This window comes from Shimia sp. CNT1-13L.2, assembly GCF_024331145.1.
Lineage (GTDB): Bacteria > Pseudomonadota > Alphaproteobacteria > Rhodobacterales > Rhodobacteraceae > Shimia.
Genome location: NZ_JANDJO010000008.1, coordinates 1 through 57,671, shown reverse-complemented (window position 1 = coordinate 57,671; position 57,671 = coordinate 1). Strand labels below are relative to the sequence as shown.

Annotated in this window: 42 protein-coding genes (1 of these 42 running past the window's edge); 33 read left to right on the top strand and 9 right to left on the bottom strand. The window is 57.8% G+C overall.

Annotation, left to right across the window (positions count from 1 at the left end):
• Positions 1-8,735 carry the 3' portion of a putative Ig domain-containing protein gene (locus NNA36_RS15670; RefSeq protein WP_255108723.1) on the top strand. 1,375 nt of this gene lie to the left of the window's left edge, so only the last 8,735 of its 10,110 coding nucleotides appear in the window; its start codon lies beyond the left edge, outside the window; its stop codon occupies positions 8,733-8,735.
• 254 nt (positions 8,736-8,989) lie between these two features.
• Here the strand turns inward: NNA36_RS15670 and NNA36_RS15665 are convergent, their stop codons facing one another.
• The 4 genes from NNA36_RS15665 to NNA36_RS15650 form a co-directional block, all read right to left on the bottom strand.
• Entirely contained in the window at positions 8,990-10,450 is a 1,461-nt protein-coding gene (locus NNA36_RS15665) for an amidase (RefSeq protein ID WP_255108722.1), read from the bottom strand.
• 25 nt (positions 10,451-10,475) lie between these two features.
• The gene (locus NNA36_RS15660) at positions 10,476-12,542 is read right to left on the bottom strand and encodes a proline/glycine betaine ABC transporter permease (RefSeq protein WP_255108721.1); all 2,067 of its coding nucleotides are present in this window, start codon (positions 12,540-12,542) and stop codon (positions 10,476-10,478) included.
• A 4-nt stretch (positions 12,543-12,546) separates the two neighbouring features.
• On the bottom strand, positions 12,547-13,626 hold the full coding sequence (locus tag NNA36_RS15655) for a glycine betaine/L-proline ABC transporter ATP-binding protein (protein ID WP_255108720.1): 1,080 nt from the start codon (positions 13,624-13,626) through the stop codon (positions 12,547-12,549).
• 61 nt (positions 13,627-13,687) lie between these two features.
• On the bottom strand, positions 13,688-14,620 hold the full coding sequence (locus NNA36_RS15650; RefSeq protein ID WP_255108718.1) for an ABC transporter substrate-binding protein: 933 nt from the start codon (positions 14,618-14,620) through the stop codon (positions 13,688-13,690).
• 173 nt (positions 14,621-14,793) lie between these two features.
• Between NNA36_RS15650 and betI the strand changes: the two genes are divergently transcribed.
• Complete coding sequence (betI, locus tag NNA36_RS15645) at positions 14,794-15,447, top strand: transcriptional regulator BetI (protein ID WP_255108716.1); 654 nt, start codon at positions 14,794-14,796, stop codon at positions 15,445-15,447.
• Positions 15,448-15,751: 304 nt separating this feature from the next.
• Here the strand turns inward: betI and NNA36_RS15640 are convergent, their stop codons facing one another.
• Positions 15,752-16,411, bottom strand: a complete 660-nt coding sequence (locus NNA36_RS15640) for a GntR family transcriptional regulator (RefSeq protein ID WP_255108714.1) — start codon at positions 16,409-16,411, stop codon at positions 15,752-15,754.
• Between the two features lie 195 nt (positions 16,412-16,606).
• On the opposite strand from NNA36_RS15640, the gene NNA36_RS15635 reads away from it, so the two are divergent.
• From NNA36_RS15635 to NNA36_RS15545, 19 genes are all read left to right on the top strand, one after another.
• The gene (locus NNA36_RS15635; protein ID WP_255108712.1) at positions 16,607-17,014 is read left to right on the top strand and encodes a TRAP transporter small permease; all 408 of its coding nucleotides are present in this window, start codon (positions 16,607-16,609) and stop codon (positions 17,012-17,014) included.
• A 4-nt stretch (positions 17,015-17,018) separates the two neighbouring features.
• Positions 17,019-18,305, top strand: coding sequence for a TRAP transporter large permease (locus NNA36_RS15630; protein ID WP_255108710.1), 1,287 nt, complete (start codon positions 17,019-17,021; stop codon positions 18,303-18,305).
• A 19-nt stretch (positions 18,306-18,324) separates the two neighbouring features.
• On the top strand, positions 18,325-19,335 hold the full coding sequence (locus NNA36_RS15625) for a DctP family TRAP transporter solute-binding subunit (RefSeq protein ID WP_255108708.1): 1,011 nt from the start codon (positions 18,325-18,327) through the stop codon (positions 19,333-19,335).
• Between the two features lie 21 nt (positions 19,336-19,356).
• Positions 19,357-20,322 carry a C-terminal binding protein gene (locus NNA36_RS15620; protein WP_255108706.1) on the top strand — a complete coding sequence of 322 codons (966 nt, stop codon included), beginning with the start codon at positions 19,357-19,359 and terminating at the stop codon, positions 20,320-20,322.
• A 17-nt stretch (positions 20,323-20,339) separates the two neighbouring features.
• Positions 20,340-20,969: a bifunctional 4-hydroxy-2-oxoglutarate aldolase/2-dehydro-3-deoxy-phosphogluconate aldolase gene (locus tag NNA36_RS15615; protein ID WP_255108705.1), complete on the top strand. Its 630-nt coding sequence runs from the start codon at positions 20,340-20,342 to the stop codon at positions 20,967-20,969.
• A gap of 17 nt (positions 20,970-20,986) precedes the next feature.
• Positions 20,987-21,637 (top strand): RraA family protein, encoded by a 651-nt coding sequence (locus NNA36_RS15610; RefSeq protein ID WP_255108704.1) that lies wholly within the window; start codon positions 20,987-20,989, stop codon positions 21,635-21,637.
• Between the two features lie 73 nt (positions 21,638-21,710).
• The gene (locus tag NNA36_RS15605; RefSeq protein WP_255108703.1) at positions 21,711-22,901 is read left to right on the top strand and encodes a major royal jelly family protein; all 1,191 of its coding nucleotides are present in this window, start codon (positions 21,711-21,713) and stop codon (positions 22,899-22,901) included.
• Positions 22,902-22,957: 56 nt separating this feature from the next.
• Positions 22,958-23,875, top strand: a complete 918-nt coding sequence (locus tag NNA36_RS15600) for a sugar kinase (protein WP_255108702.1) — start codon at positions 22,958-22,960, stop codon at positions 23,873-23,875.
• 3 nt (positions 23,876-23,878) lie between these two features.
• Complete coding sequence (locus NNA36_RS15595) at positions 23,879-24,583, top strand: SDR family NAD(P)-dependent oxidoreductase (RefSeq protein WP_255108701.1); 705 nt, start codon at positions 23,879-23,881, stop codon at positions 24,581-24,583.
• Positions 24,584-24,629: 46 nt separating this feature from the next.
• The gene (locus tag NNA36_RS15590) at positions 24,630-25,124 is read left to right on the top strand and encodes a 2,4'-dihydroxyacetophenone dioxygenase family protein (RefSeq protein WP_255108700.1); all 495 of its coding nucleotides are present in this window, start codon (positions 24,630-24,632) and stop codon (positions 25,122-25,124) included.
• A complete protein-coding gene (locus tag NNA36_RS15585) occupies positions 25,102-25,506 on the top strand; it encodes a methylglyoxal synthase (protein ID WP_255108699.1) in 405 nt (134 codons plus the stop codon). Before NNA36_RS15590 ends, NNA36_RS15585 begins: the two co-directional genes overlap by 23 nt.
• Before the next feature lie 142 nt (positions 25,507-25,648).
• Complete coding sequence (gene gap / locus NNA36_RS15580; RefSeq protein ID WP_255108697.1) at positions 25,649-26,680, top strand: type I glyceraldehyde-3-phosphate dehydrogenase; 1,032 nt, start codon at positions 25,649-25,651, stop codon at positions 26,678-26,680.
• A gap of 1,309 nt (positions 26,681-27,989) precedes the next feature.
• Complete coding sequence (locus NNA36_RS15575; RefSeq protein ID WP_255108695.1) at positions 27,990-29,537, top strand: ABC transporter substrate-binding protein; 1,548 nt, start codon at positions 27,990-27,992, stop codon at positions 29,535-29,537.
• A gap of 86 nt (positions 29,538-29,623) precedes the next feature.
• On the top strand, positions 29,624-30,580 hold the full coding sequence (locus NNA36_RS15570; protein ID WP_255108693.1) for an ABC transporter permease: 957 nt from the start codon (positions 29,624-29,626) through the stop codon (positions 30,578-30,580).
• Between the two features lie 2 nt (positions 30,581-30,582).
• The gene (locus NNA36_RS15565; protein ID WP_255108691.1) at positions 30,583-31,419 is read left to right on the top strand and encodes an ABC transporter permease; all 837 of its coding nucleotides are present in this window, start codon (positions 30,583-30,585) and stop codon (positions 31,417-31,419) included.
• Between the two features lie 2 nt (positions 31,420-31,421).
• Positions 31,422-33,077, top strand: coding sequence for an ABC transporter ATP-binding protein (locus NNA36_RS15560; RefSeq protein ID WP_255108690.1), 1,656 nt, complete (start codon positions 31,422-31,424; stop codon positions 33,075-33,077).
• A gap of 142 nt (positions 33,078-33,219) precedes the next feature.
• Positions 33,220-34,677: a trimethylamine methyltransferase family protein gene (locus NNA36_RS15555; RefSeq protein ID WP_255108689.1), complete on the top strand. Its 1,458-nt coding sequence runs from the start codon at positions 33,220-33,222 to the stop codon at positions 34,675-34,677.
• A gap of 138 nt (positions 34,678-34,815) precedes the next feature.
• On the top strand, positions 34,816-37,233 hold the full coding sequence (locus tag NNA36_RS15550) for an FAD-dependent oxidoreductase (protein WP_255108687.1): 2,418 nt from the start codon (positions 34,816-34,818) through the stop codon (positions 37,231-37,233).
• A 129-nt stretch (positions 37,234-37,362) separates the two neighbouring features.
• Positions 37,363-39,780 carry an FAD-dependent oxidoreductase gene (locus NNA36_RS15545; RefSeq protein WP_255108685.1) on the top strand — a complete coding sequence of 806 codons (2,418 nt, stop codon included), beginning with the start codon at positions 37,363-37,365 and terminating at the stop codon, positions 39,778-39,780.
• 392 nt (positions 39,781-40,172) lie between these two features.
• Here the strand turns inward: NNA36_RS15545 and NNA36_RS15540 are convergent, their stop codons facing one another.
• On the bottom strand, positions 40,173-41,099 hold the full coding sequence (locus NNA36_RS15540) for a LysR family transcriptional regulator (protein ID WP_255108683.1): 927 nt from the start codon (positions 41,097-41,099) through the stop codon (positions 40,173-40,175).
• 104 nt (positions 41,100-41,203) lie between these two features.
• Here NNA36_RS15540 and NNA36_RS15535 point away from each other — a divergent pair, with 104 nt between their 5' ends.
• The 7 genes from NNA36_RS15535 (at position 41,204) to NNA36_RS15505 (ending at position 49,035) form a co-directional block, all read left to right on the top strand.
• Positions 41,204-42,580 carry an aminotransferase gene (locus tag NNA36_RS15535; protein WP_255108681.1) on the top strand — a complete coding sequence of 459 codons (1,377 nt, stop codon included), beginning with the start codon at positions 41,204-41,206 and terminating at the stop codon, positions 42,578-42,580.
• A 112-nt stretch (positions 42,581-42,692) separates the two neighbouring features.
• A complete protein-coding gene (locus NNA36_RS15530) occupies positions 42,693-44,177 on the top strand; it encodes an aldehyde dehydrogenase family protein (protein ID WP_255108679.1) in 1,485 nt (494 codons plus the stop codon).
• The gene (locus tag NNA36_RS15525) at positions 44,174-45,445 is read left to right on the top strand and encodes a hypothetical protein (RefSeq protein ID WP_255108677.1); all 1,272 of its coding nucleotides are present in this window, start codon (positions 44,174-44,176) and stop codon (positions 45,443-45,445) included. The genes NNA36_RS15530 and NNA36_RS15525 overlap by 4 nt, the downstream gene beginning before the upstream one ends.
• Positions 45,438-46,451 (top strand): glutamate cyclase domain-containing protein, encoded by a 1,014-nt coding sequence (locus NNA36_RS15520; protein ID WP_255108675.1) that lies wholly within the window; start codon positions 45,438-45,440, stop codon positions 46,449-46,451. The genes NNA36_RS15525 and NNA36_RS15520 overlap by 8 nt, the downstream gene beginning before the upstream one ends.
• Before the next feature lie 20 nt (positions 46,452-46,471).
• Positions 46,472-47,731 carry an aminotransferase class V-fold PLP-dependent enzyme gene (locus NNA36_RS15515; protein ID WP_255108673.1) on the top strand — a complete coding sequence of 420 codons (1,260 nt, stop codon included), beginning with the start codon at positions 46,472-46,474 and terminating at the stop codon, positions 47,729-47,731.
• A gap of 275 nt (positions 47,732-48,006) precedes the next feature.
• Positions 48,007-48,669 carry a hypothetical protein gene (locus tag NNA36_RS15510; protein ID WP_255108671.1) on the top strand — a complete coding sequence of 221 codons (663 nt, stop codon included), beginning with the start codon at positions 48,007-48,009 and terminating at the stop codon, positions 48,667-48,669.
• Between the two features lie 111 nt (positions 48,670-48,780).
• Positions 48,781-49,035, top strand: a complete 255-nt coding sequence (locus NNA36_RS15505) for a hypothetical protein (RefSeq protein ID WP_255108669.1) — start codon at positions 48,781-48,783, stop codon at positions 49,033-49,035.
• A 589-nt stretch (positions 49,036-49,624) separates the two neighbouring features.
• Here NNA36_RS15505 and NNA36_RS15500 read toward each other — a convergent pair.
• Complete coding sequence (locus tag NNA36_RS15500; RefSeq protein WP_255108667.1) at positions 49,625-50,401, bottom strand: response regulator transcription factor; 777 nt, start codon at positions 50,399-50,401, stop codon at positions 49,625-49,627.
• A gap of 189 nt (positions 50,402-50,590) precedes the next feature.
• Here NNA36_RS15500 and NNA36_RS15495 point away from each other — a divergent pair, with 189 nt between their 5' ends.
• Both NNA36_RS15495 and NNA36_RS15490 read left to right on the top strand, forming a co-directional pair.
• Positions 50,591-53,224, top strand: a complete 2,634-nt coding sequence (locus NNA36_RS15495) for an ATP-binding protein (protein ID WP_255108666.1) — start codon at positions 50,591-50,593, stop codon at positions 53,222-53,224.
• On the top strand, positions 53,208-53,621 hold the full coding sequence (locus NNA36_RS15490; protein ID WP_255108664.1) for a response regulator: 414 nt from the start codon (positions 53,208-53,210) through the stop codon (positions 53,619-53,621). Before NNA36_RS15495 ends, NNA36_RS15490 begins: the two co-directional genes overlap by 17 nt.
• 133 nt (positions 53,622-53,754) lie before the next feature.
• Here NNA36_RS15490 and NNA36_RS15485 read toward each other — a convergent pair whose 3' ends face one another.
• Positions 53,755-54,291, bottom strand: coding sequence for a hypothetical protein (locus tag NNA36_RS15485; protein ID WP_255108662.1), 537 nt, complete (start codon positions 54,289-54,291; stop codon positions 53,755-53,757).
• Positions 54,292-54,645: 354 nt separating this feature from the next.
• Between NNA36_RS15485 and NNA36_RS15480 the strand changes: the two genes are divergently transcribed.
• Entirely contained in the window at positions 54,646-54,831 is a 186-nt protein-coding gene (locus NNA36_RS15480; protein WP_255108660.1) for a hypothetical protein, read from the top strand.
• A 37-nt stretch (positions 54,832-54,868) separates the two neighbouring features.
• Positions 54,869-56,167, top strand: a complete 1,299-nt coding sequence (locus tag NNA36_RS15475; protein WP_255108658.1) for a DUF6538 domain-containing protein — start codon at positions 54,869-54,871, stop codon at positions 56,165-56,167.
• A gap of 295 nt (positions 56,168-56,462) precedes the next feature.
• Here the strand turns inward: NNA36_RS15475 and NNA36_RS15470 are convergent, their stop codons facing one another.
• On the bottom strand, positions 56,463-56,675 hold the full coding sequence (locus NNA36_RS15470) for a helix-turn-helix domain-containing protein (RefSeq protein WP_255108656.1): 213 nt from the start codon (positions 56,673-56,675) through the stop codon (positions 56,463-56,465).
• Positions 56,676-56,811: 136 nt separating this feature from the next.
• Between NNA36_RS15470 and NNA36_RS20000 the strand changes: the two genes are divergently transcribed.
• Entirely contained in the window at positions 56,812-57,429 is a 618-nt protein-coding gene (locus NNA36_RS20000) for a DUF805 domain-containing protein (protein WP_369681680.1), read from the top strand.
• Positions 57,430-57,671 lie beyond the last annotated feature (242 nt).

Genomic DNA, 57,671 nt, shown 5'->3' with positions numbered 1-57,671 from the left:
CAGATTGGCTCATTGGCGGCAACGGCATCGACCGGCTTTATGGCGGCGCGGATTCGGATACGCTCTGGGGCGGAGATTTCGGCGACTATCTCTATGGCGGCTCGGAGGCGGATACGCTTTATGGCGGCGGCAGTTCTGACTACCTGTACGGCGAGGGCGGCAGCGATAGCCTGCTGGGCGGAGACGGCGTTGACCGCCTCTTTGGTGGCGCGGATGCGGACACGCTTCTGGGCGAGGCTGACAACGACTCGCTGGACGGTGGCGAGGGGGCCGACAGTCTTGACGGTGGCTCGGGTCAGGACACGCTGAAAGGTGGTCTTGGCATTGATACGCTTGCTGGCGGCACCGGCGCGGACAGGTTCGAAGGCGATGCGGCCGATCTGGATGGTGACCTGATTTCGGATTTCGAAGCGGGTGATCAGGTTGCGGTTCTGAATGCCTATTTTGCGGACGGTGATCTGAGCGTGGTGGTCAATGCCGGGGTTACGACGGTGACCATAGACATCGGCAGCAATGGCGACGTCAGCGATGACATCACCCTGAATTTCACCGGCACGGGACTGAATTTTATCACCCTGTTCGGGAACTCGTCCGCAACGGGGACGGATATCCTTCTGGTGCAGGAAGGCCAAGGAACGGCGACGACAGGCAGCGACAGCCTGACCGGCACCGCGGGCGCGGATTCGCTGGATGCGGGCGACGGGAATGACACCGTTGTCGGCTTTGGCGGTGCAGATACGCTGGCCGGCGGTCTGGGCGCGGACAAGCTTTATGGCGGGGGCGACAATGATCTGCTGACCGGCGACGCCGGGGATGACTTTATGTTGGGTGGTGCAGGCGATGACACCCTGCAGGGTGGCGACGATGCCGACGTTCTCATGGGCGAGGCGGGGGCCGACAGCCTTGAAGGCGGGGCAGGCATCGACACCCTGAACGGTGGTGCCGGCGCCGATACGCTGGTCGGTGGCACCGAGCTGGACGTATTCGCGGGGACAGTTGGCGACCTGAACGGCGATACAATCGCGGATTACCAGGTTCTTGAACGTATCCGTGTTCTTGACGAGAGCTTTGACACCTCGGACATGACGGTCAGCAACGATGGTGTAAACACGTTCCTGAACATTGATGTCGATGGTGACGCCTCTACAGATATCACGCTGACCCTGTCCGGCCTTTTCACAGGTACCTTCGTGGCACGGTCCGGTATTCCGGTGACCGGCCGCAGCGCGACTGCGACGGAGATCATTCTGGTCCAGACCAGCGGATCGGTGATTTTCGGGGACGACAACTACAACAATCTCAGCGGCACCGTGGACGATGACCTGATCTTCGGGTTCGGTAACTATGACTACCTATACGGCGGCGATGGCAACGACGAAATCTGGGGGCATGAAGGTGGTGACTACCTTTATGGCCAGAATGGCAATGACCTTCTGATTGGCGGTTCCGATGCGGACAATCTCTATGGCGGCGATGACAACGACACGCTCCGCGGCGATGATGGCAACGACTACCTGACGGGCGATAACGGAGATGACCTGCTCCTCGGAGGGCTCGGTTATGACCGGATCTACACGGGAACCGGTAATGATACGGCGTATGGAGGGGACGGCAACGACTCGATCTATGCCAACGCGGGCGACAACCTGCTCGACGGGGGCGCGGGGAACGACAGTTTGCAGGCCAGCACAGGGGAAGATACGCTGCTGGGGGGTGACGGCAATGACACGCTCCAAGGCAGCGGCGGCCCGAACAGCCTTGTTGGTGGTGCTGGCAATGACCGGCTTACGGCAGGACAGTCGAACGACACCGTTGAAGGTGGGACCGGCAACGATACGCTCAACGACAGCAGTGGCGACGACATTCTTGACGGTGGTGATGGCGATGACTCGATCATTGCCAGCGGCGGCAACAACACCCTGATTGGTGGTCTTGGCAACGACTATCTGAGGGCGGCGGGCAGCACTGACAGCCTTGATGGCGGAGATGGCAACGATACGCTCTTGAGCTCGTATGGCGCGGACACGCTGACGGGTGGGGCTGGGACCGATGTCTTCCAGGGCTATTCTTATTATTACTACGGCTATCGCTATCAGACGCTCGACGGTGACCTGATTACCGATTTTGAATCTGGCGACAGGATCACTCTGAATCAGACCACGGCGAACAGCGTTGTAACTTTTGACACGAGTGGGCCTGATACGATTGTAATGCTTGATCGTTATGGCAACGGCAACGTTGACGTGACCTTTACGATCGCTGGGGTACCGGCTGGGGGCGAATTCCTTGTTCTGCACGGTGCTACTCAATCCAATGGTACCGATATTTATCTGACGTCGTTTGCCGGTTCCGGTTCGGCGACTGAGGGTGCTGATGTGTTGGCTGGAACGCCGACCAATGACTCGTTCAATGGTCTGGGTGGGAATGACACGCTGGTTGGGCTGGATGGCAATGACACTCTCCTGGGCGGAGAGGGTGATGACAAGCTGTTTGGACAAGGCGGTAGCGACAGTCTGGTCGGTGGCCTTGGCAACGACTCTTTGCTTGGTGATGTCGGTGATGACACGCTGGAGGGAAGCGAAGGCAATGACACGCTGGAAGGCAACGAAGGTGACGACAGCCTTTCGGGCGGAGACGGCAATGATCGCCTGAATGCGCATGACGGCAACGACACCCTGTTTGGTGGCGGGGACAATGACACGCTGATCGGGGGGGACGGCGCCGACAGCTTGGACGGTGGAACGGGGGCCGACAGTCTGACCGGTGATGCTGGCAATGACACGCTTTCGGGGGATGCGGACAACGACACGTTGGTCGGCGGATCGGGGAATGACTCGATTGACGGCGGTGATGGCGAGGATCGGCTGAACGGCAACGACGGTGCGGATAGCCTTGTTGGCGGTGACGATAGGGACTGGCTCTACGGCGACAACGATGATGACACGCTGTCCGGCGGGATGGGCGATGACTATCTCTATGGAGGCACTGGCGCCGATAGTATTGAAGGGGGCGAAGGGGCCGATTTAATCAGCGGCCAGGATGGTGCCGACACCATGACGGGCGGCGCCGGAGCCGATATCTTCAGCCTGCGCCAGTTGTGGGTGGACGGAGACGTCATCACCGATTTCGGCCAGGACGACACGTTGCGGTTTACTGATTTCCGGGCGGATAGCGGCAACATTTCCGCCACTGTCGACAACGGCAATACGGTGCTCACGATCGATGTGGGTGATGATGGCGATACGTCCAATGATGTCAGCCTGACGCTGAACGGCACGTTTGCGCAGCCTTTCCTCTTCCTTGCGGGGCTGACGTCATACAGTGCGAGCGACATTGTCCTTCTCACGCAAACCGGTATTGGAGGCGAGACTGCGGGCAATGACTCGATCATCGGGACCGATGCGGTTGAGACCCTGTCTGGTGGAGACGGAAACGATACCATCATTGCGCTGGGCGGCGATGACAGCCTGAGCGGTGGGACCGGTGCCGACAAGTTGTTCGGCAATGGTGGCAACGACACGATTGATGGCGGTGACAGCAACGACATGCTGTCGGGAGGCGCCGGCAACGACTCGATCCGCGGCGGCTCCGGACGTGACACGCTGTTGGGTGGGGCCGGGGATGATACCCTTGAAGCGGGAACCGAAAGTGCGCGTCTCTATGGGGATGGTGGCAACGATAGCCTGGTTGGTACCGCAGACCGCGACTACCTTTATGGTGGAAGCGGAAACGATACACTGCGCGGTGGTGCTTACGCCGATTATCTGTATGGCGATGCGGGGGACGACAGCATTGATGCGGGCGACGGCGATGACCGTGTCTATGCTGGCGACGGTGCCGACAGCGTTTCAGGTGGGAGCGGCAACGAGTACATCAACGGGGATGCCGGCGACGATACGCTGAACGGCGATCTTGGTAACGACAATCTGTTCGGTGGTTTGGACAACGACCTTCTGAATGGTGGGGACGGCGACGATTCACTCTATGGCAATGATGGTGACGACACGCTGAATGGTGGCGTTGGCAATGATGTCCTGAAGAGCGGTGCTGGTGCGGATAGTCTTGTTGGCGGCTCGGGCAGTGACACCTTCGAAGGAAGCTACAGTGACCTTCAGGGAGATTTCCTTTCGGATTTCGCTTTGGGCGATCTGATCAGGTTCGATGCGTACATTCGTGATGCGTCGAGCGTCGCGGATGCGTCGATTACCACGGTGGCCAGTGGCGCCAACACGCTGGTGAGCCTTGATATCGACAATGATGGTACGGCCGAGACCACATTCACACTTGCGGGCAGTTGGGCGGCAAGTGCGCTGGCCTATGTCGTGGTGGATCGGAAAGGGGTTGTTATCGGTCTGGGTGGGTCCGTTCAGGGCAGCATTACCAGTGGCAACGACACTGTTTTCGGGACGACTGGCGGAAATTCGATCAGCACAGGCGATGGCAACGATATCGTGTTCGGGTTTGCCGGCGGTGATGCGCTGTACGGCGGCAATGGCAACGACACCCTTTTCGGAGATGCCGACAATGACAACTTGTCGGGAGATGCCGGGTCTGACAGCCTGAGTGGTGGTGAAGGCAATGACACGCTCAGCGGCGGCGATGACAATGACAATCTTCTTGGTGGCAACGGCACGGATTCGCTGATTGGTGGTTCTGGACGAGACACGCTGAATGGAGAGGATGGCAACGATACGCTCTATGGTGGTTTGGATTCAGACTACCTGTACGGTGGTGAGGATGACGACTATCTGGTTGGTGAAGACGGTAGCGACCGGCTGAATGGTGGTGCCGGCAACGACACGCTGATCGGCGGCCTTTTGCATGACCGTCTGTATGGCGGAGACGGTAACGATACGATCACCGGCGACGACGGCAACGACTATCTCTACGGCAATGATGGAGACGATACGCTTTCTGGTGGCGAAGGCATTGATCGCCTCTATGGTGGTGTCGGAAATGATAGCCTGACGGGGGGCAACGGGGCCGATGAGCTTTGGGGCGGCGCAGATGCCGACACGCTGAGCGGTGGGGCCGACATCGACGTATTCCGGGATACCCTGGCAGATTTCAACGGCGACCTGATCACCGATTTCCAGGCCGACGAGCGTATCGATATCAATACAACCGGGCTCTCCCGAAACCAGCTGAGCGTGAGCGAAGTTGGTGGCAACACGGTCCTGACGTTTGACCTTACTGGCGACGGGGCGAGCGTGGACGATGTGGTTCTGACTTTGAACGGGACGTTCACGGGCGAATGGACCCTGCTGCGTGGGTTCTATTCAACGTCCTATACCTCGGTCTTCCTGATGTCGACGACGCCGTCCGGAACGGCCACGAGCGGCGCGGACAGTATCGTTGCCAATGCCACGGCTGATGTTCTGGATGCCCTTGAGGGCAACGATACGGTGTTTGGCTTTGGCGGCGATGACCAGCTGAGCGGCAACCTTGGCAATGACAAATTGTATGCTGGTATCGGCAATGACACCCTGTTGGGTGGCGATGGCAACGACACGCTGAACGGCGAAGAGGGTAATGACAGCCTTGAAGGGGGCACCGGTTCGGATGCCCTTCTTGGCGGGGCCGGGAGCGATATGCTCGACGGTGGCGAGAGCAATGACCAACTGTTTGGTGGCGCTGGTGACGATACCCTGACCGGCGGGGACGCAGACGACTATCTCGACGGTGGAGAGGGCCATGACCTCCTGACCGGTGGCCCCGGTAATGACAGGCTGTATGGCAAGGGTGGCAACGACACTCTGATCGGCGGCGACGGCATTGACTCGCTTTACGGTGAAGACGGCGACGACTCGATGGTGGGTGGCGCTGGCGACAGCACGATGGCGGGTGGCATTGGCAACGACACGATGACGGGCGGCAATGACCGTGACTATCTGCAAGGCGGCGAGGGTAACGACCTGATTTCAGGGGGTGATGGTAACAACCAGCTCTATGGCGAGGCAGGTGACGACACGCTTCTCGGAGGCGCCGAGACGGACAATGCGACAGGTGGAGATGGCCACGACAGCATAGCTGGTGCGGGTGGCAATGACTATCTCTACGGCGATGCGGGCGATGATACGATCGATGGCGGCGACGGCAACGACTATATCTATGGAGGGACCGGCAACGACAGCCTTTCCGGCGGTGATGGAGACGATTACCTTGCTGGCCAAGGTGGTGCCGACGTGCTTTCAGGTGGAGCTGGGCTGGATTTCTTCCAGCTGAACTTTGTCGATTTGGCCGGAAGTCGGATTGAGGATCTGGAAATCGGAGAGCGGATTTCGCTTGCGGGAGCCCCCCAAGACATTGAGGGTTTTGTCGTTTCCGAACTGGGCGGAAATACTCTACTGGGGTTCGATGTCGATCACGATGGCGTGGTGGATGCGAGCCTGACGCTGGCAGGCACAGGGTTCACGGGCCAGTTCACCTACGACCAAAGCGCAAGACAAATTTACTATTTAACCGCAGGAGGAAGCGGTGCTTCCACGGCCGGGAGCGATACGATTTTCGGCACGGCTGCTGGCGAGATACTTGATGGCCTAGCTGGCAATGACCGGATCTTTGGGCGTGGTGGCAATGACGCGCTGAAGGGTGGCGATGGCTATGACACGCTGTTGGGTGGTGCAGGCGCTGACACTCTGGATGGTGGCGCTCTAAGTGACCGGTTGTATGGTGGCGAAGGGGCTGATGTTGCGGTTTTTGCCGGCAACCAGGCGGATTTCACTTTGACAGTCGCAGCGGATGCGTGGGGAGCCACATTGGTGCGCCACACCGCAAGCAATGTCACCGATTACCTTTATGGGATCGAGCGGCTTCAGTTTGACGATGGGATTGCCACGCTGTTCAACTCGCCTCCGGTTCTGAATGCACCGATTGCGCAGGTGAACTGGTTGCAGGGTAACGCGCATGTGCTGGATGTCAGCGCGGCGTTTTCGGATGTAGATGGCGATGCAGTGACGCTTGCTGCGACGCTGGCAGACGGGTCTGCCTTGCCGACATGGATGATTTTTGATCCGGCGACGGGACGGTTTGCCGCTGACATTCCGGAAGCGCTTTCGGGAACGCATTCGTTCTCCGTGATTGCAACTGACACGCATGGGGCGTCTACACGTGCGACGTTTGATCTTGTCATCGAAAGCAACGTGATTACAGCCCCTGCGTCCGGCGGCAGCACAACTGGCACCAACGCGAACGAACGGATCTATGGTTCTGGTAAGGCCGATCGTCTTGTCGGCCTCGGTGGACATGACCTGATCGTTGGCAAGAACGGTGCAGATACCCTGATCGGGGGTGATGGCGACGACACGCTGAATGGCGGTAATGGTGCCGACCTGATCGATGGTGGTGCAGGACGCAATACGCTGTCTTATGTCTTTGATTCAGTTGGCGTGAACGTGGATCTTAAGACCAACGTGGTGTCGGGCGGCCAGGCGACAGGCGATGTTCTAAGCGGCCTTTTCTCCGATGTCCTGGGGGGCGCTGGCAACGACACCATTGTTGCGCATTTCAGCGGTTCACAGCTGTCCGGCTTTGATGGCAACGACAGCCTTACCGGCCGGATTGGCGACGATGAACTGTTGGGGGGTAGCGGAGCCGACACTTTGAACGGCGGTTCTGGTGATGACACTCTGAACGGTGGAGGGTCGCACGATTTGCTGCTTGGTTTGAGCGGTGCTGACAGCCTGTTGGGGGATTGGGGTCTGGACACGATCGACGGCGGCGACGGCAATGACACCGTAGACGCCGGATCAGGCAACGACTCGGTTGATGGTGGAGCAGGTGACGACAGCCTTGAAGGTGGCCTTGGAAAAGACCTGATCACAGGTGGTAGTGGTAGCGATACACTAAGTGGCGGAGACGGCAATGACACCCTGCGCGGCAGCGGTGGAGATGACCTGATTTCCGGCGGTGTTGGCGATGACGAGATTGATGGTGGTTTCGGCGCGGATACCCTTGACGGTGGTGAGGGTGTCGACCTTTTGACCTATGCCTATGAAACCCTGTCGATGACCATCAACCTTACCACCGGGGCCGTCAACGGAGGGCGGGGTACAGGTGACGTTGTTTCCAATTTCGAGAACCTGACCACGGGTGCCGGGGATGACGAAATCACTGCATCTGCTGGAGACAACGTCATCGTGGCGAACGGCGGCAATGACACTGTTTCAGCGCGAGACGGGGCGGATTTGGTTCAAGGCGGAGCCGGGAACGATAGCCTCTCTGGTGGCCTTGGTGAAGACACGCTCAAGGGGCAGGCTGGTGACGATACGTTGTCTGGTGGTGCTCAACGCGACGTGCTGATCGGCGGGGCGGGCTCGGATAGCCTGTCTGGCAACTACGGAAACGATACGCTCAACGGTGGCGGCGGAGATGACAGTTTGTTCGGCGATGCCCAAGATGACCGATTGTACGGCGGGAACGGTGTTGACCTTTTGGTTGGTGGTTCAGGGAATGACACGCTTACCGGCGGCGGCCAAACGGATACCTTTGTTTTCACGGATGGCTTTGGTCAGGATGTGATCACCGACTTCAAGACTCATAACGCGGAGAGGATCGATCTGTCCGGTGTGACGGGCATCACCGACTATGCGGATTTCATTGCCAATCACGTACAGGACAGCGGTGGGTTTGCCCTGATCGTCGATGGGGCCAACAGCATTCTCTTGCAGAACGTGAGCTATCAATCCGTGATCAACGGGATAAACGGTTTTACGGCTGATGATTTCATTTTCTGATTTGGCCTGTCGGCATGATCGAGCGGTTCGCTGGAGGAAATCTCAAGTCTCCGATATCCAGATCGTTGAAGATTTGCGCGCGAAACCCGCGGCTTCTGACAGAGCAGTCCGCGTTTTTCTAGAACGACCGGAGTAGTGCCAAGCTTGTTGGTTCTTGCCTTATCTGGTGTTCAATGCCCGTCGATTCCGAGGGACTGTTTAGCTAGCGAAATCGCCCGAATGGCGATTGCGTAAGTTTGCACTAACCGCTTTTCCTAGTCCATCATCGGAATTTGGCTTGCTTCAGAGAGCCAACCTCCGGACTGTTTTTCGAATGCCAGCGCGGCTCTGAATACGGAAGCATCGTCAAAGGTACGACCTACGATCTGAATGCCGGTTGGCACACCCGTTTGGGCAAACCCACTGGGAACGGCCATGACGGGACAATGGTGCAGCATATTGAAGTGATGTGTCAGCACCCAACCGTACTCCGGGTCAACAGTAACTCCTTCAATCTGGAAGTCTTGCGAGGTGGCATCGTGGTCGGCGGGCACGGCAGGAACTGTAGTAGTCGGACACACGAAGAGATCATAGCTCTCCATCAATGTACCAAAGAACTGGTACATCTCATGCTGAACATCCCACGAACGGGAGACATCATCCAGCGTGGTCGCTGCAACGCCCTTGGCGGCTGCAAGGGTATAGTCGTTCAGGTTCTCCGCATTGTTTTTTGCCGCCCACGACGCCTGCCGAAGGTAATGCATCGTGTTGTACCAGTGTGTCGCCGCGTCGTCGCAAGCCTCGGACCAAGGTACCGAAATCTCGGTGATCTCGGCCCCAAGCGCGCGGAACTGTTGCAATGCGGCAAGTGTGTTGCGGCGAACATCTGCATCTACCGGGCGATACCCAAGATCCATGGAGAAGGCGATTTTCACACCGTCCAGACGACCTGCGCGACGCGGCAGATCCACTTTGTCACGCAGGCTGTCATGGTCCCGAGGATGGGCACCAGAAACAACATCCTGAACCAGCGCGAGGTCGGCGACTGTGCGGGCAAGTGGTCCACAGTGGTTGTAGCGGTCAAAGTTGGCTGGCGGCCCATCAGGGTTGCGCCCGTGCGGAGGCTTGAACCCGACGACCCCGCAGCAGCTTGCAGGAATGCGGATCGAGCCGCCAATATCCGTTCCCGTCGCAATTGGGGCAAAGCCGGCAGCCACGGCAGCGCCGGACCCGCCCGAAGACCCTCCGGTGCCGAAATCAGGGTTGAACGGATTGACCGTATTGCCCCACGCCAAGCTGCGACAGACACCCGAAATACAGAACTCGGGGGTTGTGGTCCGCGCGAGGATAATCGCGCCGGCATCTTGCAGTCGTTCAATCATCGGATCAGAAACTTTGTCCGGCGCTGCGTCCATGTGCAAAAGGGAACCGTGTGTTGTCCGCTTACCTTTCACCCTTTGCGCGTCCTTGACCAACACCGGTACGCCGAGCAGGGCACCTTGGGCCAAACCGTTCGCGTATGCCGCATCAGCTGATAGGGCCTGTGCGCGGGCCTCGTCAAAATAAGTGTCGGCCAGCGCGTTCACTAGCGGATTAACCTGTTCGATCCGCCTGATCAGCGCCTCAACCAAATTGCTGGGCTTGAGGTCGCCGGAGCGAAAGGCGACTAGAGCGTCATTCGCCGAGAGATAGCACAGCTCAAGGTAGGACATCGGATCAAGAATGGCGTCTTCCATTGGCGCCTCCCGTTGTTTCTTGTGGTCAGAGTGGGGTGGCGGCAGACACGCCAAGGCGCGCCTGAACCTGTTTGCTGAACCCTTGGGTGATGCGGTCGGCAATCATTGCGATAATAGCCATTCCCAGTCCGGCCGTCATGCCGACGCCAAAGTCACCGTCGCCCAGGCCTATATAGATTTGCTGTCCAAGGTCATCGGTACCGACCAATGCGGTGATCACCAGCATCGAGATACCAAACATGATGGTCTGGTTCAGACCCAGCATGATCGACGGTACGGCCAGGGGCAGCTTGACTTGCCACAGGAGCTGGCTGCGCGTGGTGCCAATGGCGGTCGCGGCTTCGATCACGTCATGGGACAGGTTTCGCAAGCCGTGTTCGGTATAGCGGATCGCGGGTACGATTGAGTAGACAACGATTGCCAGAAGCGCAGTGAACTCGCCGATCTTGAAGATCATCACGAAAGGAATGAGGATCACGAAGAGTGGCATAGTTTGCAACGTATCGATGACCGGGCGTACGATACGTGATACGATGGCATTCTCCGAAGCCCAGATACCGATGGCACTGCCAAGAGTGAAGGCGACTAAAACGCCCACGCCACAGAGGTAGATCGACACGATTGAGGCTTCCCAGACGCCGGTGAACAGGAGGAACGACAGACCGGCGAGGGACCAAACTCCCAATCCGCGCCCTCCTGCCTGCCAGGCCAGAGCCAGGATGATAACAACGGCTGCTACCCACGCTAGTCCGGTCAGGCCGACAAACAGTACGAGACAGAACAAGATGAGCGACAACGCCTGTAATTTGCGGCCACGCAGGAACAGCAGCAGGGCCAGAGCCGCTACGACTGCTGCGTAAGCAGCGATAACCGGCGGGGTCATTGCAAATCCCCAGGTAAAGGGGCTGACAGCTTGAGACAGGCCGATTTTGATTGGCAGCATCACGAAGAAGAACGCAGCGGTTTTGATTGCTTCCAGAGCGCTGCGGAATTCGACAAAGACCCATTCAAGCGCGTCATTCATCGCGGGAGCCGGGTTCAGAGCCCAGGTTTTAGGCCAGTCGGCCAGCGCAGGGACGATGAAAGACAGGCCGATGGCCCCAACAAACAGACCTGCGAATGGAAGCCAACCAATCTCGGCTCTTGCGGAGCGGACCTGAGAGCGCATCGCAAAGCCCCATGTGATCCTATCGAGAACCATCGCCATTAGGGCGATCACGATACCGGCAAGCAGGCTTTCGCCAAATTGAGCCTTGCGCATGGTCGAAAGGACTTCCCAGCCGATATCGTTGGTGCCGCCGATGATCGATGCAATGATTACCATAGACAGCGAGGCCATCGTGGTTTGGTTCACGCCCAAGAGAAGTTGTCGCTGTGCTGTGGGGACGCGCACGCGCCAGAACAGTTGCGAGGGGGTCGCCCCGCTCATCAAACCGCTTTCGATGACTTCGTCGGGAACTCCCCGGAGGCCGACAATCGTGTTGCGCACCATTGGCGGGAAGGCGAACAGGACTGAGGCCACAAGCCCAACCGTTGTGCCAAAGCCAAACAGAAGCAGGATCGGTAGGAGGTAGGCAAAGGCGGGTACGGTCTGCATCAGGTCCAGTACCGGCATGATTACACGGTTGGCTCGGTCCGACCGGAAGCCCCATGTGCCGACCGCAAACCCCAACGCAACCGCCATTGGGATTGAGATTACCACCAGGGCAAACGAGTTCATCGACTGTTCCCAGAACCCGAAGCTGACCATGTAAATCAAGCTTAGCAAGGTGAAGAGAGCGAGACCGATCCCGCCTGCCCGTAGGGCCATGAAGACCGCAAGTACCAGCCACGCAGCCCAGGGTACGGCATGCAAGACGGATTTGGCGGCCAATATTGGCCAGTCAAGTACCCAAGAAATCGCCTTGAAGGTCCAGCCGAAACTGTCGACGAACCAGCGCATCGCGGCATTCATCGGGTCTGTAACGGGAAGGATCAATGCTTCTGGGAATGTGACAAGCAGGTCTAGAGAGTCTGCAAAGACCACGCAAACGGCAACGGTCAAGGTGACCGCGACCCACATCGGGAACGTGCTGTCAGAGAACTTGTTCATAAGCTCAGTCCTTCACAGCCGAGGCGTCGGACACACCGCTGGCCAGTGCAGCGATCACGTTCTGGCTGGTCATGTGCATCAGTGTGCCGTCATCGTTTTTAACGGCGACACCGGTGTCATGGGACGCGAGGTAGGGCAGCAGCTCGGCCACGTTGGTAGAGGCCGAGACTTCTTTGATGCCTGGGGGCGGAGTGCTATCGGATGCAACGTCGCCAGCGGTCAAGATCAGTTCCCATGGTACATCATTGGTGAACTCTCGGACGTAGTCGTTGACCGGGTTCAGGATCAGATCAACCGGGCGGCCAATCTGCACCACCTCACCGTCTTTCATGATTGCCATCCGGTCAGCAATTCGCAGTGCTTCGAGGAAGTCGTGGGTGATGAACACGATGGATTTGTGCAACTCCTGTTGCAGGCGCAGGAATTCGTCCTGCATTTGGCGGCGGATCAGTGGATCCAGCGCGCTGAAAGGTTCGTCCAGGAACCAGACTTCGGGTTCGACTGCGAGTGAACGCGCAATGCCAACCCGCTGTTGTTGCCCGCCCGACAGCTGGCTGGGGAAGCTGTCTTCGCGCCCCTCAAGCCCAACGAGAGAAATCACCCTTTCTGCTCGTGCAAGACGTTCCTTCGCGTCCATCCCCTGTAGTTTCAAGGGGAATGCAACGTTTTCCAAAACGTTCAGGTGCGGCATCAAACCGAAACTTTGGAAAACCATGCCCATCTTGTGTCGACGAATGTCGATAAGCTCTTTGCCGGACGCCTTCAAAAGGTCCTGACCATCCAAAAGGACTTCCCCAGCGGTTGGTTCCACCAGGCGCGACAAGCACCGTACGATGGTGGATTTCCCGGAGCCTGATAGCCCCATGATGACAAAGATTTCTCCGGGCATGACATCAAAGCTGACGTTGGAGGAAGCAACGATACCATCCTTTTCCCGTATGCTCTGGGCGAGCGACTTTGCAGTAGCATCATCCAGGCTTGAGGCATCTACCTGCCCAAGGTGCTTTTCTGCACCTGCGCCGTAAAGTTTCCAGACGTTCTTGCAAGAGAGTTTGGGGGCGGTTTGAGAAGGCGATGATGTCATTTCGGGAAGCTTTCAAAGAAGGATGGAGCGCAGAATATGCGCTCCATCTAGTCAAGGAGTTTTATTTGGCGGCCGCGATCCAGGGCTGCCAGACATCAGCATTGGCAGACATCCATTCGGCGACTACTTCTTCGACTTCGCGCCCTTTCTGGTCGACCTCGAGGATCAGCGCATTCTGTACCTCGTTGGAGAGGCTCATCTGTTCGACCAGCTTCATCGCATCAGGGTATGTCTCGGCGAACCCCTTCGAGACGATCTTTTCAACGCTGGCCTGTTGGAAGCCGCAAGCTTCACCGCGTTTTTGGTTGGCCTCGTCACAGTCGCCATGCGGAGTGTCCCATTGGACCCAGTTCACCTCGGTTTCGGCGAAGACCCAGTGTGGCTGCCACATCATCATCAAGATCGGCTGCTTGGCCGTGACCGCGCTTTTTAGCTCAGCCAGCATCGCGCCTTCGGATCCACCAGGCACAGGTTTGAAGGGTAGGTCAATCAACTCGACCAGGTCTGCAGACCGAGTGCCCCAATCTGCCGGATAAGTGATCAGGCGACCGTTCGGAAAGGTGTCGGCCGCTGCAAAAGCCTGCGCACAATCATACAATGCCTCGTATGCGGGCAGGCCCGGACACATCTCTTCCATGTAAGGCGGATAGATCCAGCCCTCTTGGGGCTCAAGTCCAAGGCCTCCTACCACTTTGATGTCGCCGCTCTCGATGGCTTTGGGATAGATGTCGCCAACGTTGTTGGTCCAAAGTTCGGGCTGGAAATGCAAACTGCCTTCGGCCAGCGCGGCGATTTGTGGTACAGCGCCAGCAGTAATGAACTCGACGTCATGTCCCAGCTCTTTGAACAACGCACCTGCGAAATGGGCTGAGATATGCTGTCCAGTCCATTCGTTGATAGCGATTTTGATTGGGTCCGCCATGGCAGCGCCCTGGCTGATCAGCACCATGGCCGTAGCAGCAAGACCTGTAGTGACTTTGGATGGGATGTTCATTTGGAAACCTCCGGTTGTTGGTGGTCAGTTTGACCATATTATATATTCGCACCAAAAAGCAGTACGATTGACGGTATTTTGCGGGTGTGGTGGAAAATTTGTCAATAGTGTTTGTTTTTTACTTCTTAGGTGGTAAAATTTTTTAATTGCAATTTGGGAGAAGGCCCGTCTTCATGCGAAAGCAGACGATCAAGATCATACGCCGCAAGCAGCTGACAGAGGCGGCTTTCGACGTCTTAAAAAAGCATGGGATCTCGGGCACCACTTTTGACAAAGTTGCAAAGCAAGCGGGGTTGTCGAAAGGTATTCTTCAGCACTACTTCTCTGGAAAGGAAGCACTTTTCGAGGCGGTGTTGCGAGAGTCAAATGCAGTTACACAACAGAATGTAACCGTGTTGTTTGGTCATAGCAACTCGTCGTGGGAGCGCCTTTACGCAATTATTTATGGCAACTTCGCCCCAACAGTCTTTCAAAGAGAAGTCTGTCATGCTTGGGTTTGTCTCTGCGCCGAGGTGCCGCAAAATCCACAATATGAGCGCATACAAACAGTGATCCATTCCAGAATGCGCAGCAATCTTATGAGCAGCTTGCGGTTTTTGGTTGATTCGTCTCTGGCCGAGAAAATCGCCTTCAATCTGACAACAATGATTGACGGTCTTTGGATGCGGGCCGCGCTTCAACCTGAGCCGATGTCTTCTGAGGAAGCTATCAGCCACTTAGAGTTCACGTTGGACAAACTGTTCGAAGGCGCAAAGGTGGATGATAGTCAGCGGGCAATGGCACGTGATAAAATCTCTACAGTCAGCGGTATCTTGTTCAAAGTGTGAGTGATTGATCACTAGTTTTATGCCTCTGTTACTCTTGCCGCCTAACTGGGCAATTAGGTTCCATACACGCTAGAAACCATTTTTGGGCGAATGTTCGGGATAACCCATGAAAGTGCCCAGTCGGCCCATGTCTGTCCGTCAACCTGGCGAGGAGATCGCGCTTCAGATCAAGCCTGAGCACCTCGCTTTCATCAACGTTCAAAGGCTCGCATTCGAAATTGAGGCCGACAGCATGTTGGCCTGCCGCAGCTTTACCTAGTGTGAGTTTTCAAACACTGGGTGACGCTGGACGAATGGTAGCGGATCAGCTGTCCTCTGTCGCATCGCTCCAATATGAGCCTTCTTTACGATCGATATGTGCTGTTAGGATTTCGAGCGCCTTTTGCGTGTCGCGCTCTTTGACGGCTTCTACCAGCTCGATGTGTTCTCGAAACGACTTGGCCATGTGATCCGGATGCTTGCCCAGCCTATTGCGAAGGGCTGCCATTTTCAGGGCGATCGTCTGGTAAGCATCATTCAGGAATCTGTTGTCCGAGTAGTCAAAAAAGCTCTGATGAAAAACAGTGTCCAGGGCTAGATACTCGACGTCATCGCCCAGCTTCCTTGCCGCACCCATCCGATCAACGCAAGCGCTCAGAGCAGTGGCCAAGTCTTCGGGCCGTTCTCGAATTGCGTGGGTTAGTGCTGCAGTTTCGAGACAAACGCGTGCATCACAGAGTTTTGCCAGTTCGTCAGATTTCAGGCTGAAAACAAACGATCCCCTTTGCGGTTCGACGGTGAGCAGACCTTCCATTTCTAAACGGTTGATGGCTTCTCTTACCGGTGTCCGACTTACCTCAATGTCTTTGGCGATTCGAGCTTCTGAGAGCTGTTCACCAAGGTCGAACTCTCCACTCACAATGCGATCCCTCAAATTTTCGGTCACTAATTCTGTCAATGATTTTGGTCGGTTAAATAGTGTCATGCGGCTCTCCTCATGAAAACTTTATCACCTCCATGATTGGCATACAATATGTCAGCGTTGACACGTGGCATACTGTATGCCAGTTTTAATTCCCACAGCGAAGACGCATCGGGAGGGGCGACTTTGGATAGGTTGGAAACTTGGATAGTTCACTTTAACCGGGCGCTTGTCGCGGTTTCACTGGCAGCGGTTTTCGTGATCGTGTTTGCAAATGTCGTGGGGCGTTACGGCTTTGGCGTGTCCTTTGCCTGGGTGGAGGAAACCGCGCGTCACCTCATGATTTTGGGAGCGTTCTGCGGGGCAGGCCTGGCGCTGCGAGAAGGGCGGTTGGTGGCCATCATGACTTTCCCAGACGCATTGCCTCCGGCGGTGGCGCGGGGGCTGCGCTGGGGCATCGTGCTGGTGATGTTTGCCTTCATGGCGACGATGCTGTGGTTGGGTGTGAAATTCGTCGAGTTCGGCTGGAACAAGGAAACCATGTCGACCGGTATTTCGCGCGGCATTCCCTATCTGGCCATTCCGATCGGTTGCGGGCTTTTCCTGATCCAGCTGGTTTTCTTCGCCAAGCGCTTCGTTGCACAGGATTTCGAGATGGGGTTGTAAACAGATGGCCAAGACTCTGATCATCTTGTTCTTCGCGACCCTGTTTCTGGGGGTGCCGGTAGCTTTCACCATGGGCATTGCTGGGTTGTCGGCAATCTTCATCAACGGCGGGCTGAACCCACTGGTGGCGACTCAGCGGATGTTTGCGGGGATCGACAGCTTTCCGCTGATGGCGGTGCCGTTCTTTATCCTCGCGTCCGAGCTAATGACCGCCTGTGGGCTGACCCGTGCGCTGCTTCGGTTTGCCAATGCGCTGGTTGGTCATGTTCGCGGCGGTCTAGGTCATGTGAATATCCTGGTGTCGATGCTGTTTGCAGGCATCAGCGGCTCGGCCCTGGCTGATGCGGCGGGCCCATCCGCCATCGTCATGCGGATGATGCGCGAGGCTGGGTATGAAAAGAACTATGCCGGCGCGTTGTCTGCGGCGACGGCGACCATCGGGCCGATCATCCCGCCGTCGATCCTGGCCGTGATCTTTGCGATTTCAACCAAGGGCGTTACCGTTGCGGGCCTGTTCCTGGCGGGCATCGTGCCGGGCATCCTGCTGGGCCTGTCGTTGGCAGTGGCAAACCACATGGTGTCGACGCGCCACGGCTATCGGGGTCGCGAAACGCGCGCCACAATGGGTGAGTTGCGTGGCGCGAGCCTGGGGGCGCTGCCGGCGCTGATCATGCCCGCGATCATTCTGGGCGGTATTCTGGGCGGCGTGTTCACGCCGACCGAGGCAGGGGCGGTCGCGTCGGCCTATGCCCTGCTGCTGGGCGTGGTCATGCGGGCCTTTACCCTGCCGGCGCTCTATGGCGCGTTTGTGCGGGCCGCAGTGGTCACCTCTTCCGTGTTCCTGATCGTGGCAATGGCGTCGATATTCGCCTGGCTGCTGACCTATCTGCAGATCCCGCAGGAGCTGGCCAAGCTGATCACCCAGATCACCGAAAACCGTTTGGGTATCCTGTTCATCCTGGCCGGTTTCGCGCTGATCTGCGGCTTCTTCATCGACACGCTGCCGGCGCTGATCATCCTGACGCCGATCCTGGGGCCGATTGCCTATTCGGCCGGGATCGACCCGCTGCAATTCGGGATGATGCTGGTGCTGAATCTGACCATTGGCATGATCACCCCCCCCGTCGGGCCGGTGCTGTTCGTCATCGCCACGGTCGGTCAACTGAAAATCGAAGGTCTGTCACGCGCGATTCTGCCGCTGCTTCTGGCAGAGCTCGTGGTGCTGCTGCTGGTCATTCTGGTCCCGGAAATCAGCACCTTTGTCCCCAACTTCTTTGGATTTGCGAACTGACATGAAAGGGAGGAACCTCATGAAAACCATGTCGAAACTGATGATCGCCACTGCGACCATCGCAATGACCGCCGCGGGCGCTGCCTCGGCCAAGGAACTGAAATACGCACACTTTCAGGCGGCTGACCTGAGCTCACCCAAACACGCGGCTGCGCTGGCGTTCGAGGCCTGCGTCGAGGGCAAGACATCCGGTGGTATTGATGTCCAGATTTTCCCGGCGTCGCAGTTGGGCGGTGGCTCAGAAATCATGGAAGGCCTGCAGCTGGGCACCGTGCAGATGGCAGCGATCCACGATGGTCCGATCTCGGCCGTGTACAAGCCCTTCTCGGTTCTGGCGATGCCCTACCTGTTTGACGATCAGGCCATGGCGTGGTCGGTGATGGACGGCGAATTCGGCGACGCGCTGAACGCGGACATGCTGGCCAAGACCGGCATCCGCAGCTTTGGCGTGGCCGACAACGGCGTGCGCAACTTCACCAACAACGTCAAACCCGTGGCCGAGCCTGCCGATATGGAAGGCCTGAAGATGCGCGTCATGACCGCGCCGGTCTGGGTGACACTGGTGGAAAGCCTCGGTGCTTCCGCCACTCCGGTTCCTTGGCCGGAACTGCCGGGCGCGCTGCAGCAGGGCGTTGTGGACGGTCAGGAAAACGGCGTGACCAACATTGTCAACGCCTCGCTCTATCAGCACCAGAAATACGTCTCGCTGGATGGGCACGTGTTCAGCTGGCACGCCTACCTGATGTCGGACATGTTCTACGAGAGCCTGACCGATGGTGAGAAATCGGCCGTCAGCCAGTGTGTCGAGATCTCGAAAACCATCCACCGTGGAATGACCGCGGCGCAGGACGCCAACGCAACCGCGATCCTGTCGGAAAAAGGCATGGAAGTGGTCCCGGTCAGCCCCGAGCAGAAGGCCAAGTTCCGCGCCGCCGCCCAGCCTGCCGTGCGCGAATACATCGTGAGCGAGATCGGCGCCGAATGGCCGGATCGCCTCGACGCTGCCGTCGCCGCTTACAAAGCGCAATAAACCATGCCCAGGGACCGTCAGATGACACATCCGACCATTGCCGTATTGGAACCGGGTTATGCCGCCTATGACACCGAAACACGGGTGTTGGCCGCGCATGACGCCAAAATTGCGCCGATCGGCGCGGATGTTCCGGCGGTCCCGGCCTTGCTGGCGCTGGACCCGGTCGCGCTCTTGGTGCGGGAACGCACTGTGGACGCGGCCGTTCTGGACGCCTGCCCGAATTTGAAAGTCGTCGTCCGCTATGGGGTGGGTGTCGACAATATCGACCTCGACCATGCCCGCGCGCGTGGGATCAAGGTCGCGAATGTGCCCGATTACGGCGCCGAACACGAGGTCAGCGAACATGCGGTCGCCCTGTATCTGGCGGTGCAACGCCGGATCGCCACCCGCGATGGCGAGGTGAGGAGAGGGGCGTGGGGCATCGGTCAGGCCGCCATGATCCCCAGCCGCGCAGGCGCGGTGCTGGGTCTGATCGGCTGTGGCAAGATCGGGCTGAAAGCGGCCGAGAAATTCCGTGCGCTGGGGTTTGAAACCGTGCTGGTTTTTGATCCCTATCTGCCGCCCGAGGCGGCCGCTGCGGCGGGGGTGGAGCTGGCCGATATCGACGATCTGTGCCGCCGCGCCGACGTGGTCAGCCTGCACGCGCCATTGACGCCGGAAACCCGCCATATCCTGAACACCGACCGGATCGCGCTGATGAAACCGACCTCGATCGTGATCAACGTGTCGCGCGGGGGGCTGCTGGACGAGGCCGCGCTGGCCGCCGCGCTTAAGGATGGACGCCTGTTCGGCGCGGGCATTGACGTGTTCGAGGCTGAACCGGTGGCGCAGTACAATCCGCTGCTGCATGCGCCCAACACGCTGCTTTCCGATCACGCGGCCTGGTATTCGGAGCGGTCTGTCGAGGTGCTGCAAAGCAACGCCGCCGCCGAGGTGGACCGCGTTCTGTCGGGCGAAGCGCCGCGCAACTGGGTGAATCCGTGATGAAAGCGGCGATGAATATGGTTGACCGCTTGCGCGCGGCGCGGGTTGTACCGGTGATCCGGCACGGGGATGCGCGCATTGCGCGTCAGGCCTGTGACCTGCTGGCCGAGGCCGGGATCCGTGCGCTTGAGATTACCACCACCGTGCCGGGCGCCGCCGATCTGATCGCCGATCTGCGCAAGGCCTATCCGGATATCGCCACCGGGGCAGGGACCGTGTTTGACGCCGAACAGGCCCGTGCGGTGCTGGATGCGGGGGCGGAATTCGTCGTTTCCCCCTGTTGGAGCGAGGCCGCCGCCGAGGTCGTTCTGGCCGCGAAAACCCCGTATCTGCCGGGCGCAATGACCCCGGGCGAGGTGCTGCATCACGCCAATGCCGGCGCGCAGGTGGTCAAGATCTTTCCAGCCGACGCCGCCGGGGGGGCGGGCTTTCTGAAAGCGTTGAAATCGGTCTTTCCCGAAGTGGCGCTGATGCCGACGGGCGGTGTCTCCCCCCAAACGGCGCAGTCCTATCTGGATGCGGGCGCCGTCTGTGTGGGCATGGGCGGCAACCTGTTGCCCGCCCGCGCGCTCGAAGCAGACGACACCGCACTGGCGCGCTCCCAGATCAAGGCGGCGCTGGCAGCTGTTTCCTTTCACAACTCCTGATCAATGAGGATATGACAATGAACACCAAAGAACTGGTAGCGGGTTTCCGCGAGACGGCGACCGCCTCGGTCGCGGACGCCGTGGACAAGATCGCAGGCAAGACCGGCTTCCTGCCCGCCGCGTTCAAACCGCGCATCAACGAAAAGAAGATCGTTGGCCCGGCTGTGACCATCCTGGAGGGCTCGACCGACGAATTCCTGCCGCCCCAGCACGCGCTGGACGCGATTGACGAATCCGAAGCCGGTTCGGTGATCGTGATCTCGACCAATGGCACCACCGATGTGGCGCTGTGGGGTGGTCTGATGACCGCTGGCGCCGTGGCCAACAAACACGAAGGCGCCCTGCTGGACGGCGGCGTGCGCGATCTGGTGGAAATCAAGCGCGACTATGACTTCCCTGTTTATTCGCGCTGCGTGTCCCCGGGAACCACCTTGGGCCGGATCAAGACCCTGGCGTCCAATGTCGAAGTCGATATGGGCGGTGTGATCGTGCATCCCGGCGACATTATCGTGGCCGATGTGGACGGCGCCGTCGCCGTGCCGCGCGACCATGCCGAAGCGGTCCTGGAACTGGCGCGCGAGATTGATGAACGCGAAGCCGAACAGGCCCGCCTGATCATCGAAAGCGGTTCGCTGCGCGAAGGTCTGGCGAAATACGGCCGGATCTAATCTTTGAAAGACGTGTCCCGCAGGTCGCTGCAACGACCTGCGGGACGCCAAAACATCAGCAAGGGAGGAATACATGCTGAAACGAATGCTCAACACGGTGGCCCTGACTGCCATTCTGGCGACCTCGGCGCTCGCGGCCGAGCCCGAGGTGGTCGTGGAATGGAACAGTCTGCCCTATGCGGTCAAGGACGCTGACACAAAAGCTGCTTGGGAGGGGAGCGAAATCCACGGAAAAGCGCTGGTTCAGGGCGCCAAGGTGGACAGCGCGGGCAACATCTATGTCTCGACCGCACGCTGGGGCGGACCTGAGATCCCGTCGACCCTGTCCAAACTGGTCCAGAACGGCGACACCTGGGAACTCGAAGCCTTTCCCAGCGAAGAAATGAACGACATCGCCAATGCCGCCGGTCTGAAGGCCGTGCTGGGGTTCGAGATCGACCGCAATGACGTGATGTGGATCCTGGATCAGGGTCATGTGGCGGGTCCGCCCTACCAGAACGGCGACGCCAAGCTGGTGCTGTGGGACATCAAGGCGAACAAGGAAGTGCAGCGCTATGTCTTCTCCAACGAAGAGGCGGATGAAAACTGTTCGTTCCTGAACGATCTGGCGGTCGATAACGACACCGGCTACGCCTATATCGCGGACAGCGGCATCTTCTGTGATCCGCTGCATGGCGGGCTGATCGTCTATGACAGCAACACCAATTCCGTGCGCCGCGTCCTGGACCAGCATCGGTTTACCAATGACGAACCGAACTTCTTCTTCAACATCGACAACCGTCCGGTGCTGAAGAATGGCGGCATGCGCACCGGCGCCGATGGCATTGCGCTGTCGGGCGACAAGGAAACGGTCTACTGGACCAACCTGACCGGCAACCACCTCTACAGCCTGCCGGCCGAGGTGCTGCGCGATTTCGAAGCCAATGAAACCGTGATCGAAAACGCGGTCGAGGTCGCCGCCGTGCTGCCGTCGAACACCGACGGGATGACCGCCGACAATGCGGGCAACATCTACATGACCGCCCTGTCGCTGGACGGCATCATGAAGTTCGACGAAAGCACTCGTCAGGTCAGCCGTTTCGTGCATCACCCCGAGATGAACTGGCCCGACACCCTGGCCTGGGGCCCGGATGGCGAGATGTATGTGGTCTCCAATCACCTGCATGTCTGGGTTGATGGCGACATGAACTTTGACGACCCGGAAATCCCGAACTTCCGCATCTGGAAGATCCAGGGCGTTGGGCAAAGCTATACCTCCGAATAGAAAACCCTCCCGGGCCGCGCCTTCGGGCGCGGCTCCCTTACAGACGAGAGATCAACATGACGCCTGATATTCTGTGCCTTGGTGAACCGATGCTGGAGTTTAACCAGCAGCCCGACGGAAAATATCTTCCCGGACATGGTGGCGACACATCGAACTGTGCCATCGCGGCGGCTCGGCAAGGGGCGTCGGTTGGATATGTGACACATATTGGTGCCGATACGTTCGGCAACTCGTTCATGGATTTGTGGACGCAAGAAGGTGTGGATACATCGACGGTCACACGAGTCGCGGACGCCCATACTGGCGTCTATTTTGTGACCCATGGCGAAAACGGACACGAGTTCAGCTATTTTCGCGCAGGATCAGCCAGCAGTAGGATGGGAGCTGCGGATTTGCCGATCGAGACCTTGAAGTCGACGGGCATTCTGCATGTTTCGGGCATCAGTCAGGCCATTTCAGACACTGCTGCAGATGCGGTGTTCGAGGCTATTCGTGTCGTGAAAGAAGCGGGAGGGTTGGTTTCCTATGACACCAACCTGCGCCTGAAACTGTGGCCGATAGAGCGGGCTCGGGCTGTAACCCATGCGGCGATGGCACAATGTGATATTGCGCTTCCGGGTCTGGATGACGCCGAGCAGTTGACCGGCTTGTCCGATCCGGAAGCCATCGCCGATTTCTATCTGGCTCTTGGAGCGAGGATTGTTGCCCTTACGCTTGGAGCCGAAGGTACGCTTGTCGCAACGCCTGAGAAACGCGAGCGTGTCAAAGGCCGCCGGGTCGAGGCTGTGGATGCCACTGCCGCCGGTGATACATTCGATGGTGCCTTTCTGGCTCGGATCTCAATGGGGGACGACCCCTTCAAAGCTGCCCGCTATGCAAATGCCGCGGCGGCGCTGTCGACGCAAGGCTATGGTGCGGTGGCCCCGATGCCGCGGAAAGAGGCGGTCGAGTCGTTTCTAGCCGAAGAGGAGTGACGGATGAAACACGCTGTTATCATTGGAGGTACAAGGGGAATTGGTGCTGGAATCGGTGATGTTCTGCGCCAGAAAAGTTGGATGATCACGGCCACTGGGGTGGGAGAAGATGAGGTCGCGGCATATGCCGCAGAGCACCCTGAGGATACTTGTGTACAGCTTGATGTTCGCGATGCCGAAGCCGTCAACAAGTTGTTTTCCGAGTTCGACAGCCTTGATGGTCTGGTCAACTGCGCAGGTATCTTGGCTCGGGAAGCTGAATACGACATTGAGATGTTCGAGGCGGTCATTGACATCAACCTCAACGGTACAATGCGCTGCTGCCTGGCGGCCCATCCCTTGTTAGCCTCTTCTGGTGGAGCCATCGTAAATACTGCGTCTATGTTGAGCTATTTTGGTGGCCCTCTGGTGCCAGCCTATTCCGCATCCAAGGGCGGCGTGGCGCAACTGACCAAAGCGCTGGCCGGAAAGTGGGCCTCAGAAGGCGTTCGTGTGAACGCTGTGGCCCCGGGGTGGATCGAAACCGAAATGACTGGTGCTTTGCGCGAAGATCCGACGCGAAATGGCCCAATACTAGGCCGTACCCCAATGAACCGCTGGGGAAAGCCAACCGAAGTGGGCGCGCTGGCAGCTTGGCTATTGTCGGAGGAGGCCGCTTTTGTAACCGGCGCCGTCTACCCCGTCGATGGCGGTTATTCTGCAATGTAAGGAGGAGGCATCCATGCCCGTACAAGGAACTGACGAAGATCCGAGAATGCCATATCAGTTGCCGTTTCCAAGCGATGCGCAGGAGGAGATTGTTATCCCTCAGGCCATTGCCGAGGACGAGCGTATTTGGGTGCCACAAACCCCGAGCGTGTCCTTTCGACCGCTGTGTCTGAACCGTTCGCAGGGCTATTGGATGAACCTATTGCGCGTTCGCAAGGCTGGCGTGCTTTCACGGCATCGCCACCCGCAACCTGTACATGGCTTTGTATTGAAGGGCCGGTGGCACTATCTCGAACATGACTGGGAGGCCCGCGAGGGTGGTTATGTCTATGAGCCACCAGGCGAGACACACACGCTGGTTGTTCCAGATGATGTTGAAGAGATGATCACCTATTTCCAGGTGAATGGCGTGATGCTCTACGTCGACCCATGGGGTAAAACGATGGGTTACGAGGACGTCTTTACCAAGATCGAGATGTGCCGAAGCCACTATGAAAAAGTGGGATTGGGGGCAGATTATGTCGACCAGTTTATCCGGTAGATATCTTCGACTGGCCTTGGTGGCACATGACGCCAAGAAGGATGCATTGGTTGTCTGGGCTAGGGATCATTTGGCGCAAATGCAGAATGCGGTCCTGTTTGCAACGGGCACGACTGGTGCACGTATCAAGGAAGCCCTGCCTCAATTGGATGTCACTTGTCTAAAAAGCGGACCCTTGGGCGGAGATCAGCAGATTGGTGCGATGATTTGCGAAGGGCGGTTGGACGCGATCATCTTTTTTATCGATCCTTTGTCGCCGATGCCGCATGACGTGGATGTCAAGGCGCTTAGCCGTTTGGCAATTGTGTATGACCTGCCTTTTGCCAATAGCCCGACCACGGCCGATTTTGTCCTTAGCGGTCTTGCCGCCGAAAGGGCTTGAAACCTTAACTTGAACTGCAGCCGGAAACCGTGATGGACCATCGCGAAGATCATACCTGATGTGGCGTAGTTCGGCTTAAATTGTTAGCGCAAACATTTCGTTCAGTAGCTGTTTGCGCGAAACGAAAAAGGAGACGTAGACCATGACCATCAAGATTGCCATCAACGGGTTCGGAAGGATAGGGCGCGGAGTCTTGCGGGCCCTACTGGAACGCGGTGACAGCGACATTGAGATCGTTGCAATTAACGATCTGGCACCTGCGGCGACGATTGCACATCTTCTTAAGTTTGACAGTGTGCATGGTCGCTTGAACACCCTCGTGCGTATCGAAGGCGACCTATTGATCGTTGGAGATCAAAATATCCGGCTAACGGCTTGTCGGAACCCTGAAGAGTTGCCTTGGGGAGATGTGGACATCGCCTATGAATGCACGGGGTTTTTCACGTCACGCGAACAAGCTGCGCGGCACTTGCAGAACGGATCCAAGCGCGTGTTGATCTCGGCGCCGGGTGAAGATGCTGATCGTACCGTTGTCTATGGAGTAAACCATAAAGACCTGACGCTGGATGATTTGATCGTGTCAAATGCGTCATGTACCACAAATTGTCTGGCCCCGGTTGCGATGGTTCTGGATCAGGCATTCGGCATCAAGACAGGTTACATGACGACAATCCACGCCTTTACAGGTGATCAGCCGAGTCACGACACGACCCACAAAGATCTCTATCGTGCGAGGGCGGCTTCTATGTCAATGATACCAACCTCGACCGGTGCGGCGCGCGCAATCTCTTTGGTGCTGCCACAGCTTTCCGGCAAGCTGGAAGGTTCTGCCGTTCGCGTGCCAACACCGAATGTGTCACTAGTTGACTTATCATTCATGCCCGAAACCGAGGTCGCTCGGGACGAGGTAAATATGGCGATCAAGGAGGCAGCGAATGGCGCGCTGAATGGTGTGTTGTCCTTCGAAGAAGATCCTTTGGTTTCGATCGACTTTAACCATGACGCACACTCTTCCTGCTTTGCAGCAGCTCAGACCACGGTAACCAATGATGGTATGGTGCGTGTGGTCAGCTGGTATGACAATGAGTGGGGTTTCTCGAACCGAATGATCGATACAGGGCGTTGTATTGGTGCGTTGCTTCAGGTTCCTGATCCCCTCAAGTTGGCCAGTTGAAGCAATTGAGTTTCACGTCATAGCGGCTGAGAACTGTGGTTTTGTCTCGCACTGGGGCGGCGGTTTCGCTGCCCCTCTTGGTTGTTTGGAAGCCCGACAAACTTGTATCGTCAATGTCTAAATTATTTGAAGGAAGGGTTGAAAGGGGATGATGAGTTCTCCGTTTCGCAAAGGGAATGCTGTGCATCATGCTGTTTCATTCAAACCGGACCACTTGGGTGGGGCTGACCTATTGCGTTGACATATTGCTTTTCCGGCAACTTCATCGATGGGCAGGTCCACTTACAACAATCGATATCGAGTGCGTTGGATACCGCCTGAATAACACTCTGCGCCGGGCAGCGCATTGTTCGGTAAATCGACTGTGCCTCTAAGCGGGGGAAGCCTTTTGAACGCCCATCGGGCCTGGGTACACGGAATTTAGACCCCGTCCAAGAGGCTGCTTTTCGGCAAGAAGCTACACGAGCGGACAAGTCATTTGATCTGGTTGGCGTATTTAGTTTTTTGCTCTGTTGAGTGAAAGGTCTTCAACTCTGGGCGTTCCTGCAGGCTTCTCAGTTTTTCGCGGCCAACATTTCGTTTTTAATGATTTATCTGGGATTTGGGTTTGAGTTACTAGGCGCATCAGATCGCATGTTTCATGAGCTGTTGGAGTGTAGGTGTTGTCCGGCTTTGCGGTATCAGAAGAGCGCGCTTTCCGAAGGAAAAATGTGCTATCACATGCATCTTTTTTCGGCGCCTTCGCACCCTGACATTTCTTGGTAGGGAGACCTAGTCGACAAGGGTTTCTTGGGTGAAATGGCTTCACATAAACCGTACTATTATTAAATTGAAATAATTCATTCTCTGACAATACTGAACTTAAGCGTCCTGTTGACGTAAGGGAGCCTTTCGTTCTCTCAGCTCATATCTGTGCTTCAAACACCGGACTCAAATCTTGGGCGTCCGCGGCATCTGCTCGCGGCGAACAGAGAAGGAATGTACATGGCAAACGCGCTCCCCGCGGTTCAACAGCCTGCATCTAATACAGTGTGGAATTTTATTGGTGCCCCAACTGCCCGGATCACTCAGCTAGCGACAGCGAAGTGCAGACGCCCGTCGCAACAACCACAATACAATGGCAGTCTCGTTTCTCCATGCGCCGCCATCACAAGTGGCGTGCAGATTGGTTCGCGCCAACAAGTGCGATTTGGGCTGTTTTTACGGCACGCAAATTGCAGCGCTTTCGCGAAGTTCATGCCGACCATCAAACGCGCGACCGCCCAACGGCGGGCAAACTCTTCAAACACTTGAAAGGGAGGAACTTTAAGTGACCAAATTTGGATCAACCCTGAACATCGGCCGCCGTGGCTTTTTGGCGGGGTCAGCAGCGCTGATCGGCCTGTCGCAAGTGCCACGGCCCGCTCAAGCTCAGCCGAAAAAAGGCGGCACATTCCGTTTGTCAGTCAGTCAGGGCGGTACCAGCGACACGTTGAACCCGGCTGAGGCCAGCGGTGCACAGCAAATCATGGTCGGTTGGGCGCTTCGTAACAACCTTACTGAGATCGGCGCGGACAACAAGCTGAAGCCGGAACTGGCAATGAGTTGGGCCTCGGACGACGCTAAGACCTGGGTGTTCAAACTACGTCAGGGCGTGACTTTCCACAACGGCAAGCCGTTGACGTCGGAAGATGTGATTGCCTCGCTCAACCTGCACCGTGGTGAAGAGTCGACCTCGGGTGCGAAGTCGCTGCTTGCGGGTGTCGAAAGCATTGCCGCCGAAGGCGCGGAAGAGGTTGTCTTTACGCTGTCGTCCCCTAACGCAGATTTCCCGTTTATCCTGTCGGATTACCACTTCCAGATCATGCCTGTCGGCAAGGATGGCGAACTGGATCTGTCGGGCACAGGTACCGGTGGCTACACGCTTGAAAGCTGGAAGCCGGGTGTGAAAACCGTGCTGAAGCGCAACCCCGACTACTGGAAAGAAGGCGCGGCCAATTTCGATACTGTCGAACTGCTGCTGATCTCGGACAGCGGTGCGGCCACGACCGCGCTGGTCACCGGCGAAATCGATGCTGTTCAGTCGGCAGAGTACAAGACGCTTGGCCTCTTGGGGCGCGACAAGAACGTCGAGATCGAGTCGATCTCGGGCGGCTTCCACCCGACCTTTGCGATGCAAAGTTCGCAGGCACCGTTCAGCGACAACAACGTGCGTCTTGCGCTGAAATACGGTGTCGATCGTGAAGCGCTCGTGAAACAGGTGCTGCGCGGTCACGGAGCGGTTGCGAATGACCACCCAGTTGCCCCTTCAATGCCGTTCCACGATCCGTCAATCGAACAGCGCGCTTATGACCCGGACAAGGCCAAGTTCCACCTGAAAGAAGCTGGCTTGGACAGCCTAAGCGTTTCGTTGAGCGTGTCAGACTCGCTATTTGCCGGAGCTGTGGATGCGGTGACTTTGTACCGTGAGCACGCGGTTCCGGCGGGAATCGACCTCAAGGTGACACGTGAGCCAGGTGATGGCTATTGGTCGGATGTCTGGATGAAAAAATCCTTCTTCACCAGCTCGTGGGGCGCCCGCCCTGTGCCTGATATGATCTTTGCCACCGCGTATACAGGTGACTGGAACGAGAGCCAGTTCAGCAGTGAGAAATTCCTCCAGCTGATGATTGCCGCACGTTCGGAACTGGACGAGGCCAAGCGTGCTCAGATGTACAGTGACATGCAGGTCATTTTGCGCGACGAGGGCGGATCGGTGATCCCGTTCTTCCGCAATTTTGTCTATGCCCGCCGCGCCGATGTGCAGCATGGCGAAGACGTGGCCGCAAACTGGTCGCTTGATGGGTACAAGGCCATCGAACGCTGGTGGAAGGCCTGACTCTGAAGACTGCCAAACCTGACACTTGGGTCGGCTGGCGCGGATGTACGCGTTGGCCGGCCTGAAAACCGTTCCAGAGAGACACAATGCACTATCTCATCAAGCTCTTCATACAAAGGCTGGCTCTTGGCCTGCTGACACTCTTCGTTGTGTCGCTCGTCATTTTCCTGTCGATTGAGTTGTTGCCGGGCGATGTGGCCCAGCAGGTTCTCGGGCAATCCGCGACGCCCGAAAATCTTGCTGCTTTCCGGCGTGAATTGGGGCTCGATCAGCCAGCGCACTCGCGTTACCTTGAATGGCTAGGCGGGTTCCTGCAGGGGGATCTAGGCAACTCGCTGATTTCGGGCATTCCGATCTGGGACCTGATCAGTGAACGTCTCTACAACACCTTCTTCCTTGCCGGTTTCGCGGCGCTGATCTCGGTGCCGTTGGCGGTTTTGCTGGGGGTTGTTGCAGCGCTTTATCGCGACACGCTCCTCGACAAGTCGATCAATGTAGCCACGCTTACCGCGATTTCGGTGCCCGAGTTCTTTGTCGGTTATATTCTGGTCTGGTTGTTTGCAGTAGAGCTTGGTTTGTTCCCCTCTATCGCCAATTTGTCGGACGACGCGAGCCTGAGCGACCGCCTTTATCGAACGTTCCTGCCCGCGCTGACCCTGACGCTGATCGTGACTGCGCATATGATGCGGATGACGCGCGCGTCTTTGATCAACCTTCTGGCGCTTCCATATATCGAGATGGCGCGTTTGAAGGGCGCGAGCCAGCGGCGATTGATTGTTATTCACGCGCTGCCAAATGCCATCGCCCCAATCGTCACCGTTATCGCAATCAACCTTGCCTACCTTATTGTAGGAGTCGTGATCGTGGAGGTGGTCTTCGTTTACCCAGGCATGGGGCAGCTCTTGGTCGATAGCGTTGCCAAGCGTGACTTTACCGTGGTGCAGACCTCCTGCCTGCTGTTTTCCGCCACTTATATCCTCTTCAACTTGGCGTCCGATCTGATCTCGATCGCATCGAACCCGCGCCTCTTGCACAGGAAGTGATGATGAACGGATTTCTTCATGAGCTGCGCAAGGCGCCGCTGACCGCGCAGTTCGGCTGCGTGGTGGTCTTGCTTTACATCTTCGTCGCAATCTTTGCCCCTATGCTGGCACCTTTTGGTGAGAGCGAAGTTGTAGGCTATGAATACGAGCCTTGGTCTGCAGTCAACTGGCTGGGCACCGACAGTCTGGGGCGCGATATGGCGACCCGGATGATATATGGCGCGCGCAATACCATCGGGATTGCCCTGCTGACGACGGTGATTGCCTTTGTTGTGGGCACCACGGCGGGCTTTTTCGCGGCTGTTTTGCAGGGGTGGGTTGATCAACTGCTGTCGCGCGCCGTCGATGTGGTGATTTCGATCCCCACGCTGATCTTTGCGTTGCTTCTGCTGACCATCTTTGGAGCTTCGGTGACCAGCCTTATTGGGGTTATCGCATTGATCTACGCAACCTTTGTCTATCGGATCGCCCGCGCCGTCGCGATGGGTATCGTGGTGATGGATTATGTCGAGGCCGCGCAGGTTCGAGGCGAGGGTCTTTGGTGGATCATGCGCAAAGAGATCCTGCCCAACGCCGCACCGCCGCTGGTGGCAGAGTTCGGGCTGCGCTTCTGTTTCGTGTTCCTGACGATTTCTGGACTGTCGTTTCTGGGGTTGGGTATCCAGCCGCCTGCCGCAGATTGGGGCTCGATGGTGCGCGAGAATGCGTCGCTCATCACTTTTGGCGACCTGACGCCACTTATTCCGGCTGCCGCGATTGGCCTTTTGACCGTGGCAGTGAATTTCATAGTTGACTGGATGCTGCACAAGGCCAGTGGTCTCAAAACCCGAGGGAAATGACCATGACAAACCAAGATACCCAGCTTTTGAAGGTCCAGAACCTTCAGATCGAAGGCCTGTCCGAGGACCGCTGGAAACCCATTGTCAAAGGTGTCGATCTAACACTGGCCAAAGGTGAGGTGCTGGGCTTGATCGGCGAGAGCGGCGCCGGTAAATCCACCATCGGTTTGGGCGCTATGGGCTATGTGCGCGACGGTTGCCGGTTTTCTGGCGGTAGTGTTGAATTCGATGGAGTAGATCTGACTAAGGCGGACCGGGAGACGCGTCGTAATTTACGCTCGACCCGGATTGCCTATGTCGCGCAGTCTGCTGCCGCAAGCTTTAATCCGGCTTTCAAGCTCATCAATCAGCACACTGAGTTTGCGGTACGTCGAGGCGTGATGTCGCGTGATGAAGCGCAAAGAGATGCGATTGACCTATACCGCCAATTGCAGTTGCCGAATCCTGACGAGATTGGGTTCCGCTATCCGCACCAGGTGTCCGGCGGCCAATTGCAGCGGGCTATGACGGCAATGGCCATGGCCTGCCGGCCCGATCTGATCATTTTCGACGAGCCGACCACAGCCCTGGATGTAACGACACAGATCGAGGTGCTGTCGGCCATTCGCGAGATTGTGGAAGAGTTCGGAACTTCGGCGATCTACATCACCCATGACCTCGCGGTTGTCGCGCAGATGGCGGATCGCATCATGGTTTTGCGTCACGGAAATGAAGTGGAAAGTGCCGACACTGAAACGATGCTGAACGCCCCGCAAGAAGACTATACCAAGTCGCTCTGGGCGGTTCGTTCGTTTACGGCAGAGGAAAAGCCCGAGGTTTCGGAAGATGCGGTGCCGGTGGTTTCGTTGAAGAACGTGACCGCTCAATACCCCAGTATGGCCCAGCCGGTATTGAACGATATTTCCATGTCATTCTATCCAGGACGCACAGTCGCTGTTGTCGGGGAAAGCGGGTCGGGCAAATCAACAACTGCACGCAGCCTGATGGGGCTTTTGCCGCCGATTTCTGGTGACATATTGTTGAACGGCGAACCTTTGGCGCCGCAGTTCCGCAAGCGCAGCAAGGCCGAGCTAAAATCAGTTCAAATGATCTATCAGATGGCGGATACGGCTCTAAATCCAAAGCAGCGAATTCGTGATATCATCGGGCGTCCAATGACCTATTACCGCGGTCTCAAGGGCAAGGCGTTGACCGAAGAAACTCGTGCGCTTCTGGCTGATATCGAGCTGGAGCCGGATCAGTACATGAATCGTCTGCCGTCTGAGCTATCGGGCGGTCAGAAACAGCGTATCGGTATTGCGCGTGCCCTCGCGGCAGCTCCGCAACTGGTGATCTGCGATGAGGTGACGTCTGCGCTGGACCAGCTAGTGGCGGAAGGCATTTTGCGCCTTTTGGACAAGCTTCAGAAAGAACACAACCTGGCCTATATGTTCATCACCCACGATATCTCGACCGTGCGCGCCATTGCGGATGAGGTCGTGGTGATGCAGCACGGCAAGATCGTGGAACAAGGGCCCAAAAATGCGATCTTCTCGCCACCACATGCGCTCTATACCGACTTACTGCTGTCTTCGGTGCCAGAGATGGATCCGACATGGCTGGATCGCGTTTTGGCGGATCGAGTCTCGGAGGCGGCTCGGGCTTACCTTGTTGAGTGAATGTCTTTCACGAAATGATGTAAATAATGGAATTGAGCTAATTTCAAGCCACTCCTAGAATGCGTCAACAAGACAGATTACTGAGGACGCGCTCATGCGGCGAACAAGATTAAAAAGAGGCGTAAAGCCTACGACGCCACAGATGACCCTGCCACCCGTCGGCGGCCGTTTCATGCCGCTCGACGATAGCAAGTTGGCGCATATCACTAATACGGCTTTCGATATTCTCGAGCGCATCGGCGTATCGAATGCGCCGGCAGACTTTAAAACGCTGGCGTTGGAGAACGGCGCGGAAGAGCGTGCCGATGGGCGTATCACGTTCTCTCGTAGCTTGGTTGAGGACATGATCTCCAAGGCTTGCAAGCGGGTAGAGCTGCCGGGCTACTTGCGTGACCGAGGCATCGAAGTCGGCGGTGGCAAAGTGCACATCGGCACCGGAGGTGCAGCCGTGCAGGTGCTTGACTCTGCCACAAATACCTTTCGCGACAGCACCTTGCGGGATCTCTATGGCCTGATGCGCATCGTGGATGCCTGTGACAGCATCCACTATTCTCTGCGCCCGGTGGTGGCACGCGATCTGGAAGATCCGTTGACGCTGGATATCAACACCGCTTTTGTCGCGATGAAAGCAACCTCGAAACCCATTGGCACCAGCTTTTTCGAACCAGCACATGTTGCACCGGTGATCGACATGTTCGACGAGGCCTTGGGGGGCGAGGGCGCGTTTGCCAAACAGCCGTTCTGCTTTGCCTCGGTATGCCACGTAGTGCCTCCACTGACTCTGGCGGAAGAGGCCTGTGGCGTGATGCAGGAATGCGTACGTCTGGGGATGCCGCTGCAGATCTGTTCTGCCGCGCAGGCAGGTGCGACCAGCCCTGCCTCGCTGGCCGGTGCCTTGGCGCAGGGACTGGCGGAATCGCTGGCCGGTCTGGTGCTGGTCAACATGATGCAGCCGGGGTTTCCCTGTATTCTCGCCTTCCTGCCGTTCATTTCCGACCTGCGGACCGGCGCGATGACCGGTGGCTCGGGCGAGGCCGCTGTGGCCAACGCCGCCGCGGCGCAGCTGTTGCTGAACCTTGGCCTGCCGTCGACCGTATCGGCGGGTATGACAGACGCCAAGACGGCGGATGCGCAGTCGGGCTATGAAAAGGGCTATACAATCGCGCTTGCCGCCCAAGGTGGCGCGGACATGATCAACCTGAGCGTTGGCATGCTGGGGTCGATCATGGCGGCCAGCAAAGAGGCTTTGGTGATCGATAATGACATGTGCGGTGCGATCCTGCGTTCGGTGCGTGGGGTCGAGATGTTCGAAGGCTCGATTGATCTGGACATGATCGAGGAGGTGGTGACGGGTGAGGGGCACTTTCTTGGCACCGCGCAGACGCTGGACCTGATGACCAAGGAATATGTCTATCCCAAGCTAGGCGACCGCCAGAGCGTGAACGACTGGCTGGAAAGCGGCGCACAGACCGTCTGGGACAGGGCCATCGCCCGCGTCGCCGAAATCGAAGCGCAGCCCGCGCCGTCTCACCTGCCCGCTGATGTCGAAGCCGCCCTGCGCGCGCGTCTGCCGATCCGGCTGCCGCCGAGCGACTGCTAGGTAGGGAACAACGATGTACAGACTCAACAAACACCAATTGGTCCGGCGGCAGGCCGGACCGCGCCCGACCCTCCCCACGGGAGGGCGTAAAAGCGCCCACCCAGTGTCAGGCGCACTCCTAATCGCGTGGAGAAACTCATGAAAACCCAAGCCAAAGTTGTCATTATCGGGGGCGGTGCGGTTGGCGTGTCGACCCTCTATCACCTCGCCAAGGCGGGCGTGACCGATACGCTGCTGATTGAAAAGAACGAACTGACCAGCGGGTCGACATGGCACGCGGCGGGCAACATTCCGACCTATGCCAACAGCTGGGGCGGGATGCGTGCGGGTAACTATGCCTGGCGGCTCTACAAGGACCTGGCCGAGGAAGTCGACTATCCGATCACCTATCGCCACACCGGTGCCTTCTGGCCCGCGCACACCGAAGAGAGGATGGACTTGTTCCGCCATTTAGTGGGCATCTCCAAGGGCCTTGGCTATGACATGGCCATGCTGACCCCGTCCGAGATGGACGACATGCACCCCTATTTCAGCTCGGGCGACAGCATCATCGGCGGTATTCTGGACCCCTATGAAGGCGATGTTGACCCCTCGCAGTTGACGCAGGCCCTGGCGAAAGGTTCGCGGGATTTGGGCGCTGAAATCGCGCGCTTTACGCAAGTCACCGGCATCAACCGCCGCCCGTCGGGCGAGTGGGAGGTTGTGACTGACAAGGGCAATGTGATTGCGGACATCGTGATCAACGCCGGTGGCTATTATGGCCGCGTGGTGGGCGAGATGGTGGGCCAGAAGCTGCCCGTCGTCACGCTTGAGCACCAGTATCTGGTGACCGACAGCCTGCCCGAATTGGAAGCGAACCCCGAGAACTTCCCGCTCGTCCGTGATCCGGACATCATGTACTACCTGCGCCGCGAGCGGAACGGGCTGCTGCTGGGGTCCTATGGCCACGAGGGGCGTCCAGCGTGGCTCGACGGAATGCCGGATTGCTTTGCCAACCAGCTCTATCCCGACAGTGTTGATGACATCGCCGAAATCCTTGAAGCCGCGTTGGAGCATGTGCCGCTCTTGGGCGAGGCGGGGGTGAGCCGGTTCGTGAACGGCCCGATCCCCTATAGCCCCGATGGCGCGCCGCTGTGCGGCCCCGCGTTTGGTCTGCCGAATTTCTACCATGCCTGCTGCTTCCCGGTTGGCATCACCCATTCAGCTGCGGCAGCGAAAACGCTGACCGAATGGATCACCGAGGGCGAAACCGAGTGGGATATGTCGTTCTGGGATCCGCGCCGGTTTGGTGAGGAATGGGCGACGTTTGATTACACCGTGAAACGGTCGAGCGAGCTTTATGAAAACCAATATGCGATTCCCTATCCGCACCGCCTGTGGAAATCGGGCCGCCCGGTGCAGACCACGCCGCTTTATGACACTCTGAAAGCCAAGGGTGCTCAGTTCGGGCAGGTTGCTGGCTGGGAGCGGGCGTTCTGGTTTGAGACGAATGCGATCAAGAATGATGGCGAGCTGAGCTTTCACCACGAATGCTGGCATGACGCGGTCAAGGCCGAGTGCGAAGGCGTGCGCGACAATGTCGGCGTGATGGATCACGGCGGTTTCACCCGCTACGAGGTTGAGGGGCCAAAGGCGACCGCGTTCCTGAACGAAGTGTTCTGTGGCGCGATGCCCTCGGTTGGCCGGGTCAAGCTGTCCTACATGCTGACGCCCAAGGGCAAGGTCTGGTCCGAGGCGACGATTGCGCGTCTGGGCGAGGACAAATACCTGCTGTGCGGCCCGACGCTGGCCGATCAGCGCGACCATGACTGGATGTCGAAATTCCTGCCCGAAGATGGCGTATCGCTGAAGCGTGGGTCGGAATTCGACGCGGCGCTGATGGTGATGGGGCCGAAGTCGCGCGACGTGCTGCAGCCGTTGACCGATGATGATCTGTCGAAAGAGGCAGCCCCCTGGATGTCGGTGCGCGAGATCACCATCGCCGGTGCGCCGGTGATTGCGCTGCGCGTATCCTATGTGGGCGAGCTGGGCTGGGAGTTACATCTGCGCAGCGATGATTTGGTCAAGGTCTATGAGGCGATCATGGAGCAGGGGGCCGACAAGGGCATGGTCGAGTTCGGATCCTACGGGCTGAACGCGATGCGCCTGGAAAAGGGCTATCACGGCTGGGGCGCGGATTTCGGCATCGAATACAGCGCGTTTGATGCGGGTCTGGAGCGGTTCGTCAGCAAGACAAAAGCGAGCTTTGTGGGTCGCGACGCGTTTCTGGCGCAGGCGAAACAGGAGAAGGCATACCACTTTACCGCCTTCGTGCTGGATGGGCATGGGGCTGATGCGCTGTCCTCCAGCCCGATTTGCCGGGATGGTAAGCCGGTGGGCTATGTGAGTTCGGGCGGAACGGGGTTCCGCATCGGCAGGCGGATCGCGCAGGGCTATCTGACCGAGCCGTCCAATCCGGGTGATGTCTACGAGATCGAAGTTCTGGGCGTGCCGGTCAAGGCGACTGTTTCGACCGTGCCTTTCTATGATCCCGAGAATGAACGGTTGCGGGGGTAGGAGCATGACGAACGGATCGGAAATGTCCCGCCCGGAAGATAGGCCGGGCAGCGCCCGACCCTCCCCACGGGAGGGCGCTTTCGTACCCACCCAGGGTCAGGCGCAGCCCTACGCATCGGAGGCGAGGTGATGACAAAACCCCTGCCCACAGACGTTCAGGTTGCCATCATCGGTGGCGGCATCGTTGGCTGTGCGACGGCCTATCACCTCGCCAAGGCGGGCTGGTCGGTTGCGCTCTTGGAACGCAAGAAACTGACCTCCGGCACCACCTGGCACGCCGCTGGTCTGGTCAGCGAAACACAGGGCGTGCCGGTGATGACGGCGCTGGCGAAATACGGCCTCGACCTGATGGAAGCCCTTGAGGACGAGACCGGCCAGAACACCGGCTTCAAGCGAAATGGTTCGATGACCGTGGCCCTGAATGACGCGCGGATGGAAGAGTTGCGGCGCAAGGTCGACTACGCCCATGGCTGTGGCATCCGCGCCGAGGAGATCGGACTGGCCGAGGCGCAGGAGCGTTGGCCCTTGCTGTCCATCGACGGCGCCAAAGGCGCGTTCTGGTTTCCCGGGGACGGCTATACCAACCCCATCGACACCACCATGGCGCTGGCCAAGGGCGCGCGCATGAACGGTGCGCAGATATTCGAAGATACCCCCGTCAGCCGCGTGGTGATCGAGGGCGGTCGTGCGGTGGGCGTGGAAACCGAACAGGGGTTGATCCGCGCCGAACATGTAGTCAACGCCACCGGCATGTGGGCGCGCGAGTTCGGGCTGACCCACGGCGTGCAGATCCCGCTGCATTACACCAATCACTACTACGTCGTGACCGATCCGATTGAAGGCGTGACCGGCGACCTGCCAGTGCTGCGGGTGATGGATGAATACGCTTATTACAAGGAAGATGCCGGCAAGCTGCTGATCGGTTGTTCGGAACCCAACGCGACGCCGTGGTTGCCCGAACAAGGCCTGCCTGAGAGGTTCGAGTTTGACGAGCTACCTTGTGACGAGGAACACCTCTATCCCATTCTCGAGGCGGCGATGGAGCGGGTTCCTGCGTTGGCAGAAAGCGGCATTCGCAAGTTCTTTAATGGGCCGGAATGCTTTACCCCGGACGCCAAGCACTATCTGGGGCCGATCACGGATGTGAGGGGCTATTGGGTTGCTGCCGGGTTCAACTCGACCGGCATCCAGAACGGGCCGGGCGCGGGCAAGGCGCTGGCGGAATGGATTATCAATGGCCAGATGACAATGGACCTGACGGATGTGGACAGCCGTCGCATCGTGCCGGGGTTGAACGCCCGAAGCTATACGGCAACCAAGGCCGCCGAGACCCTGAGCCATGCCTATGCGATGCATTGGCCCTATCTACGCAAGGCCGAGGCGCGAGGGCTGCGGCGCACGCCCTACTATGCGCATCTTCGGGACGCGGGGGCACAGTTTGGCAGTGCCAACGGCTGGGAGCGGCCGCTTTATTACGGGCGCGAGATGACCGATGGGTTCGGGCGAGAGCCGTGGTTTGATGACTGGCGGGAGGAACATGAGGCGCTGCGCACCGACCTTGGCTTGATCGACCTGACTTTTGGGCGGTTTATCGTCGACGGTGCGGATGCCGAGGGCGAGATGCAGCGCCTGTGCGGGGCCAATATGGCCGTGGCGCCGGGGGCGTTGATCTATACGCACATGTTCAACGAACAGGGCGGGATCGAGGCCGATGTGACGGTTGCGCGCCTGTCCGAGACACGGTTCATGGTAATGGCTTCGGCCGGGGCCGAATCGCAGACGCAAAGCTGGCTGACGTCCCGGCTTGAGGGCACAGGTGTATCGGTTGTGAATGTGACGGCGGGCGAGGCGACGCTGGCGGTGATGGGGCCGCGGTCGCGCGAGTTTCTGAGCGCGCTGACGGGGGCGGATCTGTCGAACGAGGCGTTCCCATTCGGCACCTGGCAGAACCTGCATTTGGGCCATGCGCCGGTGCGGGCGCAGCGGATCACCTATGTGGGCGAGCTGGGCTGGGAACTGCATGTCCCGGCAGAGTTCGCACAGCAGGTGTTCGAGACGCTGATGGCTGCCGATGGCGCCCCGCGTTTGTGTGGCGGTATGGCGGTGGATTCCTGCCGGATCGAAAAGGGTTTCCGCCATTGGGGCCACGACATTGGGCCGTTCGATAGTCCAGTAGACAGCGGTCTGACTTTTGCATGTGATTTCGATACGGAGTTCACCGGGAAAGCTGCGATCCAAACGCGCAAGGCAGAAGGTGCAAGTAGCCGCCTCTTGTCATTCCGGCTGACAGACCCTGATGCGCTTGTGTTTGGGAAAGAACCGATTTTGTGCGATGGGCAGAACGTCGGTCGCTTGACCTCGGCCAGCTATGGCTGGTCTGTGGGTGGTGCCATCGGAATGGGGTATGTCACCTGTCCCGAAGGCATGACCATGAAGGAACTGGCGGCGCGAAGCTATCAGATTGTGGTGGCAGGAAAACCAGTGCCCGCCGAGCCCAGTCTTAGACCTCTCTATGATCCGAGCAACGAACGGTTGGAAAGAAGCTGAGACATTGCCATTCCGAACGCCTATTGGCTTGCGACAGACCATCAGGCGTTCGCATCCACCGCATGGGGTTTCCTTGTATCCTCGGCACAAGCGAGGTCTGGCGTTTTCGCGGACCAGCAAGGTTTTTCGCGGTAGAAGGAAAACGCTGTGGTCGATTGGCAAGAAGGTACCTGCGCCAGCCGAAGTCTATCCTATCCAAACACCCAAGTACGTTGCCTACACGCAGGGAAATTTAATTGAGCTCTGTAGAAGGATGCGGTCCGCGTAAATTCAAGGAACACTTATTCTGAGGGCGAGTGTACCCGACTGCCAAAAGCGATAGGCTCGTTGGAAAAGGGCAGGCGGCCAGGGCGAGTGGTGCCCGGGGCCCAGCAGGGCAGCAGAGTATTGTGTCAGGTGATATGGAAACCACCATCGGGCAAGCTGCACCACTCTGCCAGGAGGTGGGCAACTTGCAGAATTGGATCGTCTTCCTCCATATCTTCTGCGCGCAGCACAGCGCGCCAAGGTACGGTGATGCCAGCCTCGGTGACTTGTGCTCCGACAATCCGGCCTTCGGCAAGAGCCGTCTGAAGCGCCCAGTTCGATAAAACGCTGGTGCCGAGATCCGAGGCAACCAGTTCGACAATAGCTTCGGGAAGTTCAACCGTCGCTGTCCATTGCGGGTAGCTGTCAGTGGGACGGAAAAGAAGTGCGAACTCGCGGTCTGGTTCAGGCACTTTGGTGTAGGTGATAAAGTGCTCGCCCACGATGTCCGTACCTTCCACATAGTCACGATCAGCCAGCCTGTGTGACGGTGGCATGATGTAGAGGAGTGGATCTTCGAACAGCTTAATTGTACTCAACCCCACCTGCGCAACATTGCCGGACATGACGGCAATGTCGATATTGCGATTCATGACGCTGTTGACCGGATCAATGCGGGCTCCGGCCATGATCTGTATGTCTATTCCCGTAATTCGGGATTTTAGAAATTTGATAAAGAACGGCAGCCAGCGATAGTTGCTGTAGGCCTCTACTGAGAGCCGCACAACATGCTGCACGCCGGCGTTCATGCGGCGGACATCTTCTTCGGCACGGCTCAGATCGGTCAGAATGCGTTCCGCCACAACGGCCATATAATCGGCTGCTGGTGTTTTGCGTAACTTCTTGTGCATCCTGGTAAAAAGTGGCACGTCGAGCCGCCTTTCGGCTTCTCGCAGCCGGTGTGACAAGGCCGAGGGGGTAACACCCAAAAGCTTGGCGGCATCGGTGATGCGGCCCGTTTGAATGATCGCTTGGATCAGTTGCAGGTGGCGTAGGTCGAGTAGAGGTTTCATGGTATATTGAGTGAAAAAGATTCAACAAATCGAAAAAACTTCGAAATTGATCTTCAGTCAAGTTAAATGTGAGACTGCTTTGAGTTTTGAATTGGAGCACCAGTATGAACGTCGACGCCAAACGCTCGATTGAGCAGGACAAAGCCCACCACGTGCACCCACAGTCGAACCTGCGCCAGCACGCCGAGCAGGGGCCGACCATGATTACCCATGGCAAGGGTGTATTCATCTACGATAGCGAAGGTCGCGAGATCATTGACGGGTTCTCTGGCCTCGGCTGCGTGAGCCTCGGCTATCACAACGAACGCTTGTCGAATGCCGCCAAGCGCCAGATGGACGTGCTGCCGTTTGCACCGACCTTCTACAACCGCTCCCACCCTCGTGTGGCGGAGCTTGGCGAAAGACTGATCGGCATGGCGCCGGGTGACATGAACCGCGTGATGTTCCAGTGCTCGGGGTCCGAGGCCAACGACACCGCGATCAAGCTGCTGTGGTACACAAACACCGCCAAGGGTGAGCCGAACCGCCGAAAGATCATCGGCCGTGTGCGCGGCTATCACGGTAACACCGTTGCAACAGTGTCGCTGTCGGGCCAGCCCCACATGCACGCCAAGTTCGGCCTGCCTCTTCCCGAGTTCAAGCACACCGAGCTGCCGAACTACTACCGTTTCCACATCGACGGCGAGAGCGAAGAAGAGTTCTCGGCGCGGATGGCCGCGAAATTCGAGGAACTGATCCTGGTGGAGGGCCCGGAAACTGTGGCCGCGTTCTTTGCTGAGCCCGCCATTTCCGGTGGTGGCGCGCTGATGCCGCCCGAAGGCTACTGGAAAGAGATGCAGTCGGTCCTGCGCAAATATGACATCAAGTTCCTTGCTGACGAAGTGGTTTGCGGCTTTGGCCGGACGGGCAACATGTGGGGATCCGAGACATGGGGTCTTGAACCCGACATGGTGTCCTGTGCCAAGGCGTTGTCGGCGGCGTTCTTCCCGATCTCGGCCCTGATGTTCAAGGACGAGATGTATGCCGACATGATGAAGAACTCGGACGAGGTTGGTACCTTTGGCCACGGCTATACCTATGCCGGACACCCGGTCGGCGCGGCCGTGGGGCTCGAGGCGCTCGATATTTACGACGAGATCGACCTCGTCGGCCATGTGCGCAAGGTCTCCAGCCGCTTCCTCGAAAAATGTCACGCGATGGCGGAACATCCGTTGGTGGCAGAAGTGCGCGGCGTGGGGCTGTTCTGTGGCTTCGAACTGATGAAGGACGCCAAGGCTCGCGAACCGTTCGACCCGGCCCTGAAGGTGGGCGAACTGGTGCAGAACTTTGCCCATGATCGCGGCCTGTACCTGCGCGCCATCGGCGACCGGATGAGCTTTATGCCGCCTCTGATCATCAACGAGGACGAGATCGACCTGGCGACCGAACGGTTCAAGGGCGCGCTGGACGACGCCTGGGCCGTGGTTCGGACCAAGATCTGATCCTTCTCCGGGTCCGGCCATGCTCTCATCCGGACCCGAGCGCCGCTCTCCCACTCCCCGAGACGCGGCGCGCCCTTTTTTAAACCTATAAGTCTCGCCAAGGAGAACAGGGATGACCACCTACCTGGAACCGAAACTGCCCGAAGCGGGGCTGGCCGGAAGCTATATCAACGGGGCCTGGCACTGGCCCGAGGGGCGCCTGACGGTCGAGAACCCGTCGCGCCGCAGCGCGATCTGCGAGGTCGGGCGCGGCACGGCGAAAGAGGTGGACCTTGCGGTTCAGGCGGCGCGCACGGCGCTGCCCGCCTGGCGCGCGCTGGCTGCCAGCGAGCGGGGCAACCTGTTGTCCGAGCTGGGGCGGCGCCTTGAGGAGAACGCCGAGGATGTTGCCCGCGTGCTGGCTGCGGAATCCGGCAACGCGATCAAGACCCAGTCGCGTGGTGAGGCCTTGGGGGCGGCGGGCGTGCTGAAATATTATGGTGGTGTTGCGGTGGAACAGAAGGGGGAAACCCTGCCGCTTGGCCCCGGTATCCTGAGCTATTCGACGCGTGAGCCGCACGGGGTCGTGGGCTCGATCATTCCCTGGAACTCGCCGCTGCAGCTGGGCGCGGTGAAGATCTCGATGGCGCTGGCGACCGGCAACTGCCTTGTCCTGAAACCGGCAGAGGATGCGCCGCTGGCTATCCTGAAGCTGGCCGAGCTGGCGGATGGGCTGTTCCCGCCGGGCGTGTTCAACGTGGTGACCGGTGTCGGCGAAGAAGCCGGTGCCGCGCTGGTGGCGCATCCCGGTGTCGACAAGGTGTCGTTCACAGGCTCGTCCGAAGTGGGCAAGCTGATCGGCAAAGTCACCGCGGATCGCATTGCCAACCTGACGCTGGAACTGGGGGGCAAGTCGCCGACCATCGTCTTCCCTGATGCTATTGCCGAGGGGCGCCTCGATACTTGTGCGCAACAGGTCGCCAATGCCATGCGTTTCATGCGTCAGGGGCAAAGCTGCACCGCGGGGTCGCGCCTGTTCGTGCATAAGGATATCTGGGACGAGTTGATGCCCAAGGTGGCAGAGAAATCCGCGGCACTTAACGTGGGCGATGCGCTGGACCCGGATGTTGACATGGGGGCGGTCGTCAACGCGGAACGCTATGGCGAAATCCGCGCCTTTGTGGCCGAGGCGGAAGAGCAGGGCGCGACGTTCCTGATCGGTGAAACGCCGACGGAAGATCCTCAAGGGTTCTGCCCGAACCCGACGATCATCACCGGTGTCGACAATAGCTGGCGTATTTCGCGTGAAGAGGTGTTTGGCCCGGTTATGGTGGCCATCCCCTTCGAGACCGAGGAAGAGGTGATAGAGATGGCCAACGACACCCACTATGGGCTCGCGGCGTTCCTCTTTACCCATGATGTCAGCCGGATCACCCGCCTGACCCGCGCGATTGATGCGGGCTGGATTCAGGTCAATCAGGGCGGTGGTCAGATTCCGGGCATGTCTTATGGCGGCACCAAGCAATCCGGAATGGGCAGCGAGTATTCCATCGAAGGCGCGCTTGAGGCCTATACCTACCGGAAGTGTGTCACCATCAACATCGAGGGCGGCGTGTGAATACGGACTTTTTCGGCAACGAGATCGACCCCGCGGTAGGTTATGCGCGGGGCAGTCTACTGCGTGGCTCTGCGGATGAGGTGCGCCGTCTGGCCCAGGCCGGGCGTGTGGCTGCCGCGTTTGTCGCCCGCGAGGGGATCGACAAGATCGCGATCTGTACTGGGAACCTGCGGTTCTATCCGGTGGCCGCTGATGACTTGCCGGTGCTTTGCGAAGAGTGGATTGGACCGGGCCTTTTCGGAGAGGACCTGCGGCAGGCCGCGATTGCGCATTTGGGGGGGCAGGGGCACGAAGCGGCGGCTGTTGTCAATCGCACCAGCGCAGGCATTGTCGCAACCGTTCTGGCCCATGCGCAGGGCCGCTCTGTCCTGTCGCTGGTTCAGGAAGGTGATCGCAGCCATGCCTCGGTCGGGCGCGGTGCAGGATTGGCGGGTGTCGATGTCGTCGAGGTGCATGATCTTGATGCGTTGAAGGAAGGTATCGCGCGCGAGACGCCCTCGCTTGTCGTGATCACGCCGGTGACGTCCGAATTGTCGATGCTGGCGGACGACTTGATAAAGGGTGCAGTCGAGGCGGCGAAAGCCGCCGGATGTATCACGTTTCTGGATGATGCCTATGGCGCGCGTTACCGGCCTGTCTTGCATGGCGGTGGCGCTTCCCTGTCCTTCGGGGCGGATCTTGTCATCACCAATGCCGACAAGGCGGGCCTGTCCGGCCCTCGTGCAGGCATTCTGTGCGGTGATCCGGCCAGCCTTGTGCCTGTTCAGGCGAAGGCCAGCGAGTTGGGTATGGAGGCCCGCGCGCCGGTGGCCGTGGGCGCGATGCGCAGCCTTCAGGGATTTACGCCGGAGCTGTTGATCCAGGAGGCGCAGGACGGGCAGGATCTGGCCGAGGCGCTCGAAATGGCTTTGGGCGCAGATCGGATCACCCGCTCGGCCCTGGGGCCGAAGATCGACGAACAGGATGCTATGAAGATTGCGCTGGACATGGCCGGAGCGGAGGCAGCTGATCTTGTGCCTGCCGAAGTCACCGCCGCGATCGGCATGCTGATGCTGCGCGAAAAAGGGATCGTTACGGTCAACACCCATGGTCAACCCGGCGGGCGTGTTTCGATCCGGTTGAAGCCGACAGCCGGGGCCGTAGCTCGCGCCGGTGGCGCCAAGGCAGTCGCTGACTGTCTCGTGTCGGCCATGCGGGAAGTGGCAGATCATTTGCAGGATCAGGCTTGGGTCGCTGCGACATTGTTTGGAGAAAACGCACATGGCTGATGCGGCTTTGATCACGCGCCTGGACAACCGTTTGGACCAGTTGGTGAACATTGATATGGGCGAACGCGGAGTTGAACATTTGTTTGTGGCTGCACGGGAATTGCAGGGCGGTTCGCTGGTTGGTGCCGCGGCAGACGCGCTGATGGCTGTGCCAGAAGGCGGCACTGTGGTGATGACCACCGGCTCTGTCTCGCGTGCGTGGATTACGGAAGACCTGGGTGAGAACGACGGACCGTCTGGTGCTGCGGCTGTGGCCCGCGCCTTGGTGCTGGCCCGCAATGTGACCATCGTCATGCTCTGTGAAGAGACGTTGCTGCCAGCGATCCGCAATGTGTGCCGGTCGGCGGGATTGTTCCCTGTTACGCTGGCACAAGCGGCGATCGCCAAGGCGGACAAGAGCCTCGCCACCATCGTGATGCAGCCCTTTGCCACCGAGGATGAAGCCGGCAAGTCGCAGGCGAGTGAGTTGATGGACACGCTGAATCCAGACCTCTTCTTCTCGACCGAACGGGTGGGACGCAACGATTTTGGTGTCTACCACTCGATGAGGGGCATCGACTACGGCATGGGCCGTTCGCGGGTTGACTTGTTTTTTGATCAGGCTCTCGAACGCGGTGTGCCGGTTGTGGCCGTCGGTGACGGCGGCAATGAGATCGGCATGGGGAAAATTGCGGATCACGTGAAAGCGCATGTCCCCTATGGTGACAAATGCCAATGTGGTTGCGGTGGTGGCATCGGCGCCTTGACCTCCTGCGACGTGCTGGTGACGGCCGCCTGTTCGAACTGGGGCTGCACGGCGATCGCTGCGGCCATGGCCGTTCGCGCAGGGGATGCCCGCCTGCTGCATACACCGGAACGCGAGGCCCTTCTGCTGGACACCATGGTTGCCAATGGCCTGATCAATTCGACCCACGGAGTTGTCGACGACAGTGTCGACGGTTTCCCGAGACAGAGCCACCTTGCAGTGGCTGAACTTTGCCGCACTATCGTGTCGCGCGCCCTTTGATTCCCTACAGGAAAAGACCCATGATCCAATACAATCCTGACCTGATCGCCGCAATCCGCGATCGCTTTGCCCATGTCGACAGCTGCCCGTTCCAGGGCGAGCGCATCTTCTTTGAAAATGCCGGTGGTGCGTTGACGCTGAAATCGGTTTTCGAGACATCGGGGTTCTATGCGGCCATTCCGGACAACCCGGGCCGTATCAATCCGGCGGGGCAGGGGACGCAGAACGTTATCAACAAGGCCAAGGCCGATCTGGCGGTGTTCATGAACGCCACGTCGGGCCAGTTCTTTGCCGGTGAAAGCGGGACCGAGCTGTTGTTCCGCCTGTTGCGCACGGCCTGTGTGAACGCGCCCAAGGGCAGCAAGGTGATCGGATCATCCATCGAGCATCCGGCCACCCGCAGCGCCGCGCGTCGCTGGGCGGGCATTGCCGGATTGGACTATGTCAACGTTCCGCATGACGATGCGACGGGGCTGGTGAGTGCCGAGGACTATCTGAAGCATCTTACCCCGGATGTGTCGGTGGCGACGATCCTTCATGCCTCGCCGGTGACCGGGATGGGGATGGATGTCGCGGCCATCTCCAGGGCGATCCGGTCGGTTGCGCCCGATTGTTTCATCATCGTTGACGGCATCCAGCACGCGGCACACGGGCAGCTTGATCTGGCGGCCTATGACGTGGATGGCTATGTGATTTCGCCTTACAAGGTGTTTTCGCGTCACGGTTATGGCATAGCCTGGATTTCGGATCGTCTGGGCGCGGCGCCGCATGACAAGCTGATCGACGCGCCGGCGACGGGATGGGAATTCGGCACCCGCGATGCGGGGTCTTACGCGACGGTGTCTGACGTAGTGGCCTATTTCGACTGGCTTGGCGGTGAAGTGTCCGAGGAAAGCGAGCCGCGCAAACGCATCGAGGCGGCGGGGCGCGCGATCCACGCCTATGAAACCCACCTGACGAACACGGCCATCAACGGCACGGGCAACCTGCCCGGGTTGCGGGACATGGAACACGTCACGATCCTTGCCGGTGCAGACAACGCGGCGCGCGAGGGGCTGGTGTCGATCGTGGTCGACGGTCATGCCTCTGAAGATGTGGTTGAGCGACTGAACCAGCAGGGCATCCGCACCCACACCCGCAAGGCCGACCACTATAGCGGCAATGTGCTAACGCCGCTTGGCCTGCCTGATTGCATCCGCATTTCCTTTTGCCACTACAACACCGAACAGGAAATCGCCCGGATGCTTGCCGCCGTGAAGGAGCTTGGCAAGGACGGGTGATACGGGGCGAATTCTCGAGAAATCAGCAGCCCCGCGCTTCAGGGAACGAAGGGCGGGGTTCTGTTTTGGTTGATGACAATCTGAACGCTGCGAGGGAGAAAATCCCCCATTTGTGTTCGAGAAAAGCCATTGATATGGTGGCTCTGATTGGCGTCAGATGAGTTTGATTTTGGTTTGACGGATTTCAACGTCTGAAACGGCGCAACATTGTTTGTTTCGCGAGATTGAATGGCTTCGAACGCTTTTGAATATCAAAAACCGTATAAGGAAGAGGCATGCGTGATAAAGGTTTGGGTCGCGGAAGATCGCTTGGGCCCCCTCTTATCAAGCGCTGGTTTTGGGCGGTCGGCATAGGTCTGATCCTGGCTTTCGGTGTCGGTCAAACCATGCGAACACTTGCAGGCGCCTCAACTTCAGAACCGCTTCCAATTGAGTGGAGCGTGCAGCAGAAAAGCAAGAACGCTACCACCACAAATGCGTCCAGAAAAAACTACAACATATCCTCGACCACGATCGAAGGGTGCACTCTTGTCCATGTCGACAAACGAGTCAGAGTGAATGCAATCAAAGGCTATCCAAAGGAAGCCATTGTCACCATTTCACTAAAAAGCGTTGGAAAAGTAGAATTCCACGATTGGTCGGTCAGCGGCCCTCCTGACTTAGCGCACAGATCGCCCAGCCTGTACCTTTTTGGTCGAGACGATCACCTTGATGTCAAAAAGGGGTCGATTGAACAGTACATCAACGGAATCATTCCACTTCAAGGCACTGTCGAGCATCGGTATTACGGTGGGGAAATGATCGTAGATCAGGGAGATATTTCAAGCACTGACGGGGTCATTGAGCTACCTTATGGAGCATCCACAGGAAACGCTTTGTGGCTTGTAAATTACATTAATGAAGCCTGTTCTGGAAAAGCGAGATTGAAAGATGGGTAGTTCCCAATTTGAGGTGGGTGATGTTTTGGGGGCGGGCATCTATTCTTGCCGAATGAATCTCGACCACTGCCGTTCTATTGCCCAGGAAGTGACGGAAGGAGAAACCTCGAGATGACGGAGAAAACCTCTCGGCTTCACGAGTTTCGTAGCTTTGCGAAGTCCAGAAAATACGCATGGATGTTTTTTACCGCGACATGGGCAATGCTTCTTGGTGTCAAATACCTTGATGGTGAGTCAAAGTCATTTGAGAGATGGGAGACGATGATCAATTTTTGGTTGGTTTTTGGTCCTCTTTTGATTTTTTTAAGTGAATATATCGAGTTAAAGAAATTCAGGTTCAAGAGGAACAACGGTATCGACGGATGAACGATGCTGTTCACTTGTCTAGTGTCAGGGGCGCGTCATTCAATCGGTTGGGTCGGAACGTCGATCAGTGTTTTCCGTGATGGCAACGCCCTTGATGGATACGACTCCTGACAACAGCGAGGACGATTGGGTAAACTGGTCGACCGGGAAGAACTTCGATCTACTCTGACACTGTGGCACCGGCCTTCAGCGGCTTGCCTAGGGCAGCTCAACGCACCCCTGACACCCTGGGGCATACACTGGGGCACATTTGCTCATACAGCGTGGCAGCACTTACCTTACGGTCATACAGCATTCATTGTCAGGAAGACTGGCTGGGATGGTAGGAAGCCTTGCCACCCCATGGTTTCCATCAGCTTTCCCAACTGCCCACGAGAACTGGGGCGGTTACTGGGGCGAGAGCTTCTCTAGTTCGTGCTGAACTCGTAGAACCGCTCCCCGCCACGTTCCTTCAACCGAACTGTCAGCCGGGTCTCTCGTCCATCGTCCAACAGCGCCTCCGCACGGCAGGTCAGCTGGGTGCTGGTGCGGTTGGTCAGGCGGGGGGACGAGACCTGTAGAACTCGGTAGGTGGCTCCGAAGGCGTTTCTTAGTCGTGAGGTCGTGTACACACAGGGGTGCGCAAAAGGTATCCGACACCACGTACGGTTTCGAAGTATTCCTCGGCGTCCGCGTGTTCCATCATTTTGCGCTTCAGGCGGCTTACGAGGCCATCTATTGATCTATCGTAGCCAGCCCAATCTCTGCCGCGCAGTGCAAATACGAGGTTCTCGCGTGTCAGAACGCGGTCTGTTGCCCTCAGGAAAGTCACCCAGAGATCGAATTCCAGCTTCGTCAGTTTCAGTTCTGTCCCCGACGGCGCAAGTAGCCTGCGTGCATCGATGTCAGTCCGCCATCCATCGAAGTCCAGAAACGCGCCGTCACCGCCGTTTTCAATAGTGGGTGTTCCCCGCGCCTGCATTCGCCGAAGAAGGCTCTTCAGCCTCGCGACAAATTCGGAACGCGGAAACGGTTTGACGACATAGTCATCGGCGCCCAGTTCCAGGGCGACAACCTTGTCTACTTCATCCAATTTGCCCGAGAGAACCACGATCCCCGCTTCGCTGGTGCGTCTGATTTGCCTGATCAACTCGTGACCGTGTCCATCGGGCAGCAATAGGTCAACGACGTACAGATCAAAGGCAATCTGCGAGGTGGCCTTGTGAAACTGGTGAATGGTACGGGCGAACGTTACCTCAAAACCCTGCTCACCCATCATTTCGGCAACTTCTTCGGACAGGTCGATATCATCATCGATGAGAAGGACTTGGACCTTTTTCATTTGCAGCACTTTCAGCGAATACTTTTGAAGACCCCAATCGGTCAAATGTCAGAGCCCTCTAGTCAAATCTGAACAGAGCTGCCACGCGTGAAATTGCATTTGCACGCTTCATACACCGAATTGCACAAAGCCTACACGAACACCTCACCAGACTATCCGAAAGGGTTGTTGCCAAAGGGGCGGATGCCGATAGGACATGCCCCTCGCTGGGAACCATTGGAAAGGAATCTGCCTATGCAGGTGCGCGGCGCTGCTGAAAAGGCTGGTGGAGGTCCGATCGTCGCAATGGGAGGGGCAAACCCGTTTCTCGGGGTCTTGTTCTGTGTGCTTGCCTACTTTGGCAATGTGCTCAATGCGGACTTGGTCTTTGGAGTGAACTTTCTCTTCGGGTCGATCTTCGTCTGGCTGGCGATGATGATAGTTGGTCCGCTCTGGGCGATCGCTGCGGCCGTGCTTGCGGCGCTGCATACGGTCGAGCTTTGGGGGCACTGGTATGCGGCCGGCCTGTTCACGCTGGAGGCCGTCCTCGTTTCCTGTGCACATCGGCGCTCGCTGCCAACCCGCGTGACGGCCTACGTGCTGCTCTATTGGCTGCTTCTCGGAATTCCGAGTTCGATTCTGGCCTACTCACAGGGGTTGGGCTTGCCCTGGACGACAGTGACTTTGGTTGTGTCCAAGCAGGTTCTGAACTCTCTGGTGAATGTCGCCTTTGCCGTCTTTCTCTTTAATCTCATCCTGTTGGTGGCTTCCAATCGCATTGCATGCAACGGGGGCAAAGCCACATCTTCCTACAGCAACTTTCTCCAGGCACTTTTCGGTTTGTCCATGTTGCTGCCGATTTCCGTTTCGGAGTTCGTTGAGTTGCACCAGTCCTTCAAGAACCAGACCGGGCAGGTTCAGGAGCGTGCCTTGGCGAATGTTGAGCGTTCGGCCATCAACTCGCTGTCATTTCTCAAGCTGGAAACGGCGTTTTGGACGCGGTTTTTTCATGGTGTGGAAGGTGTCGTGGGTGAAGCGGATCTGGTTGTTGATGACACCCGGAGCCATTCTGTCTTGCCGCAAGTGGTCTTTGAAATGTCACCAAGCGGAGGTTTGTCCCAGAGATTCGGCCTTTTCGATGCCGGGCTTGAAGCTCTGCAGGATTTTGTAGCACACCACCCGATACCGAAATCGCAGGGCACCCATCTGTGTGGGTGCTGGTCTGGCCTGGTTTTCACCATCTCGAACTCCGTTGCGCCACAGGAGGTGCTCGTCTTTGGCTGGCGTCCAGCTGACTTGGGGATGCTTGTGTCGGAGGTGCCGGGAACTGATGTGGAAATACACTGCGATGCGGTTGAAAAATATGACGCCGACACACGTGGTAGCCGCCCTTCGGTCGAGATCGTTCGGGATATGAGTGTCGGTGTACCTGCGCTGTCGTCATGGCAAAGGGGCTACGTTCTGAGCGAGGCGCCCCTTAGCGCCGAGCATCCAGCGCGCCTGCGCCTTGTCATTCCGCTCAAATCGACGATCCTAGCTTTGCAACAGGACACAGCGCGTGCTGTGGTTCGCTTGTGTATTCTGGCCGTCCTGATCGTAGGAGGGGGCCTTCTGCTCGAAGCCATCTTCCGAAGATGGGTGGAGCATTTTGTCCTTACAGCCGAGACCTTTTTGCGGTTCCACCGTTCGCCCCCGGGCCGGATCAACACGAACTTCTATGAGGAGCGGGAAATAGCCAAGTGGCTGGGCCGGTTCGCCAAGGCGGTAGAAAGCGAAGAGCGTCGAAAGATACTGGCTGTGGAGAACCTCAAAAAGCTGGTTCGACAGACCTCCATACCGATCTTTGCGACTGACCTTCAGGGGAACGTCGCCGAATGGAACCCCGCGTTGGAAAAGATGACCGGCTTTTCGCGCGACGAGACTATCGGCACGCCGCTGCGCGCGCTTGCGGAAAGCGTTCATGACAGCGAGATGGGGCGGGACGGATTTGAAGGTGCTTTGTTCAATATCGACATCAGGTCGAAAAACGGGAGCCTGGTGCACCTCGAGGCAAGTCAGACACTCCTGACAGAGTTCACCGAGATAGTCTGGGACGGAGATCATCAACGGACCGCGGGCCAAGGGGTGATCAAGTTTTTCATGGCCCGTAGTCTTAACGATCTAAAGGCCACTCAGGCCAAGCTGGTCGAGGCCTCGAGGCTGGCGGCGTTGGGTGAAATGGCAAGTTCCTTTGCGCATGAACTGAACCAGCCACTGAATATTATCTCCATGTCTGCCGGGAACTATCTTGAGAGGATCAAGTGGGAGGACGTGCCGTCCACCTATGTCATTTCGAAAATGCGCAGGATTGAGCAGCAAGCCCTTCGTGCGGGACGTGTGATCCAAGGAATCCGCCAATTCGTGCTCGAGATCGGCGATGAAGAAATCGTGCCCTTTGACCCGGCAGAGCGCATTGAGGCCGCGATTGCCCTGCTGCACGAGCAACTGAGGTTGGATAGTGTCGGGGTGGAACTGGACTTGCCAGTTTCGCGCGTCAGCCTTGTTGGACGGCCAATTCTCTTTGAACAGACAATCGTCAATCTTCTCACCAACTCTCGCCATGCAATGCAGTGCATGCCGCGTCAGGAAAGGTGCATCCGTATCCAGATTGTTTCGCATGACACCCACATCGTAGTCTCCGTGCAGGACAGTGGACCGGGTATTTCACCCGAGTTGATCGATCGGGTGTTTGATCCGTTCTTTACGACCAAAGAAGATGCGAATGGCACCGGGATCGGGCTCTATCTCAGCAAAACCGTCGTTGAGGCAATGCATGGCAGCATCCATGCGGATGCCGTGCAGAAGGGGGCCCGGATCGTGATGCAGTTTCCCCATGGCGGATCCGATTGATGGCCCGGCGCAAGAATGGAGGGTCGCTTTGACGTTTTGGGTTCTCATCGTCGATGACGAACTGGAGGTTGGTGGCGAACTGGCGGAAGCGATCGATCTTCTCGGCGGGTCTGCTGTTTTTCATTCCTGCCCGGAGTCGTGCCTTGCTATTCTGAAAAAGACTCAGCAGCGCTTTGATGTGATCATAGCGGATCTCGCGATGCCTGCCATGAGCGGGCTGGAGTTCTTGCAGGAGGTCTCTCGCATACTCGACCCACGTCCCAAGTGTTTCCTGATGACCGGGTTGCCAGAGTTCACAGGTGCTGAAATTCGCGAATGCGACCTGTTTCAATTGCTTCCAAAGCCTGTAAGCCTTCGAGAGCTCAGAGAAAAAGTGGGGCACCCAAAATCGAGTTAGGGGGTATGGGCGCCCCAAGTGAACGAAGACCTCTCAATAGAGCGGTGCAGAAGCCTTCGTATTGATCCCGTTCCTGAAACTGGCTCCCCAGTGCCGTGAGTGGTGCAGGAACGGGTAGTGCGTGCTGTCAGTTTCAGATCTTCCTGCGAAAGCCCTCAAATGCTTCGCGGCGGAAGTCGTCGAACCGAGCTCCCCAGCTTCTGTTCGCTTTGACAGCGGCACCAATACTTTTGGAGAGTTCCGAAACCGATTTCGGTTCGGCAACGACACAGTCTCCATAGAGTTTGGGATAGTCCACTTCCTCTGGAGACTTGCCGTTTCCAGCCATGACCAGGATAGGAATGCGCACGTCCATCATGCGCAGCAGGCGCACGTAGCTTTCCAGACGCGCTTCGTCGAGGGGCTGATCGAGACGCACAATGATCAGGGCCCATTCCTCGGGATCTTCGGAGACTACCTTGAAAACTGTATCAAGGCTATTGGAGCATGCAGCTTCGAACCCCAGATGCTCCAGTGCCCAAAGAACGCCCGAGAACGTGTTTTCCCTGTGAACCACACAGGCGACATTCCTGGCTTTGAACGCGCTGGAATCGTACAGGTTTTGCGTTTGCGGGCGATGCCCTGCGTGTACCAATTCATCGTTGCGTAGCTGAAACTTTTCGATACCCATCACCTTACTCCTAGCTTTGTCTCTTTGCTTCTAGTGGAAGAGTTTGAGTGGAGTGTGCAGGGAGTGTTCAAAATCCGTGCAACTTGGAAGTCTGAGCAGGTGCTCGCGGTTTCTCTTCGTTCGCAAGGGTCCCTGCCAGTCGAATTCTCGGATGGAAGAGTTGAGAGAGCCGGGCGTTGTTCCGAGCAAACCTCCGTATCTATATTGATAGCAACTTTGGAGGTTTAACATGCTGTCCAAACTACTACGCGCTTTGTCGTCAAAGCCTAAGGGACGCCCTAGGCAGATCTCACTTGGTGAAGAGTTTCTAGCCATTTTCTTCGCTGTCTGGATCATTTCCTGGTTCAACTAGCCATGCAGGTTCAGGAAGGCGACATCGTCGTCATCCGCGCTGGCGAAGACTGGCCCGAGCATCTGTTTCGGGTCGATTGGGTCTTCGATGACTGTGTGGGTGGCTACTCACTGACCGGGCCTCTGGCGGGCGAATACGGTGAACCCGAGTTCGACCTGATCCTGAAGGTTCAGAGCAAGGCCGACTAGGCCAGCACCAATCCCTAAATCTGAAAGGAGGAGACCAATGTCTGCTCAGATCAAGTATGCCTACTTGAAGGGCCACACTTGGCTCTATCGGCGCAACTACCCAAAGGACGTGGCGATGGTCCTGGGGCAGCAAGCCCTGAAGCAATCGTTGAAGACAGGTTCGACGAATACCGCACGACTGAGGGCGGCAGAGATCAACGTCCGCTTCGAAACCATCGTATCGCAGGTGCGCGAGAGTGCCGAGGAGACGCTCACTGCAGCGCCTGGATGGGTGGAGGATACTCAGGGCGCTCTTGCCCACCTACGGGCCACTCTGGAGCTCTCTGGGGCTCTTTCGGGCGGAACGGAGTTTCAGGTAATCAAGCCACGAGCAAAACTGCTGATCCGAGATCAGAGCAGAGTCTACCTTGGTCGCAGAAGTAACGAGCTACGGCCCAGCGGCTTCAAGTCCGTTCGCTATTCAGTTGGCCTGTTCGCCTCGAAGTACGGTGACCAGACGCTGTGCAGCCTCTCTCGGGCGGAGGGGCGGGAGTTTTTGAACCTTATCACCCAGCTGTCTCCCGTTATCGGAAAGTCAGAGAAGACACGAGGACTAAGCCTGGATCAACTGGTGGCCTTCTCGTCCTTCGGATCAGCGAGGATCAAGACACGAACCCAGAAGCGTATCTGGGCGCAGGTTAACCACTTCCTCGACTGGGTCGTCTATGAAGGTCATCTGGAGCAGAACCCGTTTCGGACTGTTCCTTTCGATCAGAAGATCAAGCCGCAACCCTACGCCGTTCCAACCGAAGACGAGGTGGTTCAACTTCTTCAAACCAAGGATGATGACCTCCGACCAGTGATGTTGACTTGCCTGCTCTCAGGGATGCGGGCTGGTGAGGCAGCGGGGTTGCTACGGGAAGACTTGGTCAACAAGGGGAACCTCGGGTGGTTCGTTCATGTCCGTCCCAATGAGCTTCGCCTACTGAAGACGGATTCTGCCGAACGTCTGGTGCCTTTGCATCCTGTTCTGGAAGACCTGTTTCGCTCAAGGCCGAGCAAGGGGGCCCTGTTTCCAGACCTAACGGTTGATCGTGTGACCAAACGGTTCGCGGCTCTCAGGAAGGCAAAGAAGCTGGAGCGCCCCGGTCTGGTGTTCCACTCCACCCGCAAGTGGTTCATCACCCAATGCGAGCGGACAGGTGTTCCTGAGCACTTCACGGCTAGCATCGTTGGACACAAGTCAGCCCGGTCGGAGAACGGGATCACCTACGGAATCTACTCTGCCGGGATATCGGACGAGCAGAAACGGTCAATCATTGATCAGATCCGATTGCCCGATCGTGTGACACCATGATGATACCTGACATCGACGCCTTCGAGGAAAGGGCCGCTATCGCTGAACACGATGGCGGCCTTTCTCGTCGTAGGGCAGAGGATTTGGCTGCGAGAGCGCAGGGCTTTCCCCATGCCGATGCCTACTGGCAGTGGTTGGCAGACTATGTGGTTACTCGCAGAGTGCCCTAACAAGGACCCCGGCTGGCTTCGCGCTGGCCGGGGTTTACACTTTGCTTTTTTCTTGCGGTCCAGTGGAGATACTAAAGCGAGGTCAATCTCATCGACCTCAAGGACAGAACTCCAGCCAGCGCTTTCTAGTTTTCCGGAACTAGTAGTTGCCAGGGATGGATGCCAAGCGGCTCGGCCAGTTTGGCGAGCACTTCAACTGTTGGGTTTCGAACACCTCGCTCTACACCGCTGACGTAAGTGCGATGAAGGCCGCATTCGAAGGCGAGGGCCTCCTGGGACAGCCCGGACGCTTCTCTAAATCGCTTCAAGTTCCGACCAACTAGTCTTCGAATTGCCATGCCGGGAGTTGGCAGTCTTGTAGACTCATAATCTACAGACTATGAGTCTCAATTGTTGTTGCCGCTTCGAAACTACGCGGGGCAATCTTTGAGCGTGCAGATCATAATATCAGTTGGTTCATTTGGAGAAATTGAAATGGAAAGAACTTTCAAGGGACTAGTTGCTGCGGGATTGCTCGGAAGCCTTGCAGTATTCTGGTACATCGCACTCGTTGAAACCTCTCGGACGGTCGAGGCAATCGGTGTTTCCTTTCTGATAGTTCTAGCACTCGGATGCATTGGGTGGTTAGGGACACGCACCGCGACTGCTCTGCGGACCCCCAAGGCTCAAGAGGAAATAGCTCGTATCCAAGAACGGGCCAGCCAGTCTGCCGCAGTGCTTTCAGAGAGCGGCTCTCAAGCCGCTAGAGAGACTGGTCAACAGCTTAGTCCTCGGCTGGCTTACCTGTTTTCCTTCCAAGGGCGAGTCACTCGAATGGAGTACTTGGTCAGCCAATTGGTCGCTGGATGCTTCCTAGTTGGGTTTCTATTGTTGCTCTTGGCTGCTCAGGGAACGGTCTGGAGCCTAATGTTCTTCTCGGGAGTTGTCGCCTCAGTTGTCCATCTTCTTGCCTTTGGAGTCCGGCGAACTCGTGACACTGGCGTGAACCAATGGTGGTACCTGCTGATCTTGGTCCCTCCCGTGGATCTCGCGCTTCTTGTGTTCCTGCTTCTGGTTCCGAGCGATGAGTTCTCCGGTTCTCGCGTATCGTAACTAGAGGCGAGGATCGGATGACTGCTGACGGAGCATTCCAATCAATCGAAACTCATGACACCTATGGACAGTTTGCCCCAGTAACCGCCCCAGTTCTCGTGGGCAGTTGGGAAAGCTGATGGAAACCATGGGGTGGCAAGGCTTCCTACCATCCCAGCCAGTCTTCCAGACATTGAATGCTGTATCGCCTCTAGCGCAGAGCTGTCATGCTTTGCGAGCGAAAGTGCCCCAGCGGATGCCCC

What these genes read in the sequence shown, in the direction of transcription:
- NNA36_RS15665 (WP_255108722.1), bottom strand. Translation starts at nt 10,450, where the DNA reads ATGGAAGACGCCATTCTTGATCCGATGTCCTACCTTGAGCTGTGCTAT.
- NNA36_RS15660 (WP_255108721.1), bottom strand. Translation starts at nt 12,542, where the DNA reads ATGAACAAGTTCTCTGACAGCACGTTCCCGATGTGGGTCGCGGTCACC.
- NNA36_RS15655 (WP_255108720.1), bottom strand. Translation starts at nt 13,626, where the DNA reads ATGACATCATCGCCTTCTCAAACCGCCCCCAAACTCTCTTGCAAGAAC.
- NNA36_RS15650 (WP_255108718.1), bottom strand. Translation starts at nt 14,620, where the DNA reads ATGAACATCCCATCCAAAGTCACTACAGGTCTTGCTGCTACGGCCATG.
- betI (WP_255108716.1), top strand. Translation starts at nt 14,794, where the DNA reads ATGCGAAAGCAGACGATCAAGATCATACGCCGCAAGCAGCTGACAGAG.
- NNA36_RS15640 (WP_255108714.1), bottom strand. Translation starts at nt 16,411, where the DNA reads ATGACACTATTTAACCGACCAAAATCATTGACAGAATTAGTGACCGAA.
- NNA36_RS15630 (WP_255108710.1), top strand. Translation starts at nt 17,019, where the DNA reads ATGGCCAAGACTCTGATCATCTTGTTCTTCGCGACCCTGTTTCTGGGG.
- NNA36_RS15625 (WP_255108708.1), top strand. Translation starts at nt 18,325, where the DNA reads ATGAAAACCATGTCGAAACTGATGATCGCCACTGCGACCATCGCAATG.
- NNA36_RS15620 (WP_255108706.1), top strand. Translation starts at nt 19,357, where the DNA reads ATGACACATCCGACCATTGCCGTATTGGAACCGGGTTATGCCGCCTAT.
- NNA36_RS15615 (WP_255108705.1), top strand. Translation starts at nt 20,340, where the DNA reads ATGGTTGACCGCTTGCGCGCGGCGCGGGTTGTACCGGTGATCCGGCAC.
- NNA36_RS15610 (WP_255108704.1), top strand. Translation starts at nt 20,987, where the DNA reads ATGAACACCAAAGAACTGGTAGCGGGTTTCCGCGAGACGGCGACCGCC.
- NNA36_RS15605 (WP_255108703.1), top strand. Translation starts at nt 21,711, where the DNA reads ATGCTGAAACGAATGCTCAACACGGTGGCCCTGACTGCCATTCTGGCG.
- NNA36_RS15600 (WP_255108702.1), top strand. Translation starts at nt 22,958, where the DNA reads ATGACGCCTGATATTCTGTGCCTTGGTGAACCGATGCTGGAGTTTAAC.
- NNA36_RS15595 (WP_255108701.1), top strand. Translation starts at nt 23,879, where the DNA reads ATGAAACACGCTGTTATCATTGGAGGTACAAGGGGAATTGGTGCTGGA.
- NNA36_RS15590 (WP_255108700.1), top strand. Translation starts at nt 24,630, where the DNA reads ATGCCATATCAGTTGCCGTTTCCAAGCGATGCGCAGGAGGAGATTGTT.
- NNA36_RS15585 (WP_255108699.1), top strand. Translation starts at nt 25,102, where the DNA reads ATGTCGACCAGTTTATCCGGTAGATATCTTCGACTGGCCTTGGTGGCA.
- gap (WP_255108697.1), top strand. Translation starts at nt 25,649, where the DNA reads ATGACCATCAAGATTGCCATCAACGGGTTCGGAAGGATAGGGCGCGGA.
- NNA36_RS15570 (WP_255108693.1), top strand. Translation starts at nt 29,624, where the DNA reads ATGCACTATCTCATCAAGCTCTTCATACAAAGGCTGGCTCTTGGCCTG.
- NNA36_RS15565 (WP_255108691.1), top strand. Translation starts at nt 30,583, where the DNA reads ATGAACGGATTTCTTCATGAGCTGCGCAAGGCGCCGCTGACCGCGCAG.
- NNA36_RS15560 (WP_255108690.1), top strand. Translation starts at nt 31,422, where the DNA reads ATGACAAACCAAGATACCCAGCTTTTGAAGGTCCAGAACCTTCAGATC.
- NNA36_RS15555 (WP_255108689.1), top strand. Translation starts at nt 33,220, where the DNA reads ATGACCCTGCCACCCGTCGGCGGCCGTTTCATGCCGCTCGACGATAGC.
- NNA36_RS15550 (WP_255108687.1), top strand. Translation starts at nt 34,816, where the DNA reads ATGAAAACCCAAGCCAAAGTTGTCATTATCGGGGGCGGTGCGGTTGGC.
- NNA36_RS15545 (WP_255108685.1), top strand. Translation starts at nt 37,363, where the DNA reads ATGACAAAACCCCTGCCCACAGACGTTCAGGTTGCCATCATCGGTGGC.
- NNA36_RS15540 (WP_255108683.1), bottom strand. Translation starts at nt 41,099, where the DNA reads ATGAAACCTCTACTCGACCTACGCCACCTGCAACTGATCCAAGCGATC.
- NNA36_RS15535 (WP_255108681.1), top strand. Translation starts at nt 41,204, where the DNA reads ATGAACGTCGACGCCAAACGCTCGATTGAGCAGGACAAAGCCCACCAC.
- NNA36_RS15530 (WP_255108679.1), top strand. Translation starts at nt 42,693, where the DNA reads ATGACCACCTACCTGGAACCGAAACTGCCCGAAGCGGGGCTGGCCGGA.
- NNA36_RS15520 (WP_255108675.1), top strand. Translation starts at nt 45,438, where the DNA reads ATGGCTGATGCGGCTTTGATCACGCGCCTGGACAACCGTTTGGACCAG.
- NNA36_RS15515 (WP_255108673.1), top strand. Translation starts at nt 46,472, where the DNA reads ATGATCCAATACAATCCTGACCTGATCGCCGCAATCCGCGATCGCTTT.
- NNA36_RS15510 (WP_255108671.1), top strand. Translation starts at nt 48,007, where the DNA reads ATGCGTGATAAAGGTTTGGGTCGCGGAAGATCGCTTGGGCCCCCTCTT.
- NNA36_RS15505 (WP_255108669.1), top strand. Translation starts at nt 48,781, where the DNA reads ATGACGGAGAAAACCTCTCGGCTTCACGAGTTTCGTAGCTTTGCGAAG.
- NNA36_RS15495 (WP_255108666.1), top strand. Translation starts at nt 50,591, where the DNA reads ATGCAGGTGCGCGGCGCTGCTGAAAAGGCTGGTGGAGGTCCGATCGTC.
- NNA36_RS15490 (WP_255108664.1), top strand. Translation starts at nt 53,208, where the DNA reads ATGGCGGATCCGATTGATGGCCCGGCGCAAGAATGGAGGGTCGCTTTG.
- NNA36_RS15485 (WP_255108662.1), bottom strand. Translation starts at nt 54,291, where the DNA reads ATGGGTATCGAAAAGTTTCAGCTACGCAACGATGAATTGGTACACGCA.
- NNA36_RS15480 (WP_255108660.1), top strand. Translation starts at nt 54,646, where the DNA reads ATGCAGGTTCAGGAAGGCGACATCGTCGTCATCCGCGCTGGCGAAGAC.
- NNA36_RS15475 (WP_255108658.1), top strand. Translation starts at nt 54,869, where the DNA reads ATGTCTGCTCAGATCAAGTATGCCTACTTGAAGGGCCACACTTGGCTC.
- NNA36_RS15470 (WP_255108656.1), bottom strand. Translation starts at nt 56,675, where the DNA reads ATGGCAATTCGAAGACTAGTTGGTCGGAACTTGAAGCGATTTAGAGAA.
- NNA36_RS20000 (WP_369681680.1), top strand. Translation starts at nt 56,812, where the DNA reads ATGGAAAGAACTTTCAAGGGACTAGTTGCTGCGGGATTGCTCGGAAGC.